At 71.3% G+C, this 56885-nt stretch carries 55 protein-coding genes, 1 tRNA gene and 1 riboswitch (1 of these 57 running past the window's edge); of the genes, 35 read left to right on the top strand and 21 right to left on the bottom strand.

What is annotated here, in order from left to right:
* Positions 1-656: 656 nt before the first annotated feature.
* From QSK22_RS28840 to QSK22_RS28895, 12 genes are all read right to left on the bottom strand, one after another.
* Positions 657-2162, bottom strand: a complete 1506-nt coding sequence (locus QSK22_RS28840; RefSeq protein WP_285497580.1) for a hypothetical protein — start codon at positions 2160-2162, stop codon at positions 657-659.
* Between the two features lie 2 nt (positions 2163-2164).
* Entirely contained in the window at positions 2165-2599 is a 435-nt protein-coding gene (locus tag QSK22_RS28845; protein WP_285497581.1) for a hypothetical protein, read from the bottom strand.
* Positions 2592-2978 (bottom strand): hypothetical protein, encoded by a 387-nt coding sequence (locus QSK22_RS28850; RefSeq protein WP_285497582.1) that lies wholly within the window; start codon positions 2976-2978, stop codon positions 2592-2594. The genes QSK22_RS28845 and QSK22_RS28850 overlap by 8 nt, the downstream gene beginning before the upstream one ends.
* Positions 2979-3059: 81 nt before the next feature.
* Positions 3060-3974 carry a hypothetical protein gene (locus QSK22_RS28855; protein WP_285497583.1) on the bottom strand — a complete coding sequence of 305 codons (915 nt, stop codon included), beginning with the start codon at positions 3972-3974 and terminating at the stop codon, positions 3060-3062.
* A gap of 110 nt (positions 3975-4084) precedes the next feature.
* Positions 4085-4504, bottom strand: coding sequence for a DUF4913 domain-containing protein (locus tag QSK22_RS28860; RefSeq protein WP_285497584.1), 420 nt, complete (start codon positions 4502-4504; stop codon positions 4085-4087).
* A gap of 65 nt (positions 4505-4569) precedes the next feature.
* On the bottom strand, positions 4570-6384 hold the full coding sequence (locus tag QSK22_RS28865) for a type IV secretory system conjugative DNA transfer family protein (protein WP_285497586.1): 1815 nt from the start codon (positions 6382-6384) through the stop codon (positions 4570-4572).
* Complete coding sequence (locus tag QSK22_RS28870) at positions 6381-7799, bottom strand: putative type IV secretion/conjugal transfer ATPase (protein WP_285497587.1); 1419 nt, start codon at positions 7797-7799, stop codon at positions 6381-6383. Before QSK22_RS28870 ends, QSK22_RS28865 begins: the two co-directional genes overlap by 4 nt.
* Before the next feature lie 64 nt (positions 7800-7863).
* A complete protein-coding gene (locus tag QSK22_RS28875; RefSeq protein ID WP_285497588.1) occupies positions 7864-9339 on the bottom strand; it encodes an SCO6880 family protein in 1476 nt (491 codons plus the stop codon).
* Positions 9329-10720 (bottom strand): hypothetical protein, encoded by a 1392-nt coding sequence (locus QSK22_RS28880; protein WP_285497589.1) that lies wholly within the window; start codon positions 10718-10720, stop codon positions 9329-9331. The genes QSK22_RS28875 and QSK22_RS28880 overlap by 11 nt, the downstream gene beginning before the upstream one ends.
* Before the next feature lie 2 nt (positions 10721-10722).
* Entirely contained in the window at positions 10723-11469 is a 747-nt protein-coding gene (locus QSK22_RS28885) for a DUF8175 domain-containg protein (RefSeq protein WP_285497590.1), read from the bottom strand.
* Positions 11466-11801, bottom strand: coding sequence for a hypothetical protein (locus QSK22_RS28890; protein ID WP_285497591.1), 336 nt, complete (start codon positions 11799-11801; stop codon positions 11466-11468). The genes QSK22_RS28885 and QSK22_RS28890 overlap by 4 nt, the downstream gene beginning before the upstream one ends.
* 9 nt (positions 11802-11810) lie before the next feature.
* Positions 11811-12254, bottom strand: a complete 444-nt coding sequence (locus QSK22_RS28895; protein ID WP_285497592.1) for a hypothetical protein — start codon at positions 12252-12254, stop codon at positions 11811-11813.
* 226 nt (positions 12255-12480) lie between these two features.
* On the opposite strand from QSK22_RS28895, the gene QSK22_RS28900 reads away from it, so the two are divergent.
* From QSK22_RS28900 to QSK22_RS28915, 4 genes are all read left to right on the top strand, one after another.
* On the top strand, positions 12481-12804 hold the full coding sequence (locus tag QSK22_RS28900; RefSeq protein ID WP_285497593.1) for a helix-turn-helix domain-containing protein: 324 nt from the start codon (positions 12481-12483) through the stop codon (positions 12802-12804).
* A 27-nt stretch (positions 12805-12831) separates the two neighbouring features.
* Positions 12832-13833: a C40 family peptidase gene (locus tag QSK22_RS28905; RefSeq protein WP_285497594.1), complete on the top strand. Its 1002-nt coding sequence runs from the start codon at positions 12832-12834 to the stop codon at positions 13831-13833.
* Between the two features lie 273 nt (positions 13834-14106).
* Entirely contained in the window at positions 14107-14304 is a 198-nt protein-coding gene (locus QSK22_RS28910; protein WP_285497595.1) for a helix-turn-helix domain-containing protein, read from the top strand.
* Positions 14305-14530: 226 nt separating this feature from the next.
* Positions 14531-15748, top strand: coding sequence for a site-specific integrase (locus tag QSK22_RS28915; RefSeq protein WP_285497596.1), 1218 nt, complete (start codon positions 14531-14533; stop codon positions 15746-15748).
* A gap of 264 nt (positions 15749-16012) precedes the next feature.
* Here the strand turns inward: QSK22_RS28915 and QSK22_RS28920 are convergent, their stop codons facing one another.
* The 3 genes from QSK22_RS28920 to QSK22_RS28930 all read right to left on the bottom strand — a co-directional run bounded on the left by QSK22_RS28920 (position 16013) and on the right by QSK22_RS28930 (position 18298).
* A complete protein-coding gene (locus QSK22_RS28920) occupies positions 16013-16576 on the bottom strand; it encodes a cysteine hydrolase family protein (protein WP_285497597.1) in 564 nt (187 codons plus the stop codon).
* 9 nt (positions 16577-16585) lie between these two features.
* Positions 16586-17800, bottom strand: a complete 1215-nt coding sequence (locus QSK22_RS28925; protein ID WP_285497598.1) for a helix-turn-helix domain-containing protein — start codon at positions 17798-17800, stop codon at positions 16586-16588.
* A gap of 123 nt (positions 17801-17923) precedes the next feature.
* On the bottom strand, positions 17924-18298 hold the full coding sequence (locus tag QSK22_RS28930; RefSeq protein ID WP_285497599.1) for a GntR family transcriptional regulator: 375 nt from the start codon (positions 18296-18298) through the stop codon (positions 17924-17926).
* Positions 18299-18456: 158 nt separating this feature from the next.
* On the opposite strand from QSK22_RS28930, the gene QSK22_RS28935 reads away from it, so the two are divergent.
* From QSK22_RS28935 to QSK22_RS29010, 16 genes are all read left to right on the top strand, one after another.
* A complete protein-coding gene (locus QSK22_RS28935; RefSeq protein WP_285497601.1) occupies positions 18457-18672 on the top strand; it encodes a WhiB family transcriptional regulator in 216 nt (71 codons plus the stop codon).
* Between the two features lie 3 nt (positions 18673-18675).
* Complete coding sequence (locus tag QSK22_RS28940) at positions 18676-19602, top strand: DUF4097 family beta strand repeat-containing protein (RefSeq protein WP_285497602.1); 927 nt, start codon at positions 18676-18678, stop codon at positions 19600-19602.
* A 96-nt stretch (positions 19603-19698) separates the two neighbouring features.
* Entirely contained in the window at positions 19699-19872 is a 174-nt protein-coding gene (locus tag QSK22_RS28945; RefSeq protein ID WP_285497603.1) for a hypothetical protein, read from the top strand.
* 125 nt (positions 19873-19997) lie between these two features.
* A complete protein-coding gene (locus QSK22_RS28950) occupies positions 19998-20132 on the top strand; it encodes a hypothetical protein (protein ID WP_285497604.1) in 135 nt (44 codons plus the stop codon).
* Positions 20133-20157: 25 nt separating this feature from the next.
* Complete coding sequence (locus tag QSK22_RS28955; RefSeq protein WP_285497605.1) at positions 20158-20679, top strand: hypothetical protein; 522 nt, start codon at positions 20158-20160, stop codon at positions 20677-20679.
* Positions 20676-20825, top strand: a complete 150-nt coding sequence (locus QSK22_RS28960) for a hypothetical protein (protein ID WP_285497606.1) — start codon at positions 20676-20678, stop codon at positions 20823-20825. Before QSK22_RS28955 ends, QSK22_RS28960 begins: the two co-directional genes overlap by 4 nt.
* Entirely contained in the window at positions 20822-21826 is a 1005-nt protein-coding gene (locus tag QSK22_RS28965) for a hypothetical protein (protein WP_285497607.1), read from the top strand. The genes QSK22_RS28960 and QSK22_RS28965 overlap by 4 nt, the downstream gene beginning before the upstream one ends.
* Positions 21827-22087: 261 nt before the next feature.
* Entirely contained in the window at positions 22088-22333 is a 246-nt protein-coding gene (locus QSK22_RS28970) for a hypothetical protein (protein ID WP_285497608.1), read from the top strand.
* Positions 22334-22411: 78 nt separating this feature from the next.
* The gene (locus tag QSK22_RS28975; protein WP_285497609.1) at positions 22412-22735 is read left to right on the top strand and encodes a hypothetical protein; all 324 of its coding nucleotides are present in this window, start codon (positions 22412-22414) and stop codon (positions 22733-22735) included.
* Positions 22722-23093, top strand: coding sequence for a hypothetical protein (locus QSK22_RS28980; RefSeq protein WP_285497610.1), 372 nt, complete (start codon positions 22722-22724; stop codon positions 23091-23093). Before QSK22_RS28975 ends, QSK22_RS28980 begins: the two co-directional genes overlap by 14 nt.
* The gene (locus QSK22_RS28985) at positions 23093-25153 is read left to right on the top strand and encodes a hypothetical protein (RefSeq protein ID WP_285497611.1); all 2061 of its coding nucleotides are present in this window, start codon (positions 23093-23095) and stop codon (positions 25151-25153) included. Before QSK22_RS28980 ends, QSK22_RS28985 begins: the two co-directional genes overlap by 1 nt.
* A 441-nt stretch (positions 25154-25594) precedes the next feature.
* On the top strand, positions 25595-25747 hold the full coding sequence (locus tag QSK22_RS28990) for a hypothetical protein (RefSeq protein ID WP_285497612.1): 153 nt from the start codon (positions 25595-25597) through the stop codon (positions 25745-25747).
* 87 nt (positions 25748-25834) lie between these two features.
* Positions 25835-26725, top strand: a complete 891-nt coding sequence (locus tag QSK22_RS28995) for a bifunctional DNA primase/polymerase (RefSeq protein WP_285497613.1) — start codon at positions 25835-25837, stop codon at positions 26723-26725.
* Complete coding sequence (locus tag QSK22_RS29000; protein WP_285497614.1) at positions 26722-28353, top strand: hypothetical protein; 1632 nt, start codon at positions 26722-26724, stop codon at positions 28351-28353. The genes QSK22_RS28995 and QSK22_RS29000 overlap by 4 nt, the downstream gene beginning before the upstream one ends.
* A gap of 340 nt (positions 28354-28693) precedes the next feature.
* Positions 28694-28921 (top strand): helix-turn-helix transcriptional regulator, encoded by a 228-nt coding sequence (locus QSK22_RS29005; protein ID WP_285497615.1) that lies wholly within the window; start codon positions 28694-28696, stop codon positions 28919-28921.
* A complete protein-coding gene (locus QSK22_RS29010; protein WP_285497616.1) occupies positions 28921-30129 on the top strand; it encodes a tyrosine-type recombinase/integrase in 1209 nt (402 codons plus the stop codon). Before QSK22_RS29005 ends, QSK22_RS29010 begins: the two co-directional genes overlap by 1 nt.
* A gap of 83 nt (positions 30130-30212) precedes the next feature.
* On the opposite strand, the gene QSK22_RS29015 is transcribed toward QSK22_RS29010, so the two are convergent.
* Positions 30213-30286, bottom strand: a tRNA-Pro gene (locus QSK22_RS29015).
* Positions 30287-30522: 236 nt separating this feature from the next.
* On the opposite strand from QSK22_RS29015, the gene QSK22_RS29020 reads away from it, so the two are divergent.
* The 13 genes from QSK22_RS29020 (at position 30523) to QSK22_RS29080 (ending at position 47382) form a co-directional block, all read left to right on the top strand.
* Entirely contained in the window at positions 30523-31218 is a 696-nt protein-coding gene (locus tag QSK22_RS29020; protein WP_285497617.1) for a serine hydrolase, read from the top strand.
* A gap of 230 nt (positions 31219-31448) precedes the next feature.
* Positions 31449-31600: riboswitch (cyclic di-AMP (ydaO/yuaA leader) on the top strand.
* A gap of 11 nt (positions 31601-31611) precedes the next feature.
* Positions 31612-32328, top strand: a complete 717-nt coding sequence (locus QSK22_RS29025) for a CHAP domain-containing protein (protein WP_285497618.1) — start codon at positions 31612-31614, stop codon at positions 32326-32328.
* A 197-nt stretch (positions 32329-32525) separates the two neighbouring features.
* Positions 32526-35363 (top strand): bifunctional glycosyltransferase/CDP-glycerol:glycerophosphate glycerophosphotransferase, encoded by a 2838-nt coding sequence (locus tag QSK22_RS29030; protein WP_285497619.1) that lies wholly within the window; start codon positions 32526-32528, stop codon positions 35361-35363.
* Positions 35356-36639, top strand: a complete 1284-nt coding sequence (locus QSK22_RS29035; protein WP_285497620.1) for a glycosyltransferase — start codon at positions 35356-35358, stop codon at positions 36637-36639. The genes QSK22_RS29030 and QSK22_RS29035 overlap by 8 nt, the downstream gene beginning before the upstream one ends.
* A gap of 90 nt (positions 36640-36729) precedes the next feature.
* Positions 36730-39162, top strand: a complete 2433-nt coding sequence (locus tag QSK22_RS29040) for a SpoIIE family protein phosphatase (protein WP_285497621.1) — start codon at positions 36730-36732, stop codon at positions 39160-39162.
* A 55-nt stretch (positions 39163-39217) separates the two neighbouring features.
* On the top strand, positions 39218-40432 hold the full coding sequence (locus QSK22_RS29045; RefSeq protein ID WP_285497622.1) for an acyl-CoA dehydrogenase family protein: 1215 nt from the start codon (positions 39218-39220) through the stop codon (positions 40430-40432).
* Positions 40429-41214: an SDR family oxidoreductase gene (locus QSK22_RS29050; RefSeq protein WP_285497623.1), complete on the top strand. Its 786-nt coding sequence runs from the start codon at positions 40429-40431 to the stop codon at positions 41212-41214. The genes QSK22_RS29045 and QSK22_RS29050 overlap by 4 nt, the downstream gene beginning before the upstream one ends.
* 13 nt (positions 41215-41227) lie before the next feature.
* Positions 41228-41845, top strand: coding sequence for a TetR/AcrR family transcriptional regulator (locus tag QSK22_RS29055; RefSeq protein WP_285497624.1), 618 nt, complete (start codon positions 41228-41230; stop codon positions 41843-41845).
* A 24-nt stretch (positions 41846-41869) separates the two neighbouring features.
* A complete protein-coding gene (locus tag QSK22_RS29060; RefSeq protein ID WP_285497625.1) occupies positions 41870-43024 on the top strand; it encodes an acetyl-CoA C-acetyltransferase in 1155 nt (384 codons plus the stop codon).
* Between the two features lie 34 nt (positions 43025-43058).
* A complete protein-coding gene (locus QSK22_RS29065; protein WP_285497626.1) occupies positions 43059-44204 on the top strand; it encodes a CoA transferase in 1146 nt (381 codons plus the stop codon).
* The gene (locus QSK22_RS29070; RefSeq protein WP_285497627.1) at positions 44201-45007 is read left to right on the top strand and encodes an HTD2 family dehydratase; all 807 of its coding nucleotides are present in this window, start codon (positions 44201-44203) and stop codon (positions 45005-45007) included. Before QSK22_RS29065 ends, QSK22_RS29070 begins: the two co-directional genes overlap by 4 nt.
* 100 nt (positions 45008-45107) lie before the next feature.
* Complete coding sequence (locus QSK22_RS29075; RefSeq protein WP_285497628.1) at positions 45108-46289, top strand: acyl-CoA dehydrogenase family protein; 1182 nt, start codon at positions 45108-45110, stop codon at positions 46287-46289.
* A gap of 421 nt (positions 46290-46710) precedes the next feature.
* The gene (locus QSK22_RS29080; protein WP_285497629.1) at positions 46711-47382 is read left to right on the top strand and encodes a TetR/AcrR family transcriptional regulator; all 672 of its coding nucleotides are present in this window, start codon (positions 46711-46713) and stop codon (positions 47380-47382) included.
* Between the two features lie 13 nt (positions 47383-47395).
* Here QSK22_RS29080 and QSK22_RS29085 read toward each other — a convergent pair whose 3' ends face one another.
* The 5 genes from QSK22_RS29085 to QSK22_RS29105 all read right to left on the bottom strand — a co-directional run bounded on the left by QSK22_RS29085 (position 47396) and on the right by QSK22_RS29105 (position 52744).
* The gene (locus QSK22_RS29085; RefSeq protein ID WP_285497630.1) at positions 47396-49063 is read right to left on the bottom strand and encodes a long-chain fatty acid--CoA ligase; all 1668 of its coding nucleotides are present in this window, start codon (positions 49061-49063) and stop codon (positions 47396-47398) included.
* Positions 49064-49294: 231 nt separating this feature from the next.
* Entirely contained in the window at positions 49295-50398 is a 1104-nt protein-coding gene (locus QSK22_RS29090) for an NAD(P)H-dependent flavin oxidoreductase (RefSeq protein ID WP_285497632.1), read from the bottom strand.
* Positions 50395-51126, bottom strand: a complete 732-nt coding sequence (locus tag QSK22_RS29095; protein WP_285497633.1) for a CoA-transferase subunit beta — start codon at positions 51124-51126, stop codon at positions 50395-50397. Before QSK22_RS29095 ends, QSK22_RS29090 begins: the two co-directional genes overlap by 4 nt.
* Complete coding sequence (locus QSK22_RS29100; protein WP_285497634.1) at positions 51123-51983, bottom strand: CoA transferase subunit A; 861 nt, start codon at positions 51981-51983, stop codon at positions 51123-51125. Before QSK22_RS29100 ends, QSK22_RS29095 begins: the two co-directional genes overlap by 4 nt.
* The gene (locus QSK22_RS29105; RefSeq protein ID WP_285497635.1) at positions 51980-52744 is read right to left on the bottom strand and encodes an enoyl-CoA hydratase family protein; all 765 of its coding nucleotides are present in this window, start codon (positions 52742-52744) and stop codon (positions 51980-51982) included. Before QSK22_RS29105 ends, QSK22_RS29100 begins: the two co-directional genes overlap by 4 nt.
* 65 nt (positions 52745-52809) lie before the next feature.
* On the opposite strand from QSK22_RS29105, the gene QSK22_RS29110 reads away from it, so the two are divergent.
* Together QSK22_RS29110 and hrpA are read left to right on the top strand one after the other, a co-directional pair.
* Positions 52810-53604: an SDR family oxidoreductase gene (locus QSK22_RS29110; protein ID WP_285497636.1), complete on the top strand. Its 795-nt coding sequence runs from the start codon at positions 52810-52812 to the stop codon at positions 53602-53604.
* Between the two features lie 613 nt (positions 53605-54217).
* Positions 54218-56885, top strand: partial view of an ATP-dependent RNA helicase HrpA gene (hrpA, locus tag QSK22_RS29115; protein ID WP_502872385.1) — the 5' portion only. Its footprint extends 1283 nt past the window's final position; the window shows 2668 of its 3951 coding nt (coding positions 1-2668); its start codon is at positions 54218-54220; the stop codon falls past the right edge of the window.

Genomic DNA, 56885 nt, shown 5'->3' on the forward strand with positions numbered 1-56885 from the left:
GCCATCGCGTCCTCTCCTTCGATCTTGGTTTTCGGCTTCTCGAAGGATCACGCGATGGCCGTCTCATTTCACGACGCCACGCCCTCTGACCTGCATCAACTCGTACACCACCTCCGTGGACGCAACCTTCCCGTGACGCTGCCCGGTGCAGTCGGCTGGTCGTGGGCCGAGTACGGTCGCTGCGCCTGCCGCTCGCGTTTCTTGTGGGGGCTGCGGCTGCATCTGCTATGCGCCCCGGGCGGGTTGCCGGTCGCCTTCGCACGGGCAGGCCCGAGACTGCTGGAGATGCCGGACACAGATCCGGACCTGGTCGCCCGCTACTTGGGCACGGACGCTCATCGGCGACCGTCACTACTACGACCGTATGTTCGCGCACTTCTCACCACCGATGGGCGGCCTGCTCCTGCTGCGGACCGCCCTCCGAGGGCGGGCCGCACCTGCCCACCTGTTCAAGCCGCTGGTGATAGACCATCGCGTCGGTCAACCAGCCCCTCAGAGCCACTCGATTTGGCACGTTTGCGACGGATGCATCCTGGCCGGTGCTCACGGTCCAGGTGTCGGCATCGACCGCTGTGATCGGCACAACGACCACACCGGTCAACAGGTCATACGATCACTCGTCGCATGGTCGTTGATCGCGGCTAAAGCCCTCGCAGTCACGTCTTGGGGATCGATCGGCGGGGGCTGGGGCGGGGTTGGCGGGAATTGCTTTTGCTTGTTGTGGCTACTGACAGATTGCTGTTGGCGGGGGTTGGGAAGTCGGCTGCGGCGGCTGAGTATTGGTTTGCTTCGCTCAGTCGGGTCGCTTGGCGGATGAGCAGTGCCACTTCGTCAGCACCCTCGTAGGTGGTCGGGGCGATGGCTTGGACGGCTCGGCCGAGCGTGGTGATCGCTGTCAGGCCGCTGGACGTCGCGGTCTCGTAGTACGAGAGCAGGCGGCGTGCTGCCGTTGTCGCGGATGAATCCCATCGGTTGGCGGTGGGCTTGCGTTGCCGCTCCAGTTTTCCCAGTACTGCGGCGTCGTTGATCGCGGCGCCGGGGTGTCTGGCGATGGCGTTGCAGCCCTCGATCGCCAGTAGTGCTGCTGTTCCTATACGTGCTGCCTGCAGGGCGTTCGGGGCGACTTCCTCGGGGGGCTTGACGCGGTAGGAGGACCGCGGTCCTGGAGTCCAGGCCGGATCGGTGTGGATCAGTCGTCCGAGGCGCACGATCAGGTCGCTGGCGTCGGTTGCCTGTTCGCTGTTCGGGTGGCCGCAGTGATCCAGTCTCTTGTCCCAGTTGCGTACAACTACTCGCCATCTGCGGCTGGTGTGGTCCAGTGATTTTGCCGCGTTCTGCAGGAGGAGGGTGATGTCTTCTCTTCTGTGTTCTTTTGTGCCTAGGAGAAGTTGGTTGATTATTTTGGCGTTGATGTCGCATGTGATGGCGGCGGCTCGGGCGAGGTAACGCCATGTGGCGACGGACGGCGGGTGTACGGGAAAGTCGAGGCGTTGGATGGTGGTGCGTATGCCGACGAGTGATTGAACCGTATCCTCGCCCAGTGTCGGAGGGAGTCGGTTTGGTTTGAGGCGGAGCGGCACGGCTGAGATAGGAGCTGGTGCCTCTTCTTTGCCGTGGACGCGGGAGAGGTCGGCGGCTTTCAGGAGTAGTTCTCTGGCGTGGTTGGACGGCGACGGGGCATGCCCGGCGAGGTTCCCTGCGGTGGCGATGTGTTCGGTGAGCTGGTGCAGCAGCGAGCGGGCGGTGTCGCTTTCTGCGATGATGGCTGCGCTTTCTGAGGCCGTTCGTGCCGGGGCCTGGAAGTGGGACCATAGCACGTCCAGGCCGCAGCCGAGTGCGATGGATGCGGAGCGGATCTTCTCGGCCAGGGGAGAATCGGGGATCTCGCTGGTGGCGGGAGGGCCGAGGAGCCGTTCTGCTTGTTTGATGAGGTCGCTTGCACGCCGGGCGGCGTCCCGGACGCCGGTGTCGTGGCTTTCCGGGGCGCCGAAGCCGGTGGCGATCTGGTCCTGGTAGCGGTGAAGGACGTGTGACAGCCGGGCGAGCTCCGCGGTGAAGCCTGAAATTTGCGGTTTCTGGGCAATGTGCGGATCACACAGTTCTTTCTGCAGGTCGGACAGGTACTCGCTGGCGAGTGAGGTGAGTTCACCGAAGGTGGCCATGGCTACCGCAGGGCTTCTCGGAGTCGTCCGGCGTGCAGGGCGGCTTGCAGGCAGGCCGTCTTGTCGTCCGGGTCGGTGGCCAGTTCGGCGGCGCGGACCAGGTGCTGTGTGGCTCTCCTGGCCAGTTCGAAGAGCGCGTCGACGGTCGCGTCGGTGTCCGAGTGGGTGGGTGGGGGCGCCGTCTTCAGGCTGGGGGCTTGCTTGAGGGCTCGGTGGGCTTGGATGGCTTCGCCTTCGGCCATGCCCCAGGCGATGAAGCCGTCAGGTTCGTGGGCGGCGAGGGAGGTGATGACCCGTTCGGCGTGGGCCAGGTCGTTGAGCGCGGTGTGGAGGATTTCGCTGAGCCAATTGCGGCGGACGTCTTCGTGACCGTGTTCGTGCGTCATGGGCAGGTTCTCCATCGGGTGGGTGATCTTGTCGCGGGTTGGTTCATCCAAGGGCCGTGTGGACGTGGCCGAGGTGGTGGGTCGCCTTCAGGCAGGCGACTCGGTCGGCGGGATCGGTCGACTTGGAGGCGACGGTGAGCAGTGCTTGCGCGACGACCATTACGAGGGTCGCTGTCGATCCGGCGAGTGCTTCGGTGTCGGCTTCCGTAGTGGGGTGTTGGGGCCATCCGAGACAGGGTGCTGTGGTCAGTGCCCGGCGGGCATCCGTGGCTTCGGCGAGTGCGGTGCGGAGCGCATCTCCTCTGGCGTTGGCGAGGAGGGGCACGGTGTGCTCGATGAGTGTGAGGCCGAAGGTGGCGGTGATGGTCAGTGCGGGGATGCTGTCGGCGGCTTTGATGTGCTCGGTGACGTGCTGGAAGCAGCGGTTCACAGGGATTCTCCATGGGGCGGTGCGGGGGTGGCGCGGGCGGTCGTCGCTGTTCGTTGGAGCGGCTGGGACGGCTCGACGGCTCTAGGGAGTGGCCCTGGAGTTCTTCGAGGCGTGAGCGGGGTGAGGTGCCGTCGCTGACCGCCCTGCGGATGGTCGGCCTGCCAGCTGCTGCGTGAGAGGCTCCGGGAAGCCCTGATTGGCGAGCCGCCCCGGCGTGGTCGGCTCGCCGGAGAGCTTGACGCCCTGCGCGGGTTGCCGTTCCTCGCCTGCGGAGAGCTTGACGCCCTGCGCGGGTTGCCGTTCCTCGCCTGCGGAGAGCTGTTTGGCGATCTTTGCGGCGAGTAGGTCGATGACGTTTCTTTCGTCCATGTTGTTCCAGGTCGTCAGTGCGTTGAGGAGGGAGTCGCGGTCTGCGCGGAGGTCGGCTGTCGGCTGGTCGCCTCGGGGGTGGGCCGCATCGATGCGGGTCAGGGTTCGGATGAAGTGGTCCTCGGCCTGCAGCGGATCGGTGATGACGCCTGCGGTGGTGGGCGTGGCGGGGAAGGGCGGTGCGGGCCGCAGGTCTGCGGCGATGACGGGCCGATTGGCGGTCTCGCCGAGGAAGTGCACGTAGTACTGCGTGGGGCCGGTAAGGGGAACGAGTACTCCGGTCACGCTGGCGCGGGTCGGCAGACCGAGGATGATCGCCTCGTCGGCGAGCGGTCCGTCCAGCTCGACGGCGGTCCCGATCGGGAAGACCTTGGCGTCGGGGTGCTCGAGGAGGTAGTCCGCCTCGGCTCGGGCGAGGATGTCGTCGAAGTCCAGACCGCGGCGTTCGGTGTAGTGCATGAGATCGACGAGCAGGTCGCCGATCAGCTCGCGGGCGTGCTCGTCGTCGGTTCGGTGGTCGCGGTGCGCGGTCTCCTCGAAGAGGTCCTGGTAGGCGTCCAGGGTTTCCGCGCCATACTCGGCGAACTCTTCGACACTGGTCATGCGCTCGGCCTGGGCCTCGGGCACGTCCGTGGCGGAAGACGCTGCGAATCGCGATGCGGCTTCGCTGCTTCCTGCGTGGCTCGGGGTTGCTTGCCGCTGGTGTGCGGTGGCGTTCGTGGTCTCTGCGGGCGTGGTCATTGGTCGTTTTCCTGGAGAAGCGCGTGGAGGGCGTCGTCGTCTTCGAGGCCGAACCAGCCGGCGGGCACGGGGACGACCTTGGCTTGGTGCGGGGCGATGTGCTCGTTCTCGGTGCACTGGTAGAAGGGGCCGCGCGGGCCGAGCAGCACGGGGAGCTGGTGGTCGAGGTGGTCGCGGTACCACAGCGCCATGCCGGTCGCCCCCTGCAGGCGCATGGCCTCCCAGGAGAACCACAGTGCGGTGAGCCGGGAGATCGCTTCGCCGTGTCGCCACCATTCGGCGCACCAGCGGAACTCGCCGCCGAGAGTGCGGCGGTAGAGCGGGATGAAGTGTTCGGTCACCCAGCTGGCGACGTCGGGATACAGGGGCTTGGGGTGCTGCTCCTCAGCCGTGCTCGTCGTGTCGATGGTGGACATGGAACCTCCGGGTGTTCGGGCTCGGCATGCGTGACGTCCTTTCTCGTGGGTTCACTGACCGGTGGTTATGAGGTGTGCGGTGGTGTGGTGGGGCCGTCGCGGTTGTAGTGCCGGCGGGCGGCCTCGGTGATCGCGGCGCTGGCGGTCTTGATGGCCTGGTGGATGCGGTCGGCGTGCGGTCCCTGGTACCAGGGGCGCAGGCGGATGAGGGCGGGTTTGGTGCCGGTGGCCAGCAGCAGCGCGGTTCCGGCGGGCAGGGCGCGGATGTCGGCGGCCTCCAGGATGTCCTGGCGGCGCAGGGAGATCTGCTCGCTGGCGCGTCCGTCGCTGTAGGTGATGGACCGGACGGGGACGTCGTGCTGTCCGACGAGGGTGGCCAGGTCGCGGACGAGACGCGGGGAGTCGATGCCGGCGCCGATGAGTTTGCGGGTCGCCGCGCCCCAGAGGGCGGCCATGCCGGGTTCTCCCCAGACGGTGACGCCCTGTTCGTAGCTCTGCAGGATGGTGACGGGGATGATGCCGCGCGACCCCAGGTGCGAGTACAGCTGCGGCAGGTCGGCGATGCGGCAGATGTTGGCGGCTTCGTCGAGGGCGACGACCAGGGGCGGGTCGAGGCGTCCGCCTGCCTGCTCGGCGCGGCGTTCGGCCGCGCGCATCGTGGTGTCGGTCAGCGCGGCGATCAGCGGTGCGGCTGCCGACAGTGATTTGGACAGCAGGTAGAGGGTGTCGCGGGATCCTGCGAAGGCGTCCGGGTCGAAGGCCGGTAGGTCGGGGTTGGGGGTGACCCAGGCGAGGATCTCCTGATCGCGGAGTGCTTTGGCTGCGGTGCGGGCGGTCTGGTAGATGCCGTCGCGGGTCTCGACGGCGCCGTTCTGGGTGCCTTTGAGCGATGAGGCCATCAGGTGGAATCCGGCGGCCTGGAGCAGTTCGATCGGGGTGGGGACGGCGGGTTCGTCCAGCCAGCGGGCGACGTGGTGCAGGGAGCGTCCGGAGGTGGCGGCGGCCAGGAAGAGTCCGCACAGCAGGTCCTGGGCCGCGGGCCCCCACAGATCCTTCTTCTGGCCGTCGTCGACGGTGAGGACGAAGTGTCCGGCGAGGCGGTGGGCGTCCTCGACGGTGGTCAGACCGGCCAGCGGATCCCACCACCAGGTCTGCGGCTGGTAGGTAATGTGCTGCGGGTCGAACAGCCAGATGCGCCCCCCGGTGGCCTCGGCGCGGACCGTCGCGATCGCCGACCACAGGTCGGCCTTGTTGCTGGTGGCGATGACCGGCCCGGGCGCCGACAGGACGTGGGGGATGGACTGGGTGGTCGTCTTCCCCGAACGCGGCGCCATGAACGCCACCACCGTGTCCTCGAAGGAGGCGAACAGGGTCGGGCCGCTGCGGTCGCCGGGGAGCAGGACGTCGCCGAGCACCAGCCCGATCTCCTCGCGCGCCAGCCGCTCCGGTGCGGCCGCGGCCAGCGACCGCCGCAACGCGACCGCCTTGCGCGCGGTTGCTTCGGGTGCAAGGGCCGCAAGGCCGGGGTTGTCGGCAAGCGCCTTGATCGGGTCTCCCGGCTGCGGGAGGCGGGCGGCGACGTGCCGCCAGACCGGCCACACGGCCGCGGCGAGCGCGGCCAGCGCGGTGGTGAGGACGAGCAGAACCAGCCAGGTGGGCGTGCCGGGCCAGGTGAGCGCCGTCTGTCCGTGGAGAACGGCGGCGGCGAAGTCGGCGCCGAAGCTCATCACCGTGCCGCCGGTCAGGAAGGCGGCGATCTTCGCAGCGGCCCATACCGCCCACAGACCGGCGACAGGGGTCCAACATGCGGCCAGCACCAGCCATCCGGCGCCGGCGCCGGTGTGCCAGAGCGATGCCCGCGGCCCGAGTGCGCGCATCATGCGCCCCGGACGGCCTGATCGGTGTCGTACAGCTCGGTTTCGGGGCCGACGAGGGTGAGTTCGACGGGGATGCCGAGGCGCTCCCCGGTCTTGATGAGGTACTTGCCGCGGCCGGGATGGCGGGCGCCGGGCTGCCAGGAGTCGGGCGCCGACCAGGAGGTGACCAGTTGCTGCTCGGGCCCGGTGAGCGGAGTGATCTCGTGGACGCGTGCCAGCTCGCGCGGTGGGAGGCCGGCCAGGACGGTGATGGCCGACCGGTCGGCGAACCCTTTGGCCTTCGCGCGGTCCTCCTCGGTGGCCAGGGCGTCCAGGTCGGACAGCGAGTGGGTGATCATGATGGAGGCCATGCCCTTGGCGCGGTTGAGGCGGGTGAGGGCGTCGGCGTGCTCGACCAGCCCGGGGGCGCCGCGCAGTGCCCGCCACAGCTCGTCCATGACGCCCAGGTAGGAGCGGCGTGCACCGGCGTCCAGCTCGGCGAGGGCGGTGGCGGCGTCGACCATGCCGAAGGCGTAGGCCCAGGTGCACAGCATCGCCGCGGTGAGGAGCTTGTCGCCGGCGGCGCGGACGCGGGAGATGTCGACGCCGACCGCCGGCGCGTCCAGGTCCAGCGGACGCGTGGTGGGCGAGTCGAAGACCCCGGCGAGCGAACCGGAGATGAGCAGGTCGAGGGTGAACACCAGGTCGCGGGTCTGGGCCCGGTAGGCGCCGACGGAATCCGCGCGCGTCGCCGAGCGGAGTTCGTCCGGCCCTTCCTCCAGGATGCGCAGCACGTCGACGACCGTGGGGTCGTGGTCGAGGTGGTCGTCGAGCAGGTCGATCGCGCGGCCGAGCACGACCTCCTCGGCGTTGGTGATCCGCGCCTCGCGCACCAGCGTCGCCAACGCCAGCAGGAGTGACAGCCGCCGGGACCGCACCTCCCAGCGCAGGGACTCGGCATCGGCTCCGCTCGCACGTCGCCGCGCCTGCTCCAATGGCCCGGCGTCCAGGGGGTTGATGCGGTCGACGCCGCGCCCCACGCGGATGACCTGGCCGCCCAGGTACTCCACCAGCCGCGTGTAGTCGGGTTTGGTGTCGCCCAGCACGATCGGCGTGGTGCCTGTCGCGACGGCGCCGGTGACGAGGCGTTTGACGAGCGTGGACTTGCCGGTCCCCGGTTGGCCGAGGATGAACATGCCGGGGTTGGTGACCAGCCCGGCGCGCAGCCAGGCCAGCGGGTCCAGGCAGACGACCTCGCCCCACAGCTGGTGACGCCCGACCGGGGTGCCGGCCGTGGGCGTCCCCGACCCGGCGGTGAAGGGATACAACCCGCACACCTGCGCGGTGGTGGCCTGGAACTCCGGCGCGGCCTCGACGTGGCAGGCGCGGCCGCCGCCGCGGTGGCGCCAGCCCCATGCGGGCGCCAACGCCTCGGCCATGGCCTGGGACTCGGCTGTGCGTGCTGACGTCAACGGGACATGCCTCCGATCGGCGATGTGGTGGTCAGTGGATGTGACGGCGGGACAGGGCGGGCGGGCAGATGCCGCACGGCAGGGTGGTGGCGAACCCGGCGGCCTGGCTGCCCCACAGGCGGCGCAGCCGGATCTTGGACGAGTCGGCGGCGGCCTCGACACCGGCGGCGGCCTGCCGGAGGTGGTCGGGGTCGGTGACCGTGACGGTGACGTACATCGACACCAGGCACACACCGGCGCCCATGGCCTCCTCGACTGCGGCTTGCCGGGCGCGGGCGGCATCCCAGCTGTCGCGCGCGGTCTCGTCCCGACCCGTGCGGCGGCGGAACTGGGCCCGGAAGGCCGCGGCGTTCACTTCCTGCTGCAGCACCCGGCTCGCCGCCGCGGCCGGGAACACCCGGTACTGCAGGCTGACGCGTTTGGGGAACGGGCCGGGTGCCACGAGCCGCGCCAGAACGTCCGACCGCACGTTCTGGCGGGGCGGCTCATGCCAGGCCCAGCTCACCGACAGGCCGCCATCGTGTTCGTAGTGGTCGGTGTGCTCGGTCGCCGAAACGGGGCCCGCGTCGCACCAGCCGAGGATCTCCTCCGAACCGGGCTGGGCCAACAGCCGGTTGACCTCGCCGCGGGCATGCGGGTCGAAGGCCGTGCGGACGGCGCCGGCGATCTCGGCGGCGGTGGCCCGTCCCAGGACCGAGACGCCGCAGCCGCCGAGGCGGGAAGCCAGGCCGTCGAGCGTGCGGCCCAGTTCCGCCACCGCCTCCAAAAGGTCCCTCGGTCGGGACGCCGCCGCCTTGGGATCGAAGGTGATCGAGACGCGCGTGTCCACGTCGGCGGCCGCCATCGGCGCGGCGCGGACCAGTTCGTTCATGATGGTGCGCGCCGGTGCGGGCGCAGTGGGGACGACGGCTCGGCGGACCGCGTCGGCCAGTGTGGAGCCGGGTTCGGGTGCGGTGTCCACGGTGACCGTCACCCACCGGACCGCGGGCATATGCCCCAGCCCGGCCAGCCACCCGCCCCACGCCGCCACCCACGCATCGGCATCCCCTCGGTCGGCCAGCCAGGTGGAGGCCGGGACAACGCGCAGCGTCGCCGTCAGCAGACCGGTACGGCGGTCCCAGACGATCCCGTACCGGCCCCCGTACCCGTCCTCTGCACTCAGCAGCGTCAACGGTGCGAGCACCCCGGGCAGCTGGAAGGCTCGCGGGTGGTCGGTGACGACTCCGGCGCGGTAGCGGGTGTAGCCGCGCAGGACTCCCCATCGCCAGCGCAACCGCGCCCACAGCCAGCGCGCCACCGGCCTGCCTTGGACGCGGACCAGCCCGAGCCCGCCACCGAGCGCCACCGGAGGAAGCAGGTAGATGAAGACGTCGGGAGCGGTCGCGGCGACCAGCACCAGCACCATCGCGACACCCAGCGCGAGGAACGTGGACGCGGTGTCCATGCCGAGCAGACCGATGCCGTGCCGGCGCCGCCAGCCGCCATAGGTGCGGATGTCATGCCCCACCGCCGCCACCTCCCTCACCGACCGCACCGCTGGGCCCACCGGTGTCGTCGCCACCGCTTGCATTGCCCAACCACCGGACGGCGTTCCGCCCGTGGCGGCGTTGGCTGTCGTAGGTCTGGAGAGCGGCGGGGCCCACCGGCTCGCCGTTGCCGCCATCAGTTGGCCCCCACTGGTGGCCGCCGGTTCCCGCGGGCGGCTTGCCGGAATCAGCCGAACCACTGCCGGGCCGACGACTCTCGGAAGGCGCACCCGGATCGTGCCCCTGCTCCGGGAAGGGGATGTGCGACGGCTGGCCGCCGGGTGTCGGCTTCGGCAGCGGAGGCTGAGCGTCTGGGGGACTGGTGTGCTGGGTGTCGAGCTGCCGGCTGAGGTAGTCGGCATGCTCGTTCGCCGAGCCGGGACGCCCGCCGCCCGTCGAGCCGCCGGCCATGCCGTAGGCGCGCAGCGCGCCCAGCGCAGTCGCACCGCCCAGCAACGCTCCCAGGACTCCGCCGCCGCTGGTGGACTCGGTGCCGCCGGTCGTCCAGGTGAAGAACTTCAGCAGCACGGGGAAGGCGACGAGGCTGATCACCATCATCGCGAACCCCATCAGGACGGCGCGCAGATCCTTACCGGTGCCGACGAGGGTGAAGGCGGTCGCATACACCGCGGCGGCGGCCGGCTTGTAGAAGATCAGGGCGAGCATCCACCCGGCGACCCTGCCGAACCACGACCGCGTCGCCGTACTGATCGACCCCGCCGCCGCCAGCGGCAGCAGCCCCGCGAGGATGACCAGCGCGGCTCCGCGGAACAGCAGCAGCAGCGCCTGGACGATGCCGATCAGCAGCGCGATCATGCACAGCACCACAACGAGCGCGGCCGGTGCTCCGCTGGGGAACGTCACGATCGCCGTCATCCGCTTGGCGAAGTCCCCCTGGGAGGACGCGCGCAGCACCCAGCCGCACCACTCGTCGCCCCACCGCAGCAGCAAATTCGGCACCACCGTGCCGATCACGGTGACCGCCGCCAGCACGACCAGGCCGCGGCCTGCGTCGATCAGCGGGATGGCCTTGCGGGTGAGCGCCATCTTCGCCGCGACGGTCAGCAGCGACACCATGGCGACGGCGACCGTCAGCGGCTGCACCAGGGCTTGGAGGAACCCGATCGCGGGCTCGGTCTCCAGGTCCGGCGAGGGCGTCTTCACCCACCAGGAGGCGGTGTTGGAGATCAGCCAGCCGACCGCAGATTGGAACGCCTCGGCCGCCTCGTTCAGCATGTTTCCGCCGATCGCCGCAGGGATGTCGGGCATCGGCGGCCGGAACGGATGGTCGTCGTTGTCCGCGGTCTGCACGCACCGCGGTTCCAGAATCGACGGGCACGGGTCCAACGGAAGCAGCAGCATCGTCAGCCGCCTCCGTTCGGGAAGCGGGTGTAGCCGTCCAGGGAATCGATCGCAGCGGCCGCGCCGCCCCAGCTTCCGCCCGCCGGGGCGACGACACGCCAATCGCCGTCCTGCCACTGAAGCTGGATCCTGGTCACGGCCTTGACGGTCACATCGCTGTCACCAGGACCTGCCGACACCACATCCACACTCGCGGTCTGGGGCGAGAAGCCCTGCCAGCGGAAACCTTCCAGCACCACGTAGGCGCGTCCCAGCGCTGCGCCGTCCGCGGTGCGGCTGCGGTGCTTGGCGTACAGGTCGCGGGCCGAGGCCAGCAGAGCGTCGGTATCGGGGCCGGTGACCTGCTTGCCGATGGTGGGTTCGAACACCTTCGGGCCCCACTGCGCGTTCGCTCGCACCGCGATGTGGACGGCGGCCAGCAACGCCCCGCGCGGAGTCCGAGCAAAGCCCGAGGCGAGACGGTGCTCGGTCCGCCATGGACCGTCAACCGAGTGGGGCAGGAGGACACCGTGGTAGTCCCTCCACACCATCCCTGCCGGTGACACCTGCGGCACGGTCCACGACTGCGCCGTCTCCCGTCCCACAGGGTGATTGCGGCATGGCCCAGCGGGTTTCTGCAGTAGTACCGCGCCGCCCGCACCGATGGCGGTTCCCGCCACGACTCCACTGGCGATGGTCAGCGCCACCAGGGGCCGGCCATCACGCCGGCGGCCGTTCTTGGTCCGCGACGATGTGTTGGCACTGGTCATTTGAAGAAAACTCCGACGATCGGTGCGGCGGTTGCTGCGAGGCTGAGTCCGCCGAGAACCCAGGGGATGCCGGTGGCTCCGTCGGCGGCGAAGGTGGAGCGGTTCTTGCGGCCGATGGCCATCTGACCGGCGCAGATGAACAGCCCGGCGACACCGCAGACCAGCACGCCCCACTTGCCCCAGGCCAGCAGCGTGTCGATCTTCTGTTCCAGCCCCGGCGGCGGAGCAGGGGGCGGATCGGGCACCCTGACACCCCCATCCAGCGGAACCATCCGCTCGAACGCCTGCACTGCAAGGCGGCCGAGTGCGGCTTGCAGATCGAAGAGCAGCATCGGCGCCTCCTACCGGCTGACCGGCGGAGCGCCGAGCAGGCTGCGGAGCTCGTTGATGGCCTGCTTGGCCTTGCCGGGCAGGACGACCTGGCGGGGGTCGTCCACCAGCCGCAACGCCCGCACATACGGGACGCGGACCACGCCACCGACCCGCGGGGCCAGCAGCGCGAACCGGGCGGTGGCGTCCCGGGTTTCGGGGCCGCCGTCGCTGACGATCGCCAGTGCCGCCACGTGCTGGTTCCATGCGCGCAGGGCCGTGATCGCCGCTGTTGCGTGTTTGGCGGCCGCGGCCGTGTTGCGGACGGCCAGCACGATGGGGCGGCCGTTGGCGCAAAGCAGGGGGCGCCCCGGCGCGGGTTTGATCGGATCCATGTCCCAGGCTGCGGGAAGCAGCGCGGCCAGGGTGGATGTCCCGGCGCCGCCGTGCGCGCCGACCACCACAGCGTCCAGCACCCCAGCGTGGTGGGCCGTGACGCCGGCCGCCGCCGTTGGGCGGGGCGATCTGATTGGGCGGAGACTCACCCGCACACCTCCGGAACGTCGCAGTGAGTTGTCGGATAGTCACCGTACGTGGCAGACTTGTGGAGCGCAAGCAACGTCAAACAGCGTTTCCGCTTTCCATTACGCCCAGTGACAGGGCTTCCGCAGCCCCACGACCACCACACGGAAAGGCGACCCCATGACCAGCGACTCAGGAACCGGCGCGATGACCGAGACACCCGGCCGCGACCCCGACGTGCTGACCACCGCCGAACTGGCCGCCAAGCTCGGCCTGTCCGCGCAGACCGTCCGCCGGATGGCCAACGCCGGGCAGATCCCCGCCCTCAAGACCGGCAAGGACTTCCGCTACTCCTGGGAAGCGGTCCGCGAGGTGCTGCGGCAGCCCCACCACGACCCAGGGGACACCGCCCATGACCCAAACGACCCGCCCACCAGGAAAGGCGCCGGGTACCGAGCCCAGCGCCGCGCCCGCACCGGCGCCCGCCGGCACGACACCGGCTGACCCTCGACCGCCCTGGCGGCCCGCACGGTGAAGGCCGCCACCTACGCCGCCGCGTGCGCCGCCGCGGTCGGTCTGCCGCTCCTGTTCGTCCTGCTCGTCGTTCCTTGGGCGGGGCGGTATCCCGCCGCCGGAGCGGGCGCAGGCGTCGTCGGCGCACCCACCGACGAGGCCAAGGCCGATATCCCGCCGGCGTATCTGCGCTGGTATCTCGACGCCGCCCAGACCTGCCCCGGCCTGCCGTGGAGCGTTCTGGCCGCGATCGGCAAGACCGAATCCGACCATGGCCGCTCCACCGCCCTCGGCGTCCGCTCCGGTGAGAACCACGCCGGCGCCGGCGGGCCGATGCAGTTTCTGGCCGCGACCTGGGCGGCCTACGGTGAGGACGGCGACCGCGACGGCCGCAAGGACCGCTACAACCCCGCCGACGCCATCTACGGCGCCGCCCGCCTGTTGTGCGCCCACGGCGCCGGCAAAGGCGGCCGTCACCTGTCCCGGGCCATCTGGCATTACAACCACTCCGACCAGTACGTTCGGACCGTTTTGGCCCGGGCCGCCCGCTACGCCACCCGCACACCCGCGCTCGCCGGCGCCGGCCGTGGCGTTTTGGCCGTTCGTGCTGCTTTGCGGTGGCTGGGCACCCCTTATTCCTGGGGTGGTGGCGGACCGTCAGGCCCCACCTACGGCATCGCCCATGGACGCGGCATCAAGGGCTTCGACTGCTCCGGTCTCGTCCAGTACGCCTGGGCCCAGGCCGGTGTCCGCCTGCCGCGCGTCGCCGCCGATCAGTACCGCGTCGGCCCGCACGTCCCCCGATCCCGATTGCGACCGGGCGACCTTGTGTTCTTCGCCGACAACCCCGTCGGACCCGCCACCATCCACCACGTCGGAATCTACGTCGGCCGCGGCCGCATGATCCACGCCCCGCAGACCGGCGACGTCGTCCGCATCTCCCCCTTCATCGGCAACCCTGCCCGCGAACGCCACTACGCAGGCGCCACCCGCCCAACTCCTCATACACCCGCAACCTGACCGAAAGGCCTGCCTTTGAGTGCAGACAACCACATGCCTTCCGCATGCCCCCTCCGCAGCAACATCAGGCAGCCCTGCCCAGACCATCCCGTCGAACGGCCTGCCGGGAAAAGGAAACCGTCCCGCAAGACCGCAAAAACTCCGCCGTTCGTCGGCAGCGCTGACATCCCCGCGGCAGCCAAGACCAGGAACGACGCACTTCGCGGGCACGGTCAAGTGCTCACGGAACCCGATATCCCTCCGGCGGCCACGGACGGCGGTCCTTGTGGGGCCGTGCTGGGCGGGCATCAAGAAGCGATCATTCGGGCGTACACGGTCGAACAGGTCGCTGACATCCTCCAAGTAGGGCGCGACAAAGTCTTCGAGCTCATCCGGACGGGACAGCTCCGCAGTATCAAGATCGGCAGACTGCGCCGCATCACCGCCGGGCACCTCGCCGACTTCATTGCGTCACTCGAAGAACAGCAGTAACAGCACTTGACCAGGGTATTACGCTACGGATGCATCGCAGTGCCGACCGTGGTCGGCACTGCGATGCATCCAACCCCCGGCTCGGCCCGTCGTCCACGAGCGGCGGCAGACCTCCCCCGGGCAGCCACAGCGGGCGCCCTTCCCCCGAGGTCCATCACGAGCCATGCGATCTGCGATGAGCTCGCGGCGGGATCAACGCATCCAACTCGAGGATCGGAGACCTCCCATGGCGAAAGTCTTGATCGGCAAGTACGAAGGCAGCATCTACCGGGAAGGCGACGGTTTCACCGGAGCGCTCACCCTCGGCTACGGCCCCGACGGAAAGCGCAGACGTCTGAAGCGCAAGGGACGTACCCAGGCACAGGTCAAGGACAAGCTGCGCGAAGCGGTCCGCGACCTGGAGGCCGGTCTCAAAGGGCCGCAGGACTACACCGTTGGCGAAGCGGTCGAGGACTGGCTGGCCAAAGGCCTGCGCGGCCGTGCCCCCGGCACCGTCAGCAACTACCGCGCCCTGGCCGACAGGCATCTGATCACGAGGATCGGCCACATCAAGCTCAGGGAGCTGGGCGCCGACGACGTCGATGCGTGGCTCGACGGGCTCACCGACAAGCTGTCCACGCGCAGCCTTCGGCTCGTCCACGGCATTCTCAAACGCGCGATCCGGCAAGCGCAGGCCCGAGACAGGGTGATGCGGAACGTGGCCGAGCTGACCAGCACACCGAAGGGCCGAGAGGGGCGTCCGAGCAAGGCTCTCACACTGCAGCAGGCCACCGCGGTCCTGGAGAGCGCGAAGGGTTCACGCCTCCACGCTTATGTGGTGCTCAGCCTGCTGACCGGTATCCGCACCGAGGAAGCGCGTGCTCTGCGCTGGGAGCACGTCGTGGCATGGACGGGGGAGAAAGCGGGATGGCGCCCGGTGGGCGAGGTCGGATTCGACCACGAGAAGCTCGCCATCTACATCTGGCGGTCGGTGCGCTCTCACGGCGACACCAAGACCAAGAAATCGCGCCGGACCCTCGAGCTGCCCGCCAAGGCCGCACAGGCCTTGCGAGGACATCACGCCGGCCAGGCCGCGCAGCGCCTCAAAGCCGGACGGGCATGGCAGGACAACGGCCTCGTCTTCTGCTCGCCGACAGGGACGCCTCTGGACGCCGCCAACGTGCGGCGTGCCTTCCGGCTCATCACCAAGAAGGCGGGGATCGGGGAGAAGTGGTCGCCGCGTGAACTGCGTCATTCGTTCGTGTCCATCATGAGCGACGGCGGGTTGTCGATCGAGGAGATCGCCGATCTGTGCGGGCACTCGTCGCCGGCCGTGACCGGTGAGGTCTACCGGCACCAGCTCAAGCCGGTGATCACCAAGGGAGCCGCGGCCGTCAACGCCGTCTTCGGAGGAAGCCCGCCCGAGCCGGAACCGTCGGTCGACGAGGGTGCTCGGTCGGCGTAGATCGGAGAGTGCCGGCTCCCCGTTCGGCTCCCGAAGAGGCCTGACGATCGCAAAAGGGCTCCGGAGTACCCCTCCGAAGCCCCTCTGACCTGCTACTTCTCTGTCGGGACGGCGGGATTTGAACCCACGACCCCTTGACCCCCAGGACGGTGGGGTAGGGGTTTCAGCAGGTCAGAGGCAAGAAGGGGGACAGGGATGGTGTTCGTCCGACCTGGCGACGTTCACCAGCGTGCATCGCGTGTTGTCCCCATGTGGTCCCCAAAATCAAGCGTGCTCGGGTAGCGACTGGCCTTGTCTCAAGAGGTGAGGCGGGAGGTCGGCTGTGGTGATGATCTGCCCCTGGCCGATGAACCGCTGAGTCACGAGCACCCCGGCTCGATGTACGTGCTCACCCGCATGACTTGCAGAGGCGTCTTCGATCAGCCATGGAGTCAAGTCGAGCTCGAAGGCGTCGACGGCCGTCTTGAGCACGCAGCTCTCGGTAGCAATCCCGCAGACGTAAATGTCGGTCCATCCCTTGTCGCGGACGAGGGTGCGGCCTTTTTCGTCCGCGAACAGGCTGTACATGGTCTTATCTATGACGGCAGTCGACTTCTCGGCTAGCTCTGCAAGCTCGGGCACGATGTCGATCTGCGGCGACTCGCGTAGTTCAGTCCACTTTATGAGCCGTTCGAACGGGCTGTTTTCGTAGTTCAAGTAGCGCGTGAATACGACGTCACCTCGCCATCTGTGAACGAGATCGGCGATAATCGGGATGACGTGCTTTGAGGGCTCGCGAATGAAGCCGTTCTGTACATCGACAACTACAAGAACAGCGTTGCTGGTCATGGTGTCCCCTCACTGGTTCATCGTCTCGCGCAGTGCGCTTATGGCATGATCTAGGTGTCCGATGAGGCCGCTCGTGGCGACGATAGCGTCTCGCATGGCGCGGTGTTGCCCCGTCTCTTGCGGGCGTGGATTAAGAAGACGGGATCTGGTGCCTCGCAAGAATTTCCAACCGTGACTATCTGGAACTACGGGATCGTGTCCGCTTTCCACTTGACTGTTGATGTGATCGCAGTAGGTCCATATTGCCTGGCTTGCCAGTTCGCAGCTAACTAGATCATCTTCTGTGAGTGACTGTACGGGGGATATGGGATGGTAGACGACTCCTGACCATGAAGCATATCCGATGGACACTCCGCTGAGTCCGAACGAAGTTAGGCCGCTTCCGTCGTGTCCGGCGGCGAAGATTCTTCGCTCGGCTTCTTCGGCCTGGGCCTGCTCCTGGTCAGCATTGGATGGTTCCCGCTGAAGCAGAATCCTGGGCGTGCACATAATGCGTAGAGCGTTGTCCAAATGCTGGTCCGGCCACTGTGGTTCAGTCACCCAGTAGGCGCCTAGGACATAGGATGCTGTGATGTGTTTTCCGAGGGTGGCCCCGAGGCGGTGAGATGCCCATGCAAGGTTTTCTGCATAGCTTCGGATTCTCCAAAGCGCCAGACTCGCAATGTTCGGCATCGTGATCTCTTCGACGAGGTGGAAAATTGCAACGCCGAAGGGCCAGATGTGCAGAGTGCATATCCCGGAGGAGTGAGCCACTCTCGCCGACTGAGAATCCAACCATAGCCCGCCGGTCGGCTTTGCGCGTTCCCTGTTAGCGAGTTGATCGGCGATGTCGTGGCCGACGTAGGCGGTGATGAACTTGTGGGAACGGGCCTTGAAGCCGTGGAGTTTTTCGGCTGCACCTTGCCTAGATGCCTCCTGGGCGGCATCTGCAGCTACAATTCTCTTCCTGCGCTCTGCCTCTGCTGCTTCCTTTGCGCGCTTCTGTCGCAGCGTTTCGATCTCTTCGTATCCTGCGATTAGTGCACCATCGGCGTTCAATAGATTGTCGCAGCATTGCCAGAACAGGGCTGCGCAACTTTCGCCGTTCTCTGCTCCGGCTATTCGAGCCCGTGAGTATCCGAGTTGTTTGGCAAGCTCCAGTTGGGTGTAACCGGCCGCTTTGCGGAAGGTGCGCAGCCGTAGACCCAACCTCTTACGTGCCTCGTCTATCTCTTCACTGGTCACGGTGCGTCCCGGGGGGCAGGGTGCGCAGGGATGTCAGTGCGTTGTTAGGGAAGTGTCAGACTTGGGTGTTCGGACTTACGAACATCTGGCCTGACGTTCGAGGATCAGGGCCATGCGAGCCACTCAGATGGTCTTCCCGCTGGCCGGGAGCCGATCGAGCAGTTTCTGTAGTTCCGTCTCCGCCTTGTCGATTTCCGACCGGGAGCGACGGAGATGGGCGTGAATCGCCGTGATCTTTTCTCGGACATCGGCCGGCCGTTCACCGGGAGGGAGTACGACGGTCCCGCTCGATGGACGAATGCTGACCAAGCCTTCCCGGGCCAGCATCCGGACGGCGGCAGCTGCGGTGTTGGCGGCTACGCCGTACCGCTCGCGCAGCTCGCGGACTGTGGGGAGCTTCTCTCCGGGCCGATACCCAGGATCCCCGCGGGAGATCTTGGCACGAAGGTCGTCGGCTACCCGCTGGCTGGGCCGGCGCGCGTCATCTCGGTTCGCCACAGCTCACACCCTAACTGACCCGTCTTGAGACAACCGCTTGACGCGGCGCATCGTTGGGCCTACTGTCTCAATACACACGTCGCGTCTTAAGACGCAGAGAGGTGGATCTCGTGTTCCCCGAGCAGACTGCTGGTGCTCAGTGCCGGTTTGACCCGGACTTGCACACCGGTCCGGTCGGTGAGGAGTCGCCGGCCGAGCGTGCGGCCCGTGAGGCGGTGGCCGTGGAGGTGTGCCAGCTGTGCCCGGTGCGTGCCCGGTGCTTGGACTTGGCGATGTGGGTGCGCCCCGAGTACGGGGTGTGGGCCGGGCTGACCGCCGCCGAGCTCGCCGCGCTGGCCGACCTGTCCGAACTCGACATGAAAGAGGTGGCCTAACCCATGACGACCCGCGCCCTGACCGCGTCGCGTCCCGGCCCGGTGGCCCTGTCGGTTGACCTGCCCGCCGGTGACGTGACGGTCATCGCGGACCCGGCCTGCACGGTCGCCGAGGTCGCCGTGACCGCCCACGGTGACGACCCGGCCGTTCACGACGCCGTCCGGGACGCCGTCCTGCGGTGGGATGAGGCGACGAACACGCTGAGCGTGCGTGTTGACTCGCATGTCGGCGGCGGTGTCGCCGTCGTGGGCGGCACGCAAACGGTGATCGGCCACCGTGGGATGACCGTCGTGCAGTCGTTCGGCGACATCCCCGCCGGTGTGACCGTCAACGGAGTCGCGATCACCGGCGACGGCGTCGTCAATCTCGGTGGCCGTGTCGTCATCAACGGAGTCGAAGTCACCGGGCGCGGCGTGATCGTGGCCGGTGGCCGAGTCGAGGTCACCGCGCACGTCCCGGTGGGCACGCGGGTGGCCGCGGTCACGCAGTCGGCGCCGGTGTCGTGTTCGGGGGAGTTCGCCGCGGTCGATTTCACCTCGGCTTCCGGTGGCCTGTCGGCCGGTGGGGTCGGTGCGCTGCGTGCCGAGACCACCTCGGGCGCTGTGTCGGCCGCGGCGGTGGACGGTGCGGCGGTGGTCCGGTCGGTGTCGGGGGAGGTGTACCTGGGCCGCGCCGGCGACGTGCACGCCGCTACCACATCCGGGGATGTGACGGTGACCGCCTTCGCCGGCCGGGCCGACGTGTCCACGGTGTCGGGGGATGTGCGGGTGCGCGCCACCGGGGGCGGAACCGTGCGCGCCCGGTCGGTGTCCGGCGACATCACGGTGATCGCGACCGGTACGGCGCTGGCCGAGGGGCTGGCCGTGACCGCCCGTTCGCAGAGCGGCGATGTGGTCACCCCCGGCCCTCAGCGTGACGCCCTGGCCTGACCGCTGGTGCGTCCTGGCGGCCGGGCCGGGTGTCCGGCCGCCTCACGGACCGGCGAGACGGGCTCACCGGCCCCCTTTGGAAGGAAGGACTCGGAGATGAGCAAGGACAAGTCCGCCAAGACGAGCAGCAGGACCATGGTGGTTCAGGCCCGGGACATCAACGGTGGCGTCAACGACCACTCGGTGACCATCACCGGTGACGGCGCCACGGTCATCAAGGGCGACCACCACGGGACCATCAGCCACACCTTCGGCGGCAAGCGCCGCTGAGCACCCGTACCCGACCGCCCGCTGGGGGCGGCCCCACAGACCCGCATCACTGACCAGGGCACCCCGGGACGCCCATACCACCAAGCACCGGCGTCCCGGGGCCCTACATAAAAGGAGTTTCCATCATGGCGTACCTGCGTCTCCTGCGCCAGGTCCTGCCGGTGGCGGCCGGTGTCTGCCACCTGTGCGGCGGGTCCGGCGAGATCCGCCGCAACGACCCGTGCCGGGTCTGCAACGGCACCGGCAGGTGCGGCCGGTGAACCGGCCGGAAGGAGGAAGCAGCAAGTGAAGCCCAAGAAGCTGAGCGCCGAGACCCGCGCGGTGATCGACGCCGTGCGTGAGGCGCTGGACGTCCCCGCGGCGGCGCCGCACCCGGGTGACCGGGAGCGGCGCGGCGAGATCCTCGACGCCCGCATCCGCGTCCTGCTCTCCTGCCTGACCGACCTGCTTGACGCTGGCGAGCGGCGGGAGGGCGGCCGCGTGGACGTGCAGGCGCACATGGACGCCATGCGGAAGTGGATCGCCGCCTACACCGTGTCCGGCTACAGCCGGGCCGACGACAGCGGCGGCGAGATGCACCGGGAGGGCGACCGGATGCGCGCGTGTCGGCCGGACGGTGCCAGACCTGCGGCGGGCAGATGTGGCAGGTCCGGGGCCCGGACGGGCGGGTACGTGTGCGGCGCGCCGGACGAGGGCCCGGACGGCATCTGCGGGATGCCGGTGGAGTCCGAGCCCTGCCCCTACCACGGTCGGCCCGACACCAGCGTGACCGGTGGCGCGGCGAACCCGTCGGGAGGTGTGTCGTGACGACGGCGGAGATGCTGCGGGACGCGGGTGCGCTGGCGGTGCTGGCCGTGCTGGGCCTGGCGCTGGCGGTGCTGCTGCTGCGGCTGGTGGCGCTGCCGCTGGCGGCGGGCGCCTGCGGTCCGGCCGGGCAGGGGGTGTCGCGATGAACACGCAGATCCCCTCGGCGGGCGCGCCGGACCCGGACGACGTCAGCCGGGGTCTCGCCGAGTTGGAGAGGCACCTGGCCGAGGTCGCCGACGCCACCGCGACCGATGGCGCCGAGCTGGAGGACGCGCCGTCCGGGGAGACGCGGCGGGTGCGCCGGTTGCGGGCCGAGGTGGCCGAGGCGCACCTGCTGGCCGAGCTGTACCAGGACGACACGCCGCTGACGATCGACTCGCCCCGCGTGCGGAAGCGGCGCCGGAAGGTGGCCGAGGCGCACCGGCTGCACGAGTTGTCCCGGGACCCGCGGGCCCTGGCGTGGCAGGCGGCCCGGGTGCGCCGTATCGCCATCGGTGCGTCCATGACGGCGCTGGGCCTGGCGCTCGGCTGGTCCACCGTCGGTGTGCAGGCGTTCGCCGCCGACGGCGCGCCCACCGGGTCCGCCGTGTGGTGGTTCGGGTGGACGGTGGAGCCGTTCCTGTCGCTGGCGCTGCTGTCCATCGTCGGCGTGCGGGCGTTCCTTGGCGCGCACGGCCAGCCGGTCGCAAGCAGGAAGCTCAACTGGCTTGAGGGCCTGTTCCTCAGCCTGACCGTGTTCATGAACGCGTGGCCGCACCTGCCCGGCGTGGCCGACACGTTCGCCGTTGAGCGGCTCGTGGTCCACCTGATCGGCCCGATCGTCGCCGTGGCGATTGTGACCGGCCTGCCGGTGATCCTGGCGGCCCTGTCCCGTCTGGACATCGACGACCTCGACGCCCCTTACCGGCCCCTTACCGGCCCGGAGTACAGGGGAAACGCGCCTACCGGGCCGGTCGTGGAGACCGACTCCGGTAAGGCCGGTAGGGCCGACGAGGAGGCCGACGCGATCCGCCAGACCCTGGAGTTGATCCGGTCCGGTGAGCTGCCCGAGAACCCCTCCGCGAACGCCATCCGCCAGCGACTCGGGTGCGGGATGACCCGGGCGCGTGCGATACGGGACGCGCTCCAGGAGACGCGGGGGCGATGAACACCCGGCACCGGCCCGCCGCGCGAGCAGTCACCGTAGGCGCCCTGATCCGCTACCAGGCCAGGTGCACGTGCGGCGCGGCCGGTCCGGCGCGCAGGACCCGGGGCGAGGCCCGCCGCGACGTGACCGAGCACATCAACAGCCTGCCGCCGGCACCGGCTGAGGCACGGTGCCGGGACCCCCAGACCCACAACACCAAGCCGTGGGAGACCTGCCCACTCTGCGCGGGCCAGCTCGCGCTCTGGTGAAAGGAGACCAGCCATGTACGTGACCGTCGTCCGAGACGCCACCCTCCCCAGGTTCCGCACCCTGTTCGGCGCGGCCGTCCGAGTTCAGGAGGTCGTGGTACGCGACGGCACCGAGTACCGCGCGTACCGGTGGCTCTGCCACTGTGGCGAGAACGTCATCTACCGCATCGACGGCGTCATCACCGAAGACCAGGCGCTCAACAACGCCCGTGAGGACGCGAACGACCACTCCGGCCTCTGCCGAGTCTTCCCCGAGTAGCAGCAGGGCCCGGCCGGGCTTATGCGCTCAAGCGACACCGGCCGGGCCACCCCCACAGCGACAGGAGGCAACACCAGCATGGCAGAGATCGAAGAACTCGCCCGGATTCCCTTCCGGGGATCCCTCCAGGCCCAATTCGAGATGTACGGGCGCGAGCTCTACACCATCGCCCGCGCCTGGGCCCACGAGCTGGAGATGGCCGCGTCGGACGCTGAAGCGGCCATGACCGAGCTGCACGGCAACCCCTGGTTGCTCGGGCTGGACGCGAAGATCAAGGCCCGCAAGGTCGCCAAGCGCATCAAGCGCGCCCAGGAGATGGCGGACGGCCTCGCCCAGGAGGCCCAGCGGTTCTACAAGTCGTACCTCAAGCAGTTTGTGGAGGCGTCCCGTGGTGTCCGCTGAGAGCAAGATCGCCCAGATCGGCGAGATCCACTTCGGGGGCAAGGTCGGAAGGCAGATCTCCAAGTACGCCAAGGAAAACCAGCGACTGGCCCACGACCTCGCCGCCGAACTCGACGTCGCGTCCGGTGAGGCGCTCGCGGCGATGCGCAGGCTCAGGCGGGACCCGCGTCTCCGCCGGATCGACGTGTTGGTCAAGGCGATCCTGGTCGCGCGGCACCTGCGTCGCGCCCGGGACCTGTGCCAGGGCATCTCGGCAGAGATGGTGCGGTTCAACGCCGCGTACAGGCGGGAGTTCCTGGAGATCGAAGAGGAGATGCGCCGGCGGGGCCGCCGCGCCGACGGGGAGGTGACGCTCTGATGGCCACCCGCAGCATCGAACGAGTGGGCGGGGCCGCACTGGAACGCGCCGCGGTGTCCGCCGTGTCCAAGGTCGGCACGCTGGCGCCGCCGTGGGCCATCCTCGGCATCACCTGGCCGGTCGCGTGGATCGGACACGCCGGGTGGGGCGACGGGCAGGCTGCCGCCTGGATGTCCATGGGCGGTACCGCGGCCACCATCGGGCTCGGCGCCCTCACCTGGGTCGTCTCCCACTCGCGGGACCTGCTGGGCCGCCTCCACAGCACGGCCACCACGACGGGCGCGACGCTGTGGGGCACGGTCGCAATCATCACCGGGCCCGACCACCCCGCCACCCTCGGCGTCTACTACCTCGGCGGGATCAGCCTCGCGGCGTCCTGGAACATCCGGAAGGCCATCCGGTCGAAGGACCCGCAGTCCGACACCGACAAGGACCCCATGGGGAGCCTGTTCGACCGGGCCAAGGAGCGGTTCGGGCTCAAGAACGCACAGGTCAAGACGCTGGAGGTGGACGGGCGTCGGATCAAGGGCACGTTGCAACTCCCGCCCGGCGAGCGGACCCAGTCCGAGATGCTCCGGAAGACGGAAGAGCTCGAGTCGGGCTTGAGGTTCCCGCCCGGGTCGGTGGTGCTCGCCCCCGACGAGGATGACGCGTCCCGCATGCACATCACGGTCACGGACCCGCGGGTCATGAAGCGGCCGATCCCGTGGCCCGGACCGTCCAAGCCGGGCGCGTCCATCGCCGAACCGCTGCGTCTCGGCGTCTACCAAGACGGAACCGAAGCACTGTTCCACCTGGTCGGCGTCCACATCCAGGTCATGGGCATGACCGGCAGCGGCAAGTCAATCGGCGCGTTCCGGAACATCGCCGCCGAGGTGATCACCCGACAGGACGCCGTGCTCATCGTGGTGGACCTCGCCAAGTCCACACAGACGGTCGGCCCCCTGCTCAACGGCATCGCCCGCTTCGTTGAAACCAAGGCCGAGCTCGTTGAGTTCATCCGCACCCTGGTCCGGGACATTCCGGAGCGGACCGCCTACCTCGCCGAGCACGGCTACCAGAAATGGCAGTCGGGCTGCGGCCTCACCTATCAGGTGATCTTCATCGAAGAGGCGGCCAAGGTCTTTGACGAGCTCGGCTCGCGAGACGAGGAGCTCCTGTTGCAGGCGCTCAAGGAGGCCCGGTCGGCGGGGGTCAGCATCATCCTGTCGATGCAGCGCGCCGACTACACGCAAATGCCGACCATCGCGCGCGCTCAGCTGGCGCGGATGACGTTCGGAGTGGCCAGCAGCGAGGATGCGTCGTTCGGCCTCTCCGAGCGCCAGCAGGCCGCTGACGCCTCGCCCGAACTGTGGGCGAACCACCAACCGGGCATGTGCTACCTGGATGCCCCCGGCGTCCCTGAGACGCACTACGCGATGCCGCTGCGGACGTACGCGTGGGGCAGCAGCGATCAGGAGGCCGACGCGGCAGCCAAGGAGCACGCGGCCCGCTACCCGGCATCCCGACTCACCCTGGACAAGTGGACCGCCCGGCTCATCGGGGACGGCCGGGCGGTCTCTGAGGGCCGCACGGAGGCAACGCAGCAGCAGGGAGGAGAGATGCGCCGCGACTACTGCTGGGAAGACGAGCCGGACAACGGTGACGACCTGGGTGACGTCGGCGACGCCATCGCCGAGTACACCAGCGAGCCGGAGACCGACCCGGACCTCGCTCGGATCACCGGCCGCGAGAAGATCCAAGAGCCGTCCAACGAGGAGGCCGAGCGGTTCGTGATCCCCGAGCCGACCGGCCAGAAGCTGTCGGCGGCGGCCGCACGCGAGCTGGTCCACGACTGGCTGAGGTTCCGCGCCCGGGGCGGGCGTCCCACGTTCACCGCGTCCGACCCCGAACTGCTCAAGGTCCGGGACGCCACCGGCAACCGGTCCCGGGCGTGGGCCTACAAAGTGCTGCGCGAGTTGACCGACCTCGGCGTACTGGAGGCCGACGACAGCGAGGCCACCACCCGCTACACGATCACCGACCTGTCCGCGCTCGACAGGGAGACGGTCGCCGTCTGACCCGCCCGTGAGGGGCCCGCACGGCCCGCGCCGGGCGGGCCCCTCACCTCGCGCGCGGCTGCGCGTGTAGACGCGCACCCGCACCCGTTGTTGATCTTGTCACGGGAGTGTCACAGCCCCCGTCACGGCGCCTGTCACGGGCCGTCACGTGACACCGTGACACCCCCTCTGACCAGTAACTCCCTCCCCCGACCCCCGCCCGCGTCACGCCCCGCAACTGCGCCGTCCGCCGTGAGGACGGCAGCACGGTCGTGCGCCCCTACCGCGGGCTGCGCAAGGCCTCGCCGGGCTGACCGCCGGTGCGTCCGGGCGGCCGGGCCGCAAGTCCGGCCGCCTCACGGACCGGCGAGACAGGCTCACCGGCCACGAACAGTGCCCCCGGGACGCCCAACCGCCAAGCCCGGCGCCCCGGGGCCCCTCCACAGGAAAGGAGTCCCCACCATGCCCCACACCCGCAAGCCCCGCAACATGCAGCCGCCCGCCGCGCGGTCACGCTGCAGGCACCGCGGCACCGTGTCGAGCTCGTGGCACGAGTGCCCGGTGTGCGGCCGGGCGTACGACGACCCGGCCGACGCCGACCGCTGCTGCCGGTAGCACCCCCCTGTCCGTCTAGTTCGGGCACCGGACGGCCCGCCTCCGGCCGTCCGGTGCCCCCGAAAGCCTCGTGTGGGAGGACGTGAGATGACACCGCCGACCGCTGATACGCTGGCCCGCTACGCGCTGGCCGCCGCTGCCCGGGGCTGGCACGTGTTCCCGCTGCGGCCCGGTGACAAGCGCCCCGCTGTGACCAACTGGGAAGGCCGCGCGACCGCCACCGACACCGCGCGCATCCGGCGGTGCTGGCAGCACGCCCCGTACAACATCGGGATCGCGTGCGGCCCGTCCGGGTTGGTCGTGATCGACCTCGACACCCCCAAGCCGGGGCAGGTTCCGCCCCCTGAATGGGCCGATGAACCCGGTATCAGCACCGGCGCCGACGTGCTTGCCGCGCTCGCCGAGCGACACGGCCAGCCGTTCCCATTCGAGACCTACACCGTGCGCACCGCATCGGGCGGGATGCACCTGTACTTCACCGCCCCGGCCGGCGCACGGTTGCGCAACACCGCCGGGCGTCTGGGCTGGCTGATCGACACCCGCGCTCACGGCGGATACGTCGTGGCCGCCGGAAGCGCCGTCGGTCCCAACGCTTACGCCACCGCCTACGACGTGCCGCCGGCGCCGTTGCCTGGCTGGCTGGCCGAGCTGCTGCACCCGGCGCCGCGGCCGACGCGGCAGCCGGTCGTGGTGCACCTGGCCGCGCCCGGCCGCCGCGCCGCCTACCTGAACAAAGCGATCAAGGCCAGCGTTGACGCGGTCGCCGCCGCACCGCAGGGGCGCCGCAACGCCACTCTGTACGGCGCCGCCGTCGCCCTCGGCCAGCTGGTGGCCGGCGGCGCACTGGACCCAGCCGACACCGAAGACCTGTTGGTCAACGCCGCCGTGCAGTCCGGACAGTCCGAGCTGGCCGCGCGGCGGACCATCGTGTCAGGGTTCCGGGCCGGTGCGCAGCGTCCCCGGAGGGTGCCCGCATGACCGCGAACACCCCGCCCCCGAACACCCCGCCCGCGACCGCCCCGCCCGCGACCGCCCCGCCCGCGGGCGCTCCCCGGCGGTTGAAGGTCGGGTCCGGGCCCGAGACCATCCGCGTCCTCAGAGCGGCGCTGGCCGCCGGTGCGCTGCCCGACACCTACGTCTCCGCCGGATCCCTGGTGCACATGGAGACCGTCTCCGGCAGCACGGCCAGCCCGGCCGCCGACGAAGACTCCCCGCTGCCTGTCACTGCGAGCCCCATCACGCCCGCGTCCCTGGCCGGGCTGCTGGCCGAACACGCCTACGTGTACCGGGAGCGCTCCCGCAAGACCGGTGACGGCGGGGTGGAGTTCTATGAGGAGGAGGTGACCCCGCCGCGCGAGATCCTGGCGTCGGTGCTGGCGGGCAAGACCTGGCCGAACGTGGCGCCGCTGCGCGGCGTGATCGGCGCGCCCGTGCTGCGCCGAGACGGCACCCTGCTGCAACGCCCCGGCTACGACCCCGCCACCGGCCTCTACCTCGCCTCGAAGGTCGCGCTCCCGCCGGTCCCCGACGAACCCACCCCCGAACAGGTCCACGCCGCCCGGGAGTTCCTGCTCGACCGGTTCCTGCGCGACTTCCCCTGGGCCAGTCCCGCCGACCGGGCGAACTACATCGCGCTGCTGGTGACGCCGATCCTGCGGCACTTCACCCGCTCGCTGACGCCGTTCGGGTTGATCGATGCGACCATGCCCGCCTCCGGCAAGAGCATCCTGACCGGGGCCTGCGGCATGCTCTACGGCCAGCGCGTCATCCCCTGGCCCTATGCCGAAGAAGAGCTGCGCAAGAGCATCACGGCCGTGCTCGCCGAGCAGGTCGGCGTGGTGGTCTGGGACAACCTCGCCGAAGGCAGCGTGATCGACTCGGCCACCCTCGCCCTGCTGGTCACCACCGGCGTGTGGTCCGACCGGCAGCTCGGCGCGTCCCGCAACATCGCCACCGTCAACGACCGGCTGTGGATGGCCACCGGCAACAACCTGCAGGTCGGCGGGGACATGGCATCCCGCACCGTCCGGGTGCACCTCGATCCCAACATGCCCCGCCCCGAACAGCGTGACCAGAGCCGTTTCGGCATCCCGCACCTGGATCAGTGGATCACCGTCCCGGCCAACCAGATGACGGTGCTGTGGCACCTGCTCGTGCTGGTCTTGGACTGGACCCGCCGCGGCGCGCCCCGCGCCGACACCATCGCGATGCGGCAGTTCACCCCCTGGGCCCAAGCGCTGGGCGGGTTCCTGGCACACCATGGCATCGAAGGATTCCTCGGCAACGCCGCCGAGGTACGCGACATCGACGAAGACGAGACCCGCTGGCGGGCGTTCCTGGCGTGCTGGCACCGCCTGCACGGCGACCGGCGCATGACCGCCGCCGAGCTGCGCCGAAGCGGTGAGCCCGAGCGCATCGGCAACGACGAACACGACCCCTGGGATGGCCAGTTCATCACCACTCACACCGGCCGCCCGCCCAACGTGCTCGCTCTCGGCCGCCTGCTCACCGGCCAGGTCGGCCGGTGGCGCGGTGACTACGTGATCCGCTGCGCCAAAAACGACCGGGGCGACCGCAACGTCTTCTGGGTCGAACACCTTGCCTGAACCGATGCCGGACCAGGGGCCGCTGAAACATCCCCGGAAACTCCGCAACGCCGCACCCCCCCGCTCACCTGCACAAACACGTGCGGAGATAGCGGAGACCAAACTCCGGTCATCTCCGCAACTCCGCACCCCCTGCGGAGATCAACCCCCGGTTGCGGAGATGACCAGAGCCCCACCGTCTCTATCTCCGCACACATCACCGCAGGTCACGGCCACATTTGCGGAGATGCGGAGATGCGGAGATGTTTCAGCCCCTCCCACAGAGACCAGAGGGGCAAGCGCCAAGCGCGCCGCTGGCGCCCCGATACCCAACGTCAGTCAGACGCCCTAGGAGAGGGTCATGGACGTCTTGAAGCCCGAACCGCTGTGTGAGGAGCGGTACCTCACGACGGAGGAGGTGGCCGCGTTGATTGGGGTGGACCCCTCCACTCTGCGTCGGTGGCGGACCGGCCGCCCGATGCAGGGACCGCCGTTCGTGAAGGTGAGCGAGTCGGTCACCCGCTACAGCGTGACCGACGTGCGGGAATGGCTGTTGAGCCGCCGTGTCGACCCCGCGAAGGTGGCCTGATGGCGCACCGGGAAGTGCCGCCGCTGGGGGTTTCCCTGGCCTGCGACATCGAGTACCGGCCCAACCGCCGTTCGCCGTACCGTGCCCGGGTCCGCTGGTTGGACCCGGGCGGGGGCAGCCGAAGGACCCTTTCGGAGTCGAAGGCGACCGAGGATGAGGCCAGGGACTGGATCGAGATGATCCGGCAGGCCGCCAAGGGCGGGATCGACCCGGCGACAGCGACCATGGATCTCGCCACGTACGGCGAGAGTGTGATGGACCTGGCCATGCGCGGGTTGGAACCGAAGACGCTGGACCCCTACATGGCGGGCTGGCGGCTCAGGGTCGTTCCGGCGCTGGGGCATCTGCCGGTACGCATGATCACCAATGGTGCCGTTGACCGGACGGTTCACGCCTGGATCGCTGAGGGGTGCGGGCGTTCCACGGTCAAGAACAGCCTTGCCGCGCTGACCAGGGTCATGGAACAGGCGGTGCGGGACGGCATCATCGACCGGAACCCCGCCCGGGTCGTGGGCTGGCAGCGCGCGTACAACCAGGCGGAAGACGAGTTGGACGACCCGCGGCGGCTGGCCCTGCCGGACTGGGACACCCTGGTGAAGCTGGCGAACGCTCTGGTAGAGCGGTCGGCTGACCGGTACGCCGGATGGGGCGAAGTCGTCATCTTCGCCGCGTGCACCGCCGCGCGGATCGGGGAGGTGTCGGGCGTGCGCGCTGGCGACATCGACCGGAAGGCGTGGGTGTGGACGGTGCGTCGCCAGACAACGCCGTCGCCCGGCGGGTTGGTGGACAAGCGCACCAAGGGCAAGCGCGCCCGGGACGTGCCCCTGATCCCGGAAATCCGGGAGATGGTCGGCCGACGCTTGGACGCCGTCGGCGACAACCCGGACGGGCGGTTGTTCACCGGCCCCCGGGGCGGCCGGATCACCACGGCCGTCCTGCGGGACGCCACGCACTGGGACGAAGTGGTGCAGAAGCTCGGGTTTGAGCATCTGCGGCGGCATGATCTGCGGCACACGGGGTTGACGTGGATGGCCGACGCCGGCGTCCCGGTTCACGTCCTGCGGAAGATCGCCGGGCATGGGTCCCTGGCCACTACGCAGCGGTATCTGCACCCGGACAAGAGGTCGATCACGGCGGCGGGGGAGGCGTTGAGCCTGCACCTGAGCGACCGTAGGTCCCCATCTGGTCCCCAACTCCGGGTGGTCTGATCACCGCGTCCGCTGGTGGGGCCGGATGCACAAAGACCCGCTGACCTGGGCTGATGCCCTGGTCGGCGGGTCTTCCGCATCTGTCGGGACGGCGGGATTTGAACCCACGACCCCTTGACCCCCAGTCAAGTGCGCTGCCAAACTGCGCTACGTCCCGGCGCCTGCCGCAGCAGGCGTGATTACTGTAGCGCAGTCTGCGGGGTCATGCGTACCGAGATAGCGGGAGCCTGGGCTCGGGCGGGCCGGGTCGGGGTGGCTCTGGTGGTTGTGGCCGGGGCGCTCTGTGGGTGTGAGCGGGAGATGGAGCGGGCCCCGGGGGCGGTGAGCAGTAGCGCGGTGGAGTCGGCTCCCAGCGCGACCCCCAAAGCGCGGAAGGCGGTCCCGACGCCGAAGGTGCCTCGGGGGACGCGGGCCGGGTACGTGGTGTTCGACAGGGAGAGCCGCAGGACGGTGCGGCAGTACCGGCCGCGCCAGGTGTTCCGGTCGGCGTCGGTGGTGAAGATCCTCATCGCGCTCGATCATCTGGAGCGGAGCCGGGACGTCGATCCGCGGCTGGGGTTGATGCTGCGGTCCAGTGACGACGCGGCGGCGACGGCGTTGTGGAGACGGGGTGGGCGCGGGGAGATCGTCGAGCGGATGGCGCGCAGGATGGGGCTCGCCGACACCAGGCCGCCGCCCGCGGACAGACCGGGGTTCTGGGGGTACACCGCGCTCAGCGCCGCGGACGTGGTGAAGGCGTACCGGTACCTGCTGGAGAGGGCGCGGCCCGAGCACCGCGATGTCGTGCTGCGGGAGCTGCGCAGGGCCACCCGGCGGGGGACGGACGGCTACGACCAGTTCTTCGGAATACCACGGACCGTGTCGAAGCCGTGGGCGGTCAAGCAGGGCTGGTCGGGCTTCGGGCAGGGCGCGTCCGGGGTGGTGCCGGGTGACCTGGGGTTGGGGCGGCCGGTCCTGCACACGACCGGGCTCGTGGGGCCGGGGGAGCGGTACGTCGTGGCGGTGCTCACACTGCAGCCGGCGGGGACGTCCTACGCCACGGCGGCCGCCAGGATCACGGCACTGACGCGACAGGTGTGCACCCTGTGACCCCAGGGGCTCGTTTCTGATGTTGTCGCAGGTCAGAGGGTCTTTACGTTCTTTGCCCCGGCGTGGGGATCTGATAACGTCTGACCGGCTCCCGCGACGCGCGCCATGCGTCGTGGCCTGTCGTGGCCCGGGGAGGGACCCGGGGCGCGGCCGTGGCGCGCGAGGATGCGCCCCCTTTCGAGTTCAGACCAGTGAGCGGCCGCTGTCGGCAGCGGCGGCCGTGGCCGAATCCGTGTCCGGCGCCTGATGCGAGGACCGGAGCCGGGGACCCAAGTCGGGCCGATCAGGCCCAGGGGTGAATCGGCGTGCCGGCGATGCGCGCCGTAGGGCTCTTCGATGCCCGAATCCGTCAGCTGACCCGGTAGGCGCGATGGGAGACAAGGAGTTCTCTGCATGCCCGATCGAACCGCTTCTCAATCCCTCGAGGCTCGCCTGGGCGTGGGGGTGGCCGTGGGGACGGTGCTGGCCGGAGCCGTCGGCTTCGCCCTGCTCGGCCCTTCCGCCGAGCAGGAGCCCCGCGACAAGGGGACCGTCGCCCAGATGCGGGTGGAGACGGCGCACAAGAGCCTCTCCATCGGTGACAAGCCCGAGGGGTACGCGGTGCCGATCCGCAAGGTCGAGCCGTCCGAGGCGATCCGCCTGGCCCTGGAGCAGGTCGGTGTCAAGGAGGGGCCCGGCCGGCAGACCAAGTACCACGACTGGTTCGTGTCGACGCCGAACGCGAAGATGACGGCCGAGCGCGACGGCGGTTTCAGCGTGGACGACTACAACGGCGCCGAGTGGTGCAACATGTTCGTGTCCTGGGTGGGCGCGCAGCTCGGTGTCAAGGACATGGGGTGGGACGCCTACACCGTCCAGCACGCCAGGTGGTTCGCCAAGAAGGGGCGCTGGGGGCACAAGGCCAAGCCCGGGGCCGTGGTGTTCTTCGACTGGCAGAACGGGCCCGACGGCGGCATCGGCGGAATCGACCATGTCGGCCTGGTCGTCAAGGACAACGGGGACGGCACCATCACCACCGTCGAGGGCAACACCAACGACGAGGTGGAGAAGCGGGTGCGGTCCAAGTCGCTCGTCGCCGGGTACGGGTACCCGAACTACGACGCCGACTGACGGCCGGTGGGCGGGGGCGTCCGGTGCATGCCGGGCGCCCTTTGTCGTCTGGAATGCCGCAATCATTCACTATTTTTGTGGTGTTTTCTACTCCGTCGTTGCAGTGGCCGGAAAGGTATCCGGCACGCGAGCAGGGACGGGGGGAGGACACGTCCATGAGGGCAGGGCCGCACGGGCACGTCCCGCACGGCCCTGACGTGAGCGTGGTCGTGATCGCCTACAACGACGCGGCCCGGCTGCCCCGGGCGGTCGGTTCGGCGCTGAGGCAGTCGCTCGGCGCCGTCGAGGTCGTGGTCGTGGACGACGGGAGCGCCGACGGGACCGGGCCGGTGGCCGAACGGCTGGCCGCCGCGCATCCGGGACGGGTGCGGGCGGTGCGGCTGCCGGCCAACTCCGGCGGGTGCGGCCGCCCGCGCAACGCGGGGGTGGAGCGGGCGCGCGGCCGGTACGTGATGTTCCTCGACAGCGACGACGTCCTGGACCCGCACGCCTGCCTCAACCTGCTGACCGCGGCCGAGGACACCGGCGCCGACCTGGTCTCCGGGCTGTGCACGCGCGTCCGCACGGACCGGGGGCGGGGCCGGGAGCGCCCCTGGTACCCGTGGCTCTACCGGAGGACGGCGGTTTACGGCGCGCTGCGCGACAACCCGGACCTGTTGTACGACACCCTCGCCACCAACAAGCTCTACCGGCGCGCCTTCCTGGAGAGGCACGGGCTGCGGTTCGCGGAACGGCTGCACTACGAGGACCTGCTGTTCACGGCGGAGGCGTACCTGGCGGCGTCGCGTACCGCGGTCATTCCGCACCGCGTCTACAACTGGCTGGTCGAGCCGCATGCGCGGTCCATCTCAAGCCGGCGTTCGGAACTGGCCAACTTCGCCGACCGGCTGGAGATCCACCGGCGCATCGACGCGCTGCTGCTGCGGCACGGCGACGAGGAGCTGCGGCTCGCCAAGGACGTCAAGTTCGTCAACCACGACCTGCTGCTGTACATGCGCGACCTGCCGTGCCGCGACGCCGCCTACCGGGAGGGGTTCCGCACGCTGGCCGCCGACTATCTGGCCGGCCTCCACCCCCGGGTGTACGAGGAGGCCAACCCCATGGCCGCCATCGCCGCGTACCTGTTGCGTGAGGGCGACCAGGACGGGGCGTTGGCGGCGGCGGAGTACCGGGGCGGCTCGTCGGTGCTCGGTACGCATTTGCACCGGCACGACGGACGCGTCTTCTGGAGCGGCCGGTACGCGTCGTCGGGCCGGGCACGCCGCATCCTGGATGTGACGCGCCTGGGGCTGCAGCACTGCTCGCTCGGTGAGCTCCGCCCCCTCAACGTGGTCACCGGGCTGGCGGTGCGAGACGGCCGCGCGCGCTTGCGCGGGCACGTTCTGAACCCCCTGGGCAAGGTGGCGGGGGACGCGAGCTTGACGGCGGCCCTGGAGCTGTACGCCAGGAAGAGGCCCCAGCGGACGTTCCGCGTCGCGGCGACCGTCACCCATGCGGGCGACCGGCTCCTGTGGGAGGCGGACTTCGACCCCCGGCAGATCCGTCCCGTGGGCGCAGGCGACGCGGTGTGGGACGTGCGGCTGCGTCTGGACGCGGACGGCGAGGAGGTTGTCACCCGGCTGTCCGGCAGGGAACTCGGCGGTTCGGCGGAGCACGTGCTGCTGCCGGTGCGCCCCCGCCTCTCACGGCTCGCGGCCCGGGGGCTGCGCCCCTACATCACCACCTGGGGGAACCTGGCCTTCGTCCTGCACAGGGACGGACGCGCGTGGCGCATCGCCAGGGCGGCCGCGAGAACGCCCTTGGGGAGCCGTGCCCTCCGGGGCGCCCGTCGCTCGCTGGGAGCCGCGCAGCGCCTGCGCAGGGCGATACGGCGCGCGGCCACGTCCCGTGCCACCAAGAGGGCCCTGTTCAACCACGTGCTGAGCCGACTGCCCGTGCGCACGGGCACCGTCGTCTTCGAAAGCCACATGGGGCGCCACTACGCCGACAATCCCAAGTACATCCACCGCGAACTGTGCCGGGCCGGGGTCCCGGTACGGGCCGTGTGGGCCTACGAGTCCTCGCCCCGGGGCTTCCCCAGGGACGCCGTGCTGGTGCGCCGGAACTCGTGGGCGTACCACTGGGAACTGGCCCGCGCCCAGTTCTGGATCGACAACCAGGGATTCCCCGGCGGGCTGCGCAAGCGGCCGCAGACCACCTACATCCAGACCTGGCACGGTTCGGCCTACAAGCTCATGGGCTTCGACCAGCCCCGGATCAAGTCCGCCGGACGCGCCGAGCGCGAGCGGCTGAGCCGCATGGTGGACCGCTTCGACTGCTTCCTGATCCGATCGCGGCACGACGTCGACTCGCTCGTCAAAGGCCTCGGCGTACGCGCCGAACTGCTGCCGGCCGGCTATCCCCGCAACGACCCGCTCGTCAACGGCGATCCCGGCACGGCCGCGGAGGCGCAGGCCCTGCGCCGCTCCCTGGGCCTGGGCGACGGGCGCAGGGTGGTGCTGTACGCGCCCACGTTCCGCCGCGGCCCGGACGGGCAGCCGGTGCGGTACGTCGAGCCGCCGATCGACCCGCAGCGGTTCGCCCGCGAACTCGGCGACGCGATGGTCCTGCTGGTGCGGCCGCACTACCTGTGCCGCGCCCGGCGGTGCGCGGCGGACGGCATCCGCGCCCTCGACGCCGACCGCCTGCCCGACGTCACGCCGCTGCTCCTGCTCGCCGACGCGCTGATCACCGACCACTCGTCCCTGATGTTCGACTACGCGCTGCTGGACCGCCCGATGATCCTGCACGTGCCCGACCCGCAGGCGCTGGGCGGCGGCTACTTCGACCTGACCGAGCACGCCCCGGGCCCGGTCACCGCCACCGAGGACGACCTGGTGGCCGCCCTCGCCGACCTGGACCGCGTCGCGGCCCGCTACGCCCGGCGCCGCCGCGCCTTCGCCCGGCGGTTCGGCGAGTACGACCGGGGCACCGCCGCCCGCGCCGTCGTGGAGCGGTTCTTCACCACCGTCAGGGAGGGGGCCCGCGATGGCTGAGCCCAGGGACGTGTTCATCGTGTGCAACAACACCGACGCCGTGGGAGGCCTGCAACGGTGGGCGCACCACTTCGCGCGCCTGCTGGCCGGACGCGGGCACCGCGTCACCCTCGTCGGCGTCACCCACGCCGCCGAGCGGCACGACTACCAGGCGGACGGCTCGTACAGCGTCGTCACCCTGCACGAGCAGTGGCGGCCCCCCGCGATGGCGTGGCGCCCCCGCTCCGTCCGCCAGCGCCTCAACGTCGCCGCCTACGGACGCGACCTGTGGCGCACCAGGACCCTCCGCCAGGGGGCGGCACGCCTGTCGGAGATGTTCGCGGGGGCGCGCCCCGGCGGCGTGGTCATCGCGGCGCAGGTGTGGGCGATGGAGTGGGTCCGCGCCGCCGACACCGCCGGGCTCAAGGTCATCGGCATGACGCACGAGTCGTACGAGGCCACCCGCCGCTCGTCCCGCTACACCCGCGTCAGGGAGCTGTTCGCCCACTGCGACCGGCTGCTGGCGCTCACCGCCGAGGACGCCGACGCCTGGGCGCGCGACGGCATGACCAACGTCGGGCACATGCCCAACCCCCTGCACGTCACGCCGCGCCGCCTGCCGACGCTCGACGCGCCCATCGTGGCCTGCGTGGGGCGGCTGTCGGCCGAGAAGGGCGTGGACCTGCTGCTGGAGGCGTGGGCGCGGGTCGCGTCCCGGTACCCCGGCTGGCTGCTGCGCGTGTACGGGGCCGGTCCGGAGGAGGACGAGCTGCGCCGCCAGGCCGCCTCGATCCCCGAGATCGCCACGTCGGTGGAGTTCCGCGGTATCGTCTCCGACGTCGAGACGGCGCTCGCCGGCTCCTCGGTCTTCGTCCTGCCGTCCCGGGCCGAGGGGTTCCCGATGTCGGTGCTGGAGGCGATGGCCTACGGCCTGCCGACGGTGGCCTTCGACTGCGCTCCCGGCGTCCGGGCCCTGCTCACCGACGGGCAGGACGGGCTGCTCGTGCCGCCGGGCGACACCGCCGCCCTCGCGGAGGCGCTGGAGCGGCTCATCCGGGACGACGCCCTGCGCCGGGCCATGGGGGCGCGGGCCCGCGCGTCGGTGGAGCGGTACCGTCCCGACGCCGTCCTGGACCGCTGGGAGAGGCTGTTCACGCTGCTGCACCGGACCGTGCCGCCCGTTCAGGAGCCGATTCCAAAAACATCTTTTGACGAGAAAATCACTGCTCCATGGCGGCGGATCAGAAGATCTCCGACCGGCGTACGGGCTGGTGAGGCCTCCGAGGTGGATATTTGACCTCGGCTTTGCAGTGCCGCGATCTGCGCTGCCTGCCCGGTTTGTCGACGATTCCGACACTCATTGCAGTTCGACCTATATTCCGGTGTTGTGGAAATCGTGGACGCGGGGTGGAAGCAGCCGCCTGGTGGGCGGCCGCGGCCGGACGACATCGCCGGACAGGCCGGGGCGGGGACCGAGCACGCCCGGACCGCCGCCGGTGCGCTCGGCGCGGGCTCCTCCGCGCCCGGCGAGCGGCGGGCGGGCGGCAAAGGCCCGCGCGACGCCGCACCAGGGTCTTGCGGAGAGACGGCGTCGGCGGCGGCCAAGGCGCCGGACGAGACGTCGGGCGACGCGCCGACCGAGATGCAGGACGAATCATCAAGCAAGGCGTCGGGCGAGACGCCGGGCGAGGCCGCGCCGTCGGACGCGGGGCCGGACGGGGCCGGTGCCGCCAAGCCGGACTGCGGCCCCCCGGACGAGAGCAGGCCCCCGCGGGCCGGCGGACGGCCACCGGAGGAGCAGCCGCCCGCGCCCGCCCCGGCCGCGCCCGCAGCCGCGCAGGAGCAGGCGGAGGCACCGGAGCGGGGTAGGGGCCAGGGGGCCGGTGACCCTGGGGAGTCCCGCGACGAGTCGGGTGAGGACGCGCGCACCCGCGGCTCGGGGCGGCGGATGCCGATGCTGCAAGGCATGCAGGCCGCGGCGCGGCAACGCGCCGTGATCGCCGAGGCCCGGGTGCGGCTGGCCGACCGGCTGGGCTGCCAGCCCGGCGAGGCGCTGCAGCACCTGATCTGGCTGGCCCGCGACCTCGGCATGGATCTGGAGGAGACGGCCTCGCTGCTGGTCGGGGAGCGCCCGGCGGCCCGGGAGACGGGCGGCGACCCGTACGCCGTGGTCCGGGAGACCGCGCTGCGGGCGCGCAGCAGCGCCGGGCGCGAGGACGTCGACCCCATGGTGGTCGTCGAGGAGCTGCTGGGGCGGCCGATCACCGAGGACGCCGAGGCCGACGCCGACCTGCTGGCCGCGACTCCGGACGATCCGGTGGCGCGGGCGGTCCTGGACGCGGCGATCGTCTCGGCGGCCTGGCTGGTGCCGGTCCGCTCGCCGGAGGAGCGCGTCGTCGACTTCGTCTACGCCGCGCTCAACGAGCAGGCCAAGGACCCGTTCGGCCGCGGCGTCCGCGAGCTGCGGGGGCGGCGGCTGCTGCGGGCCGACCCGGGCGTGGTGCTGAGCGGCCTGTTCGCCGCCCACGTCGACGTGCTGGAGACGGGGCGCCCGTTCTCCCGCGGCCCGTTCTGGTACACCACCAGCCTCAACGGCACCTCGCGCACCATGCGGGTCACCGTCCGGTCCGTGCGCGTCCCCACCGGCATCTGCATGGTCTGGCGCTTCCACGACGAGGAGGAGCGCACGGCGCGGCGGCTGGAGCAGGCCGAGCGGCTGGCGCGCATCGGGTTCGCCGAGTGGGACGTGGCGACGGGCGAGCAGGACTGGTCGCCGCAGATGCTGGCCAACTACGGCCGCACGGAGCAGGACGGGCCGGTCACGCTGAAGGAGCTGTCGCAGGTCGTGGTCCCCGAGGACCTGCCGCTCGCCGAGGAAGCGCTGCACACCGTGCTGGACCGGCGCGAGCCCGTCCAGTACGAGCACCGCATCCGCACCCCGGACGGCGAGCGGCGGCATCTGTGGCTGTACGCCGAGCCGGTGCTGGACTCCTCGGGCCTGCTGGTCGGCGTGCGGATGCTGACCCAGGACATCAGCCACCGCCGGTCCCTGGAGGGCGCCCTCGCCGAGACCCGCCGCGACCTGCTGCGCCTGCAGGGCCAGTCGGCCCGGGAGCGGCAGGTGGCGCTGGCGCTGCGCCGCGCGATCCTGCCGCCCGACCTGATGCTGGCCGGGGCGAGCGGGCTGCGGGCCGCGGTCCGCAGCATCCCCGCCGAGAACACCGCGCGCATCGGCGGCGACTGGCATGTGACGCGGGTGCTGTCGGACGGGCGGGGGCTGTTCGCCGTCGGGGACTGCAGCGGCCACGGCCTGGCCGCCACCGCCGACATGGCGCGCATGCGGCACGGGCTGCTGGCCCTGTCCTACACCGGCGAGTCCGCCGGGCGCCTGATGGGCTGGCTGAACGACCTGGCCAACGATCTGGAGCCGACCGCCACCGGCACCGCCGTGATCGCCCATTTCGAGCCGGAGACCTGCCGCATGAAGTGGTCGATCGCCGGCCATCCGCCGCCGCTGCTGGTGCGCGACGGGCGGGCCCGGCTGCTGGACGACACGCCCGACCCGCTGCTGGGCGCCTTCCCGCGGCTGACCTACCGGACGATCACCACGCAGCTGCAGCCGGGCGACCTGGTGGTGCTCTACACCGACGGCCTGGTGGAGCGGCGCGACAGCGACCTGGACGAGCAGATCGACCGGCTGGCCCGGATCGTGGAGAAGCACGACGGCGAGCCGGACCGGCTGCTGGACCTGGTGCTGACCCGGATGGGCTACGACCCGTTCGCCGACGACACGACGCTGTTCATCGTCCGCGTGGCCTAGCCGGCGGACGCGGCGGGCGATACTTTCTAACAATCGTTTGGTAGAGTTCTGCGGTGTGAGCACGCGGGACGGGACGGGCCGCGCGCCCGGCCGGGAGAGCGCGGCCGACCGCGCCTTCCGCGCCGAGGTCCGCGACTGGCTGCAGACCAATCTGACCGGCGAGTTCGCCGCCGCCCGGGGCCAGGGCGGACCGGGCCGCGAGCACGAGGCGTTCCCGGTCCGGCTGGCGTGGGAGCGGCACATGGCCGCGGCGGGCTGGACCTGCCTGGGCTGGCCGGTCGAGTACGGCGGACGCGGCGCCACGGTCGCCCAGCAGGTGATCTTCCACGAGGAGTACGCGCTGGCCGGCGCGCCCGCCCGGGTCGGCCACATCGGGGAGAACCTGCTCGGCCCGACGATCATCGCGTTCGGCACCGACGCGCAGCGCGCCCGGTTCCTGCCGCCGATCGCCGCGGCGCGGGAGCTGTGGTGCCAGGGCTACTCCGAACCGGACGCCGGGTCCGACCTGGCCGGCGTGCAGACCCGCGCCGAGCTGGTCGCCGGGGAGTGGCGCGTCACCGGGCAGAAGGTGTGGACGTCCCTGGCGAAGGAGGCGGACTGGTGCTTCGTGCTCTGCCGCACCGAACCCGGCTCCGCGCGGCACGCCGGGCTGTCGTACCTGCTGGTCCCGATGCGCCAGGACGGGGTGGAGGTCCGCCCGATCGTGCAGCTGACCGGCACCTCGGAGTTCAACGAGGTGTTCTTCGACGGCGCCCGCACCGACGCCGCCAACATCGTCGGCGCGCCCGGCGACGGCTGGCGGATCGCGATGGCGACGCTCGGCTTCGAACGCGGCGTCGCCACGCTCGGGCAGCAGGTCGGGTTCCGCCGCGAACTGCAGGGCGTGATCGAGCTGGCCCGCCGCACCGGCGCCGTCGACGACCCGCTGCTGCGCGACCGGCTCACCCGCGCCTGGATGGGCCTGGAGATCATGCGGCTGAACGCGGTACGCACCATGGCCGGCGTCGCCGCGGGCGCCCCCGGCCCCGAGTCGTCCATCTCCAAGCTGGTGTGGGCGACCTGGCACCGGGAGCTGGGGGAGCTGGCCATGGACGTCCTCGGCGCGGCCGGGCTCGTCGCCGACGGCGCACCCTACAACCTGAACGACTGGCAGCGGCTGTTCCTGTTCTCCCGCGCCGACACCATCTACGCCGGGTCCAACGAGATCCAGCGCAACATCATCGCCGAGCGCGTGCTCGGCCTGCCGCGCGAGCCGAAGGGGGCCGCATGACCGGGGCGGCGCCGCGGTACGTGGACGGGCACGGCCTGCTGCGCGACCGCGTCGTGGTGGTCACGGCGGCGGCCGGGACCGGCATCGGCGGCGCGACCGCGCGCCGCTGCCTGGAGGAGGGCGCCGCCGTCATGGTGTCCGACGCGCACGAGCGGCGCCTGGCCGAGACGCACGCCGCGCTGGAGGAGGAGTTCGGCGCCGGCCGGGTGGCCGCCCGCCGCTGCGACGTCACCGCCGAGGACGAGGTGCAGGCGCTGTACGCGGCCGCCGTCGAGCGCTTCGGACGCCTCGACGTCGCCGTCAACAACGCCGGGCTGGGCGGCACCGCCGAACTGGCCGACATGACCGACGAGCAGTGGAACCGCGTGCTGGACGTCACCCTCAACGGCACCATGCGCTGCACCCGGGCCGCGCTGCGCATCATGCGGGAGCGCGGCTCGGGCGTCATCGTCAACAACGCCTCGGTGATCGGCTGGCGGGCGCAGCGCGGCCAGGCCCACTACGCCGCGGCCAAGGCCGGGGTGATGGCGCTGACCCGCTGCGTCGCGCTGGAGGCCGCCCCGCACGGCGTCCGCGTCAACGCGGTGGCCCCGTCGCTGGCGATGCACCCGCACCTGGTGAAGGTGACGTCGCAGGAGCTGCTGGACGAGCTGACGCGCCGGGAGGCGTTCGGCCGCTACGCCCAGCCCTGGGAGGTGGCCAACGTTATCGTCTTCCTGGCCAGCGACTACTCGTCCTACATGACGGGCGAGGTGGTCTCCGTTTCCAGCCGGCACCCTTAGGAGCACACCGCCCATGAGCCCACGACGGCGCGACACCGAGGGAACCGCGGCCGCGCGCGCGGAACGCCGCGCCGAGCTGCTCGCCACCGCGGCCGAGGTCTTCGCGGCCAAGGGCTACGCCGCCACCACCGTCCGGCAGGTCGCCGACGCGGCCGGGATCCTCGGCGGCAGCCTCTACTACCACTTCGACTCCAAGGAGTCGATGGTCGACGAGATCCTCTCGACGTTCCTGAACGAGATGTGGGCCGCCTACGACCGCGTGCTGGCCGCCGGGCTCGGCGCGCGCGAGACCGTGGAGGCCATCGTCGTGGAGTCGTTCCGGTCGATCGACCGGCACCGGGCCGCGGTGGTCGTCTACCAGAACGAGTCCCGCCACCTGGCCGCCACCAGCGAACGCTTCACCTACCTGCTCGAATCGCACCGCCGCTTCGAGGAGATGTGGATGTCGCTGCTGGAGCGGGGCGTGCGGGAGGGCGCGTTCCGCCCCGACCTCGACCTGCCGCTGGTGTACCGGTTCGTCCGCGACACCGTGTGGGTGGCGGCGAACTGGTACCGGCCCGGCGGGCGGCTGGCGGCCGACGACATCGCCAAGCAGTACCTGGCCATGGTCCTGGAGGGCATCCAGGCCTGAGCAGGAGCAGGAGGGAGGCCCGAGGTGGCCGAGGCATTCATCGTCGAGGCGGTCCGCACACCGGTCGGCAGGCGCGGCGGGGGCCTGTCCGGGACGCACCCCGCCGACCTGGGCGCGCACGTGCTGGCGGCGCTGATGGACCGGGTGGACGCCGACCCGGCCGCGGTCGACGACGTCGTCTTCGGCTGCGTGGACACCGTCGGGCCGCAGGCCGGGGACATCGCGCGCACCTGCTGGCTGGCGGCCGGACTGCCCGAGGAGGTCCCCGGCGTGACCGTCGACCGGCAGTGCGGCTCGTCCCAGCAGGCGGTGCACTTCGCCGCGCAGGCGGTGCTGTCGGGCACCGCCGACCTGGTGGTCGCGGGCGGCGTGCAGAGCATGTCGCAGATCCCCATCGGCTACGCGATGACCGCCGCCGAGCCCCTCGGCTTCACCTCCGGCCCGTTCGCCGGGTCCAGGGGCTGGACGCGCCGGTACGGCGACGCCGAGGTGTCGCAGTTCAACGGCGCCGAGATGATCGCCCGCGACTGGGGCATCTCGCGGGAGGAGATGGAGGCGTACGCCTACACCTCGCACCGGCGCGCGATCCGCGCGATCGACGAGGGGCGCTTCGCCCGGGAGACCGTCCCCTACGAGGGCGTCGCCGCCGACGAGGGGCCGCGCCGCGACACCTCCCCCGAGAAGATGGCCGCGCTGCCGGCCCTTCAGGACGGCGGGCGCATCACCGCCGCGCTGGCCGCGCAGATCTCCGACGGCGCCGCCGCGCTGCTGGTGGCGTCCGAACGCGCCGTGCGCGACCACGGCCTGACGCCCCGCGCCCGCGTCCACCACATCTGCGCGCGCGGCGAGGACCCGATCCGGATGCTGTCGGCGCCGATCCCCGCGACCGCGCACGCGCTGCGCCGCGCCGGAATGAAGATCGGCGACATGGACGCCATCGAGATCAACGAGGCGTTCGCGTCGGTGGTGCTGGCCTGGCTGAAGGAGACCGGCGCCGACCCGGCCCGCACCAACCCCAACGGCGGCGCCATCGCGCTCGGCCATCCGCTCGGCGCCACGGGCGCCCGCCTCATGACGTCCCTGCTGCACGAGCTGGAGCGCACCGGCGGCCGCTACGGGCTGCAGACCATGTGCGAGGGCGGCGGCCAGGCCAACGTCACCATCATCGAACGCCTCTGACGGCGCCGCGAACGCGGGGTTGCATAATGATCGGGTGCTTGAGGGCCTGCGGATCATCGAGGTGTCGAGCTTCGTCGCGGCCCCGCTCGGCGGCATGACGCTGGCCCAGCTGGGCGCCGAGGTGATCCGCGTCGACCCGCTCGGCGGCGCGGCCGACGTGGGACGCCACCCGCTCGCCCCGTCCGGCACCAGCCTGGTGTGGACCGGGCTGAACAAGGGCAAGCGGTCGATCACCGTCGACTTGCGCTCCCCGGAGGGGCGCGACGTCGTCACCCGCCTGGTGGCCGACGCCGGAACCGTGCTGACCAACGCGGTCGGCCGGGTCTGGCTGTCGTACGAGGCGCTGTCGAAGGCCCGCCCCGACCTGATCCACCTGCAGATCCAAGGGCGCGCGGACGGCACCGCCGCGGTCGACTACACCGTCAACGCCGAGATCGGGTTCCCGCTGGTCACCGGGCCCGCCGACCACGCCGGCCCGGTCAACCACGTGCTGCCCGCCTGGGACATGGCGTGCGGGCTGTACGCGGCCGTGGGCCTGCTGGCGGCCGACCGGCGCCGCACCCGCACGGGCGCCGGCGCGCGGATCACCCTGGCCCTGCACGACGTGGCGCTGGCCATGGCCGGCAACCTGGGCTTCCTCGCCGAGGCGCAGCTGGGCGCGGAGCGTCCCCGCATCGGCAACGACCTGTACGGCGGTCTCGGCCGCGACTTCCCCCTCGCCGACGGCGAACGCGTCATGGTGGTGGCGCTGACCGCCCGGCACTTCGCCGACCTGTGCGCGGCCACCGGGCTGACCGAGACCGTCGCCGAACTGGAGCGCCTGCTGGGCGCCGACTTCACCCGGGACGGCGACCGGTTCCGGCACCGCGAGTCCCTGTTCGCCCTGCTCGCGCCCTGGTTCGCCGGACGCACCCTCGCCGAGGTCGACGAGGCCCTCGCACCGACGTCGGTGCTGTACGCCCCGTACCGCCGCTTCACCGACTTTGACCCCGCGAGCAGCCCCCTGCTCCAGCAGATCGATCAGCCGGGCGTCGGCCGCGTGCACGCCCCGGCCTCGCCCCTGGACACCGGACGGCGCACGGTCGCGCCCGCCCCCCGGCTGGGCGAGCACACCGACGACGTCCTGGCCGAACTGGGGCTGGACCCGGCCGGGCTGCGCGCGAAGGGAGTGGTCGCTTGATCGACATCAACGGATGGGAACCCGGCCCGCAGGAGCGCACGCAGACCATCCACCCCGAGCCGGCCCGAGCGCTGGCGGCACTGCTCGACGTCGACCCGCCGGGTCCGCAGCTGCCGCCGCTGTGGCAATGGCTGTACTTCCTCGACCGCCCCCGCACCGCCGACCTGGGCGCCGACGGCCATCCCCGCGACGGCCATTTCCTTCCGCCGATCCCCGACCGGCGCCGCATGTTCGCCGGGGGCCGGCTCACCCTGCACCGGCCGATCCGCTTCGGCGACACGCTCACCCGGCGCTCGGAGACCGCCGACACCCGGCTCAAGCACGGTCGCAGCGGCGAGCTGCTGTTCGTCACCGTCCGCCACACCTACCTGCGCGACGGCGCCGAGATCGCCGTCGAGGAGCAGGACCTCGTCTACCGCAGCGGCGACCCGGCCGCACCCGCCTGCGCCCCCTCCTACGAGGCGCCGCGGGTGGAGGCGCCGTGGACGCTGCCGGTCACCGCCGACCCGGTGCTGCTGTTCCGGTTCAGTGCACTGACCTACAACGCCCACCGCATCCACTACGACCCGGTCTACACGACCGAGGTGGAAGGCCATCCGGCGCTGGTCGTGCACGGCCCCCTGCTGGCGATCCTGTGCCTGGAGCTTCCGCGCCGCGCCGGCCGCACGGTGAGCGAGCTGTCGTTCCGCGCCCGCAAGCCCGTCTACGTCGGGCAGCCGTTCGTCGCGGCCGGCTCGCCGGACGGCCGGCTGTCCATCGAGGCCCCGGCGGGCATCACGGCCATGACCGCGACGTTCGCATGACCGGGAACCGCGGCCGGGGGCCGAACCGGGCAGCGGGAGCGATGCCGACAGCGACGACCGGTCTTGGTGCCGGGCCGCGAGACTCTGGGAGGTTGGTGGCATGGGCGGCAGGTTGCAGCAGACGTACGGGCTGACCGACGAGCAGCGGGAGATCATCGCGACCGTCCGGGCCTTCGTGGACAAGGAGGTGCTGCCGGTCGCGACGGAGCTGGAGCACGCCGACGCCTACCCGCGCAAGCTGGTCGACCGCATGCGGGAGCTCGGACTGTTCGGGCTGACGATCCCCGAGGAGCACGGCGGGCTCGGCGAGTCCCTGCTGACCTACGCGCTGGTCGTCGAGGAGCTGTCGCGCGGCTGGATGAGCCTGTCGGGGATCGTCAACACGCACTTCATCGTCGCCTGGATGATCGTCCAGCACGGCACGGACGAGCAGCGGGCGCGGTACCTGCCGCGGATGGCCGCGGGGGAGGTGCGCGGGGCCTTCTCCATGTCGGAGCCGGGATGCGGATCGGACGTGGCGGCGATCCGCACCCGCGCGACGCGCGACGGCGACGGGTACGTGATCGACGGGCAGAAGATGTGGCTGACCAACGGCGCCACGGCGAACCTGGTCGCCGTGCTCGTCAAGACCGACCCCGCCGCCGGGCACCGCGGGATGACCACGTTCCTGGTGGACAAGGAGCCCGGGTTCGGGGAGGTCGCGCCCGGCCTGACCATCCCCGGCAAGATCGGCAAGATGGGGTACAAGGGCGTCGACACGACCGAGCTGCTGTTCGACGGGTACCGCATCGACGCCGGGCAGGTGCTCGGCGGGCAGCCCGGGCGCGGCTTCTACCACATGATGGACGGCGTGGAGGTCGGCCGCGTCAACGTGGCGGCGCGCGCCTGCGGCGTGGCGCGGCGCGCCTACGAGCTGGCGCTGTCCTACGCCAGGCGGCGCGAGACGTTCGGCCGGCCGATCGCCGAGCACCAGGCCGTGCTGTTCCGCCTCGCCGAGATGGCCACCAAGGTGGAGGCCGCGCACCAGATGACGGTGATGGCCGCCCGCCGCAAGGACTCCGGCGAACGCAACGACCTGGAGGCCGGGATGGCCAAGTACCTGGCCAGCGAGTACTGCAAGGAGGTCGTCGAGGACGCCTTCCGCGTCCACGGCGGATACGGCTACTCCACCGAGTACGAGATCGAGCGGCTCTACCGCGAGGCGCCCATGCTGCTGATCGGCGAGGGCACGGCCGACATCCAGCGGATGGTGATCGGGCGGCGCCTGCTGGAGGAGGGCTGACCGTCCCGGCGCGAAGCCCTGTGCGCCGACGGTCGATCGGCTGTGCACCGGGCGTCGACCACGGCCCGCCCGGTCGGCGTACCGGTGGCGCCGTCTATGAGGCGCATGAGGCCCGTGAGCTGACGGCGGCCGGCCCGCGCGACGCGGTCGCGCGGGCCGGCGCTTCGCGCATGGCGCTCCCGTTCCCGGGCGGCGGCGCGGTTCCGGAAAGCGTTCGGAAAAGCGCATACCGACCAGTCGGTCTCGGCGGCGTATGATCGGGGCGGAAACCCGTCGGCGGCCGGCCGGCGGCACGGCGGCCCGTTGACATGAACGAGGGCCGTGCGCGCCGCCCCGGGACACCGGCGCCGATACGCTGAGCGCTGTTCACGAGCGGCAGGCCGTCCCCGCGGCGGGACCGGCCCGAGGACAGGGGAGAGCCATGACGCAGCGGCTGGCGGGGGACGCGTCCGCCTACGCGTCCATCCCGGACCGCCTGCTGGCCGTGGCGACGCGGCTGTTCGCCGAGAAGGGCTACGAGAGCACCTCGGTCCAGGAGATCGTCGCCGCCGCCGGGGTCACCAAGGGCGCCATGTACCACTACTTCGGCGCCAAGGACGACCTGCTCTACGAGATCTACCACCGGCTCCTCGGCCTGCAGACGCGGCGGCTGCGCGAGTTCGCCGGCGGAACCGGCCCGGTGGAGGAGCGGCTGCGCGCGGCCGCGGTCGACGTGCTGTCCACCAGCTTCCGGTACCTGGACGAGTTCACCGTCTTCTTCCGCTCCATGCACATGCTGCCCAAGGAGCGCCGCCGCGCCGTGCGGGCCGAGCGGCGCCGCTACCACGAGCAGTTCCGCGCCCTGGTGGAGGAGGGGCAGCGCGAGGGCGTCTTCCGCGCCGACGTCCCCGCCGACCTGTCGGTGCACTACTTCTTCGGCGCCGTCCACCAGGTCAGCACCTGGTACCGGCAGGACGGGCCGCTGGACGCGCAGCAGATCAGCGAGTACTACGTCGACCTGTTCCTCAACGGGCTGCGCGCGCGTCCCGAAGGCCCGGCGGCCGCCGCGCCCGGACGTCCCGCCGGGGACGACGGGGGCGCGGCGTCCGCCTGAGAGCGGCGCGGGCTCAGCTCCGCGCGGCGCGCTCGGCCCGCTCCACGCGTTCCACCTTGAAGGCGCCCTCGCGGAACCGCGCCCGCAGCGGCTTCTTGTCGAACTTGCCCACCGTCGTCTTGGGGATCTCGTCGAGGAACGTCCAGTTCTCCGGCACCTGCCAGCGCGCCACCTTGCCGTCCAGGAAGGCCGCCAGCTCCGCCGCCGTGACCGCCGCGCCCCGCCGCCGCACCACGCACGCCAGCGGACGCTCGGTCCACCGCGGGTCGGGCACGCCGATCACCGCGGCCTCCAGCACGTCCGGATGCGCCATCAGGTGGTTCTCCAGCTCCACCGAGGAGATCCACTCGCCGCCCGACTTGATGACGTCCTTGGCCCGGTCGGTGATCTGGAAGAAGCCGCGCTCGTCGATCGTGCCGATGTCGCCGGTGCGCAGCCAGCCGTCGTGGAACTTCTCCGGCGCCGGGTCGCGGTGGTAGGAGCCGGTGATCCACGGACCGCGGACCTCGATCTCGCCGACGGACGTGCCGTCCCACGGCAGCTCCTCGCCCCCGTCGCCGACGATGCGCATCTCCACGCCCGCCGCGACCCGGCCGGACCGCATCCGCCAGTCCACGTCCTCGGGCGTGCCGGGCCGCACGCCGGGCGGCGGGAACGCCATGCCGCCCAGCGGGCTGGTCTCGGTCATCCCCCAGCCCTGGATGATGCGCAGGCCGTAGCGCTCCTCGAAGCGCTCCAGCAGGGCGCGCGGCGCGGCGGCGCCGCCGGACGTGCCGGTGCGCAGCGACGACAGGTCGATCTCGTGCTCGGCGCCGTACTCCAGGATGCCGTTCCAGATCGTCGGGACCGCGGACGCCACGGTGCTGCGCTCGGCCGCGATGAACCGGGTGAGGTGCTCGGGCTGCAGGAACGGCCCGGGCATGTGCAGGGACGCCCCCGACATCAGCGCCCCGTACGGCAGCCCCCAGGCGTTGACGTGGAACATCGGGACGATCGCCAGCACCCGGTCGGCCTCGGTGATGCCCACCAGCGACGCCGACTGCACCGCCATCGCGTGCAGGAACGTCGAGCGGTGCGAGTACACCACGCCCTTGGGGTCGCCGGTGGTGCCGCTGGTGTAGCACATCGACGCGGCCGCGCGCTCGTCGATCTCGGGCCAGGCGAAGCCCGGCTCCTCGGCCGCCAGCAGCTCGCGGTAGCGCAGCACGCGCGCCCGGCCGCCCGACGCCTCCTCCAGCGCGCTCGCGTCGCCGTCGCCCACCACGATGTAGGTCTCCACGCAGGGCACCCGCCCGGCGACCCGCGCCAGCAGCGGGACGAGGTTGTCGTCGACGATGACGACGCGGTCCTCGGCGTGGCCGATGATGTGCGCCAGCTGGTCGGGGAACAGCCGGATGTTGAGGGTGTGCAGCACCGCGCCCATGCCGGGCACGGCGAAGTAGGCCTCCAAATGCTCCTGGTGGTTCCAGCAGAACGTGCCGACCGCCTCGCCGGTGCGCACACCGAGCCGGGACAGCGCCGCGGCGAGCCGCTCGGCGTTCTCGGCCACCTGCGCGTACGTGGCGCGGCGGGCGCCCGTGCCGGTCCAGGTCACGCATTCGCTTCCGCCGAACACCCGGGACCCGTGCCTGAGTATCGCGCTGACGGTGAGCGGGTAGTCCTGCATCGTGCTTCGGATCATGCGTTTCTCCGGGGGTGGGCGAAAGCGTGTGCCGGCAATCCTCCGGCCGGCGGCTGTGTCCGAGAACACATACCGACCGGTCGGTTAAACGTTAGGGTCGTCCCGTTCGCGGCGTCAACGGGTGCGGGGCGGTCGGCGTGCGGTCGCGCCCGGAGCGCCACCCGCCGCGCCGAGCGGGAGAGCTCGACGGGGGCCGGCCGCCGTCCTCGCCGGGATCGAGGCGGACGCCCGCTAATCCCGCACGACCGCCGACTGCTGCGCGGCGATCGCCTCGGCGGCCTCGCGGACGATCCGGCCGATCAGCTCCGCGCACGTCGGCAGGTCGTCGATCACCGCCACCGCCTGGCCGGACGCCATCACGCCGAGGTCGGGACGCCCGTCGACCATCGCGGCCTTCAGCAGCATCGGGGTGTTGGCGGCCATGAGCACCTGCGACCACGACAGGTCCCGGCCGCGCCGCATCGCCCGCCCGTCGGCCAGCATCGCCCGCCACGACATGCCGGAGATCCGCCGGAACCGGGCGGCGCTGCGCACCGCCCGGGCCAGGCGGGCGACGCGGCCGGAGCGTTCGAGGCCGTCCACCAGGCCGCTGCGCAGCACCCGGTGCGGCAGCCCGTCGACCTGCCGGGTCACCACGGTCTCGGCGGCGCGCAGGTAGACCTGCTTGACCGCGTCGGGCACGGGGCTGTCGGCGGTCAGCAGGAACCGGGTGCCCATCGCCACGCCCGCCGCCCCGTAGGCCAGCGCGGCGGCCAGGCCGCGCCCGTCGAAGAACCCGCCGGCGGCGATCACGGGGATGTCGACGGCGTCCACGACCTGGGGGAGCAGCAGCGTCGTGGCGAGCGGTCCGGTGTGCCCGCCGCCCTCGCCGCCCTGCACCAGCACCGCGTCCGCGCCCCAGCCGGCGACCTTCTCGGCGTGCCGCCGGGCCCCCACCGACGGGATCACCACCACGCCCGCGTCCTTCAGCCGGGCGATCAGCTCGCGCCTGGGCGCCAGGGCGAACGAGGCGACCCGCACCCCCTCCCTGACGATCAGGTCGACGCGCTCGTCCGCGTCGGCGGCGTCGGCCCGCAGGTTCACCCCGAACGGCGCGTCCGTGCGCTCCTTGACCTCGCGGATCGCGGCGGCCAGCCGGTCGACCGTCATGGTCGCCGACGCCAGCACGCCGAGGCCGCCGGCGTTCGCCACCGCCGTCACCAGGCGCGGCCCGGCCACCCAGCCCATGCCCGTCTGCATGACCGGGTGCCGGACGCCGGTCAGCCGCGTCAGCGGCGTGTCGAGCACCCGCCCCGCCGCCTGCCCGGCCGCCCTGCCGGTCGCGCCGCCGGTCATCCGGGGACCTCGCGTTCGCGCAGCCCCCTGGGATCGAGCACCTCGCGCATGAGCCGCAGCTCCTCGGCGGTGGGCGAGCGCGTCTCGGGCACCTCGTCCGGGACGACCAGCTCGAAACCGGTGCGGGCGACGACGTCCTCGACCGTCACCCCCGGGTGCGTGGAGCGCAGCCGCATCCGCCGGTCCGGGGTGCCGAAGTCCAGGACGGCGAGGTCGGTCACCACCGCACGCAGCTCGAACGCGCCCCGGTCGCCGCCGATGCCGCTGACGAAGTCGACCTTCTCGGTGAACACGCGGGGCGAATGCCGGGGGATCCAGTAGCTGGTGGTGTTGACGCGGGTGTTTCCGGGCGCCCCCCGCACGCCGAGCAGCTGCCGCGCCGGGCGCTCCCAGTCGCCGATGCAGGAGATGTTGGAGTTGCCGAACCGGTCGATCTGGCTGGCGCCCAGGACCACGTGCCTGCGCCCGTTCAGCACCAGCCACAGGTGGTCGCGGAACGGCAGCCAGCCCTCGACCGCTCCGGCGGGCGCGCCCAGCGGCACCGGCTCCGCGGTCAGGTGCGGCCCGCCGTCGGTGGTCAGCAGGTCCGGTTCGAACGTCATCCGCGCCAGCCGCGCCCCCAGCGCGGGCACCGTGCCGGACACCGCCGCGGCGACGATCTCCCCGTCCCCGCGGAACAGCTCCGCGCACGCCACCGCGCACACCTCGGCCCGCGTCGCCGCGCTCACCGCGACTCCTCCTGCCAGATGCGGACGGCGTCCTGGTAGGCGGCCTCGTCGCCGGACAGGAAGCGGTCGCGGAAGGCCCGCCACTGCGCGGGGTCGCCCGCCGACCGCGCGTACAGCCGCTGGAACGCCTCGTCGCGGCCGCGGTCGGGCTCGCAGGCGGTGAAGTGCGCGCCGTTGGGCGTCTCCACCACGCCCGTGACGTACGAGCGGCTGATCAGCAGTGACTGCACCGGTCCCTCCTTGAGCAGGTCGCCGGTGTCCACGAGGCGTTCGCAGGACACGTACACGCGGTCGGCGGCCTTGGCGAACAGGTCGTCCATGTAGGGGTCGGGGCCGAGGTACTGGCCGTTGCCGCGCGCGTCGGCGCGGTTCATGTGGACCAGCGCGACGTCCATCGCCAGCGGTGGCACGGCGATCAGCTCGGTGCCGTCCGGGTACGGCGAGCGGACGGTGCGCAGCCCGGGGTTGACGCGCAGCACGTCCGATCCCAGGCCCGCCGGCGTCGGCAGGAACGGCAGCCGGTGCGCCGCCGCGTACAGCCCGAACATGAACATGCCCTCGTCGTACTCGGTGAGCTCGACCGCCCCGTTCTGCCGGGCCGCCCGGAAGTGCGGCTCCAGCGGGATCGAGTCGAGCGTGACGAACGGCGCGACCAGCCTGCGGACCTTGCCGTAGGCGCACAGCAGCCCCACGTCCGGACCGCCGCAGGACACCACCGTCAGGTCGGTGACCGGCGACCGGCAGACCGCCCGCACCAGCGCCATCGGCTTGCGGCGCGACCCCCAGCCGCCGATCCCGACCGTCATGCCGCTGTGCAGCGACGCGGCGACCTCGTCCACGGTCATGACCTTGCTCATCGGCCCTCCTCGGCGGCCCGGCCGCCGCGGACGAAGGCGTCGCGGTGCCGGTCGCCCGCGCCGGTCAGGTTCAACTCGAACGTGAAGCCCTGCTCGAACCGGTAGCTGCGCTTGACGTCGACCGGGTCGATGCCGTTCAGCGACTCCTTGGCCCGCCGGATCACGTACCGGTCCTTGGCCGCGATGTCGCGGGCCACCGCCATCGCCGCGTCGCGCAGCCGCGCCGCCGGGACGACCTCCAGCACCGACCCGTGCCGGTGCAGCTCCTCGGCGGTGACGTTGCGGCAGGTGTAGACCATGGCGCGCATCAGGTGCTGGGGGACGAGCCGGGCCAGGTGGGTGGCGGCGCCCAGCGCGCCCCGGTCCACCTCGGGCAGGCCGAAGTAGGCGTCCTCGGCCGCCACCACGACGTCGGCGCTGCCGGCCAGCCCGACGCCGCCGCCCAGGCAGAACCCGTGCACCGCCGCCACGACCGGGACCTCGCAGTCGTACACCGCCGCGAACGCCGCATAGCACCCCCGGTTGGCGCCGACCAGCGCGGTGTGACCCTCGGCGGCCTGCATCTCCTTGATGTCGACGCCCGCATTGAAGCCGCGTCCGTCGGCGCGGAGTACCACCGCCCCGACCTTCGGGTCGCGTCCGGCCGCCAGCACGGCGTCGGCCAGGTCGTACCAGCTTCGGACGGTGAGCGCGTTGACCGGGGGCGCGGTGACGACGATCTCGGCCACCCCGTCGGGGTGGGTCGTGGTGGAGACTCCCATGCGCTACCTTTCCACCAAACATTTGTTAGAACAGAACGGTAGCAGGAACCCGCCGGGAGGGCCCGATGGCGCTGACGCTGGATCTGAGCGGCCGCCTCGCCGTGGTCACCGGGGGCGTGCGGGGCGTCGGACGCGGCATCAGCCGGGCGTTCCTGGCCGCCGGGGCCGACGTCGTCGCCGTCGCCCGCCGCGAGCCGCCGGACTTGCCCTCCGCGGGCGGCCGCACCGCCCGCTTCGTCTCCCTCGACGTGCGCGACCCGGACGCCGTGCAGGACCTCATGGACGGCCTCGACCGGATCGACGTGCTGGTCAACAACGCGGGCGGCACCCCGTACCTGCCGCTGTCGGACGGCGACCCGCGCACCCACGCCAAGATCATCGAGCTGAACCTGACCGCCCCGCTGATCTGCGCCCGGGCCGCCGCCGCCCGCATGCGGGTCCGGCCCGGCGGCGGCTCCATCATCATGGTCGGCAGCGTGAGCGGGGTGCGGCCCTCGCCCGGCACCGCCGCCTACGGCGCCGCCAAGGCGGGCCTGCACAGCCTGGCGGCCTCCCTGGCGGTCGAATGGGCCCCCGACATCCGGGTGAACGCCCTGGTCCTCGGCATGGTCCGCACCGAGAGCTCGCACCTGCACTACGGCGACGAGGCGGGCATCGCCGCCGTCGAACGCACCGTCCCCCTGGGCCGCCTGGCCGACCCGTACGCCGACGCCGGCGCGGCCTGCGTCTATCTCGCCTCGGACCTGGCCGCCTACGTCACCGGCTCCGCACTGCTCATGCACGGCGGCGGCGAACGCCCCGCCTTCCTGGACGCCGCCACCGCCAACAGGCCCGGCCGGAACGAGGAGGACGCCCAGTGATCTGCACGGACCGCGTCGTGGCCGTCACCGGAGCGGGCCGCGGCCTCGGCCGCGCCCAAGCCCTGGAGTTCGCCCGCCGGCGGCGCCGCCGTCGTCAACGACCTGGGCGTGGCCCGCGACGGCACCGGGGACCCGGCCGGCGGCCCCGATGATCGACAAGGGCGGCCGCTGGGACCCGTCCGAACTGGACGGCGTCGTCGCCGGCTTGCTCGCCGCAGCCCCCGCCCCGGAACCCGTCCACGGGGCGTGACCCCCGCGCCCGACTGCGACGATCCCGCATCGCGACGCTCCGGGAACCCGGCCGCACCTTACTATGTCAAGGCCGCCGCTCGTGCCAATCCCCTGTCGAAGCAGACGTCCAGGCGGCCGCCCAGCTGTAAAACAGCACTGCGGACCAGGGCGGCTGCACGGTTCCGCAAGCATCGGCGGGGGCGCCGGTACTGGAATGCCGGGCGCGTGGATGATGTTGTTAGAGCCTGGGACGGCCGGGAAAACCGATCGCCTCGGGCGCGTCGTCCCGGCTACGGTGCCAAGGTTGCGGGGACGCCCGCCCGGCGCCGCCGGCCGTCCCGCCCCGCCCTTGGCCACCCGTTCGACGGTAATGAGGACGCACGTGAAATCGCCGCTCGCCGACCTGCGCGCGCGCCTGCCCGAGCTGACGGTCTACGACGCGCACCGGCTGCGCCGCCGGCTGGACGGCGCGCAGAAGCTGCGGGACGAGCGGCGCCGCGCCCGGGTGCTGGCGAAGATCGGCGAGGAGATCGAGGCCGCCGAGCGGCGGGTGGCGCGGCGCCGCGCGGCCGTTCCGGCGATCACCTATCCGGACGCGCTGCCGGTGTCGCAGAAGAAGGACGACATCCTGGCGGCGTTGCGCGACCACCAGGTGGTGATCGTGGCGGGGGAGACCGGGTCCGGCAAGACCACCCAGCTCCCCAAGATCTGTCTGGAGCTGGGCCGCGGCGTGCTCGGCTCGATCGGCCACACCCAGCCGCGGCGGCTGGCCGCCCGCACCGTGGCCGACCGGATCGTCGAGGAGCTCGGCACCGAGCTCGGCGAGGCCGTCGGCTACAAGGTGCGGTTCACCGACCGGTCCGGCGACGACACGCTGGTCAAGCTGATGACCGACGGCATCCTGCTGGCCGAGATCCAGACCGACCGGCTGCTGCGCCGCTACGACACGCTGATCATCGACGAGGCGCACGAGCGCAGCCTCAACATCGACTTCCTGCTCGGATACGTCAAGGAGATCCTGCCGAAGCGGCCCGATCTGAAGGTGGTCATCACCTCGGCGACCATCGACCCCGAGCGGTTCTCCAAGCACTTCGACGACGCGCCGATCGTGGAGGTGTCGGGCCGGACGTATCCGGTGGAGGTCCGCTACCGACCGCTGGTCGACCCCGACGACCCGCAGGCCGACCCCGACCGCGACCAGATCCAGGCGATCTGCGACGCGGTGGACGAGCTGTCCGGCGAGGCGCCGGGCGACATCCTGGTGTTCCTCAGCGGCGAACGGGAGATCCGCGACACCGCGGACGCCCTGGCCAAGCACCTCAAGGGGCGGCGCGGGCCGCAGACGGAGGTGCTGCCGCTGTACGCGCGGCTGTCGGCGGCCGAGCAGCACCGGGTGTTCCAGCCGCACTCCGGACGCCGCATCGTGCTGGCCACCAACGTCGCCGAGACGTCCTTGACCGTGCCCGGCATCAAGTACGTCATCGACCCGGGCACCGCGCGCATCTCCCGCTACAGCCACCGGCTCAAGGTGCAGCGGCTGCCGATCGAGCCGATCTCGCAGGCGTCGGCCGACCAGCGCAAGGGCCGCTGCGGGCGCGTGTCGGAGGGCATCTGCATCCGGCTGTACTCGGAGGAGGACTTCCAGGCGCGGCCGGAGTTCACCGAGCCGGAGATCCTGCGCACCAACCTGGCGTCGGTCATCCTGCAGATGACCGCGCTCGGGCTCGGCGACATCGCCGCGTTCCCGTTCGTCGAGCCGCCGGACCGCCGCAACGTCAAGGCGGGCATGGACCTGCTGCACGAGCTGGGCGCCATCGACCCGGCCGAAAAAGACCCGCGCAAGCGGCTCACCCCGCTGGGCCGCCGGCTGGCGCAGCTGCCGATCGATCCGCGGCTGGGCCGGATGATCCTGGCCGCCGACGAGGCCGGCTGCGTCCGCGAGGTGCTGGTGATCGCCTCGGCGCTGTCCATCCAGGACCCGCGGGAGCGGCCCGCCGAGCACCAGCAGGCCGCCGACGACAAGCACCGCCGCTTCGCCGACCCGACATCGGACTTTTTGGCGTACCTGAACCTGTGGAACTACCTGCGGGACCGGCAGCGGGAGCTGTCGGGCAGCGCATTCCGGCGGATGTGCCGCGAGGAGTTCCTGCACTACCTGCGGGTGCGCGAATGGCAGGACCTGCACTCCCAGCTCAAGCAGGTCGCCAAGGCGCTGGGCGTCACCGTCAACAGCGCCGACGCCGACCCCGACCGCATCCACATGGCGCTGCTGTCGGGCCTGCTGTCGCACATCGGCCTGCAGGACACCGACCGCAAGAAGGACGAGGGCGGCCAGCGGCGGCGCCCCCAGGTGGAGTACCTGGGCGCGCGCGGCGCCAGGTTCGCCCTGTTCCCCGGGTCGGCGCTGGCCAAGAAGCCGCCCCGCTGGGTGATGTCCGCCGAGCTGGTGGAGACGTCCCGGCTGTGGGGCCGCATCAACGCCCGCATCGAGCCGGAGTGGGTTGAACCGCTCGCCCAGCACCTGGTCAAACGCACCTACAGCGAGCCGCACTGGTCCAAGAAGCAGGCCGCGGTCATGGCGTACGAGAAGGTCACCCTGTACGGGGTGCCGATCGTGGCGCAGCGCCGCGTCAACTACGGGCGCATCGACCCGGAGCTGTCGCGGGAGCTGTTCATCCGGCACGCGCTGGTCGAGGGCGACTGGGACACCCGGCACCGGTTCTTCCACGACAACCGCGCGCTGCTGGACGAGGTGGAGGAGCTGGAACACCGGGCGCGGCGCCGCGACATCGTCGTCGACGACGAGACGCTGTTCGACTTCTACGACGAGCGGATCCCGCCGGAGGTGGTGTCGGGGCGGCACTTCGACGCCTGGTGGAAGAAGGCCGGCCGCACCCAGCCCGACCTGCTGAACTTCGAGAAGTCGATGCTCATCAACCAGGGCGCGGGCGAGGTCAGCGAGGCCGACTACCCCGACGCCTGGCAGCAGGGGCCGCTGCGGCTGCGGCTGACGTACCAGTTCGAGCCGGGCACCGACGCCGACGGCGTCA

The sequence above is a fragment of the Actinomadura sp. NBRC 104425 genome (assembly GCF_030269545.1).
Lineage (GTDB): Bacteria > Actinomycetota > Actinomycetes > Streptosporangiales > Streptosporangiaceae > Spirillospora > Spirillospora keratinilytica.

Bases quoted from the DNA above. Each gene is read 5' to 3' on its own strand.
- QSK22_RS29000 (WP_285497614.1), top strand. From the start codon at position 26,722: ATGACCGCGAACACCCCGCCCCCGAACACCCCGCCCGCGACCGCCCCG.
- QSK22_RS28920 (WP_285497597.1), bottom strand. From the start codon at position 16,576: ATGACCAGCAACGCTGTTCTTGTAGTTGTCGATGTACAGAACGGCTTC.
- QSK22_RS29105 (WP_285497635.1), bottom strand. From the start codon at position 52,744: ATGGGAGTCTCCACCACGACCCACCCCGACGGGGTGGCCGAGATCGTC.
- QSK22_RS28870 (WP_285497587.1), bottom strand. From the start codon at position 7,799: ATGGCCGAGGCGTTGGCGCCCGCATGGGGCTGGCGCCACCGCGGCGGC.
- QSK22_RS29075 (WP_285497628.1), top strand. From the start codon at position 45,108: ATGGGCGGCAGGTTGCAGCAGACGTACGGGCTGACCGACGAGCAGCGG.
- QSK22_RS28940 (WP_285497602.1), top strand. From the start codon at position 18,676: ATGACGACCCGCGCCCTGACCGCGTCGCGTCCCGGCCCGGTGGCCCTG.
- QSK22_RS29055 (WP_285497624.1), top strand. From the start codon at position 41,228: ATGAGCCCACGACGGCGCGACACCGAGGGAACCGCGGCCGCGCGCGCG.
- QSK22_RS29110 (WP_285497636.1), top strand. From the start codon at position 52,810: ATGGCGCTGACGCTGGATCTGAGCGGCCGCCTCGCCGTGGTCACCGGG.
- QSK22_RS28885 (WP_285497590.1), bottom strand. From the start codon at position 11,469: ATGACCAGTGCCAACACATCGTCGCGGACCAAGAACGGCCGCCGGCGT.
- QSK22_RS28880 (WP_285497589.1), bottom strand. From the start codon at position 10,720: ATGCTGCTGCTTCCGTTGGACCCGTGCCCGTCGATTCTGGAACCGCGG.
- QSK22_RS28890 (WP_285497591.1), bottom strand. From the start codon at position 11,801: ATGCTGCTCTTCGATCTGCAAGCCGCACTCGGCCGCCTTGCAGTGCAG.
- QSK22_RS29085 (WP_285497630.1), bottom strand. From the start codon at position 49,063: ATGATCCGAAGCACGATGCAGGACTACCCGCTCACCGTCAGCGCGATA.
- QSK22_RS29050 (WP_285497623.1), top strand. From the start codon at position 40,429: ATGACCGGGGCGGCGCCGCGGTACGTGGACGGGCACGGCCTGCTGCGC.
- QSK22_RS28970 (WP_285497608.1), top strand. From the start codon at position 22,088: ATGTACGTGACCGTCGTCCGAGACGCCACCCTCCCCAGGTTCCGCACC.
- QSK22_RS28950 (WP_285497604.1), top strand. From the start codon at position 19,998: ATGGCGTACCTGCGTCTCCTGCGCCAGGTCCTGCCGGTGGCGGCCGGT.
- QSK22_RS29100 (WP_285497634.1), bottom strand. From the start codon at position 51,983: ATGAGCAAGGTCATGACCGTGGACGAGGTCGCCGCGTCGCTGCACAGC.
- QSK22_RS29080 (WP_285497629.1), top strand. From the start codon at position 46,711: ATGACGCAGCGGCTGGCGGGGGACGCGTCCGCCTACGCGTCCATCCCG.
- QSK22_RS28900 (WP_285497593.1), top strand. From the start codon at position 12,481: ATGACCAGCGACTCAGGAACCGGCGCGATGACCGAGACACCCGGCCGC.
- QSK22_RS29035 (WP_285497620.1), top strand. From the start codon at position 35,356: ATGGCTGAGCCCAGGGACGTGTTCATCGTGTGCAACAACACCGACGCC.
- QSK22_RS28860 (WP_285497584.1), bottom strand. From the start codon at position 4,504: ATGTCCACCATCGACACGACGAGCACGGCTGAGGAGCAGCACCCCAAG.
- QSK22_RS28990 (WP_285497612.1), top strand. From the start codon at position 25,595: ATGCCCCACACCCGCAAGCCCCGCAACATGCAGCCGCCCGCCGCGCGG.
- QSK22_RS29010 (WP_285497616.1), top strand. From the start codon at position 28,921: ATGGCGCACCGGGAAGTGCCGCCGCTGGGGGTTTCCCTGGCCTGCGAC.
- QSK22_RS28840 (WP_285497580.1), bottom strand. From the start codon at position 2,162: ATGGCCACCTTCGGTGAACTCACCTCACTCGCCAGCGAGTACCTGTCC.
- QSK22_RS28945 (WP_285497603.1), top strand. From the start codon at position 19,699: ATGAGCAAGGACAAGTCCGCCAAGACGAGCAGCAGGACCATGGTGGTT.
- QSK22_RS29005 (WP_285497615.1), top strand. From the start codon at position 28,694: ATGGACGTCTTGAAGCCCGAACCGCTGTGTGAGGAGCGGTACCTCACG.
- QSK22_RS29025 (WP_285497618.1), top strand. From the start codon at position 31,612: ATGCCCGATCGAACCGCTTCTCAATCCCTCGAGGCTCGCCTGGGCGTG.
- QSK22_RS28975 (WP_285497609.1), top strand. From the start codon at position 22,412: ATGGCAGAGATCGAAGAACTCGCCCGGATTCCCTTCCGGGGATCCCTC.
- QSK22_RS28915 (WP_285497596.1), top strand. From the start codon at position 14,531: ATGGCGAAAGTCTTGATCGGCAAGTACGAAGGCAGCATCTACCGGGAA.
- QSK22_RS28865 (WP_285497586.1), bottom strand. From the start codon at position 6,384: ATGATGCGCGCACTCGGGCCGCGGGCATCGCTCTGGCACACCGGCGCC.
- QSK22_RS28965 (WP_285497607.1), top strand. From the start codon at position 20,822: ATGAACACGCAGATCCCCTCGGCGGGCGCGCCGGACCCGGACGACGTC.
- QSK22_RS29090 (WP_285497632.1), bottom strand. From the start codon at position 50,398: ATGACCGGCGGCGCGACCGGCAGGGCGGCCGGGCAGGCGGCGGGGCGG.
- QSK22_RS28985 (WP_285497611.1), top strand. From the start codon at position 23,093: ATGGCCACCCGCAGCATCGAACGAGTGGGCGGGGCCGCACTGGAACGC.
- QSK22_RS28995 (WP_285497613.1), top strand. From the start codon at position 25,835: ATGACACCGCCGACCGCTGATACGCTGGCCCGCTACGCGCTGGCCGCC.